Raw genomic sequence first — 55,559 nt, 5'->3', positions numbered from 1 at the left:
TCCGGCTCGACGTCGGCGGCGATGGCGAACCCGAGCCGGGCGTACATGCCCGAGCTGTAGTTCTTCACCGGCATGTCGATGAGCTCGCCGAGCTCGCTGAACTCGACGATCCGGTCGAACTTCCGGGCCATCTCCTTGCGGCTGTAGCCCATGAGCGCGCCGTTCAGGAAGACGTTGTCGCGCCCGGTGAGGTCGGGGTCGAAGCCGGCGGCGAGCTCGATCATCGGCGAGACGCGGCCGTCCACCCGCACCGTGCCCCGGGTCGGCTTGAGCACGCCGGCGGCCATCTTGAGGAGGGTGCTTTTGCCGGAGCCGTTGTGCCCGATGAGCCCGACCGACTCGCCCGGCCGGACGTCGAAGCTCACGTCCTTCACCGCCCAGAGCTCGTCGGCGGCGCCGAGGTGCCGGAAGCGGCCGAGGATCGCCTCCTTGAGCGTGTTGACCTTCTCCCGGTGCATCCGGAAGCAGATCGAGACGTGCTGGAAGGAGAGGGAGCCGGGCATCGTCTCAGAAGTAGTGGATGTGGCGGTCCTGCACCCGCTCGAAGATCGCGAGCCCGGCGCCGAGCGAGAGCGCGGCCCAGCCGGCGGCGAGGAGCAGCGTGCGCGGGTCGGGGACGCGCCCGTCGTAGATGGCGCTCTGGAAGCAGCGGACGATGGGGGCGGCCGGGTTGAGCTCGAGCGCCCGGCGCACCGCCGGGTACGGGAGCTTCTCGAGGTAGCTCGCGGGGTAGATGACCGGGGTCAGGTAGAACCAGACCTGGAAGAGGATGTCGATGAGGTGCCGCGTGTCCCGGAAGAACACCATGAGCGAGCTGAAGAGCAGCGACAGCCCGGCGGTGAAGGCGGTCGCGAAGGCGAGCGCCGGGAGGAGCATGAGCCAGCTCGGGCCGGGCACCCGGCCCATGAGCGCGGCGAGGAGGGCGAGCGGCACGAGCGAGAGGAGCAGGTCCACCAGCTTCGAGCCGACCACCGCGATCGGGTAGACCGCCTGCGGCACCGCCACCTTGCGGATCAGCCCCTGGTTGTTGAGGAGCGCGTGCGCCGAGGCGATGCTCGAGACCGAGATGAGGGTCCAGGGCAGGAGCCCGGAGAGCAGGAAGACCGGGAACTGCGGCACGCCCACCTTCATGATGGTGGAGAAGACGAGCGTGTAGACCACCATCTGCAGGAGCGGGTTGAGCAGGGACCAGAACATCCCCAGCACGCTCCGCTTGTAGCGGACCTTGAGGTCCCGCCCGACCAGCAGGGCGAGGAGCTCCCGGAAGCGGTAGAGCTCCACGAAGGGGCGCGAGAGGGCGTTCACCGGGCCGGCCTCGCCTGCCACTCCGCGTGGAACCGGTCGAGCTGCGCCGCGAGCTCGAGCGGCTGGGCGCGCAGGAGGGCGCGGGCCCGATCCACGACCAGCCCGCTCCGGAGCGGGCGCGGCGACGCGAGCTGCACGTCGGCCACCCTCACCGGCACGATCTCCCCCGCGAGGCCGAAGCGGGCCGCGACCCGGCGCGCGAACTCGACGCGGTCCACCACCGTGGCGCCGCTCGTGTGCAGCACGCCGCGGTACGAGGTCCCGAGGAGCAGCTCGCAGGTCATGGCAGCGGCGTTGGCGGCCAGCGTCGGCGAGACGAGCTGGTCGCAGAACGCCCGGACCGGCTCCCCGCGCGACAGCCGCTCGACGATCTGCGTGGCGAAGGTGCTCTTCGCGCCGGGGCGGCCGCTGTACACCACCGCCACCCGGGCCACCGCGCAGTCCGGGGCGAGCAGGAGCGCGGCCTCCTCCCCCACGCGCTTCGAGCGGGCGTAGGCGCCGCGCGGGTTCGGGACGTCCTCCTCGCGGTAGGGGCCGGCCTCGCCGTCGAACACGTAGTCGGTGGAGACGGCCACCAGCCGCGCCCCGAGCGCGCGGCAGGCGCGGGCCACCTGCTCGGTCCCGCCGGCGTTGACGCGCCAGGCCTGCTCCGGGTCGCGCTCGCAGGCGTCCACGTCGGTCATGGCGCCGGCGTGGAGCACCGCCTCGGCGCGGAACTCGCGCAGGGCCCGCTCGACGGAGCGCCCGTCCCCGAGGTCCGCCTCCGCCCAGCGGTGGCGCCCCGGCGGCAGCCGGCAGGCGCCGCGGCCCACGGCGAGCACCTCGTGCGCCGGCGCGAGCAGCGCCACGGCCTCGCCGCCGAGGAGCCCGTTCGCGCCGGTCACGGCGACCCTCACCGGCGGTCCCCGTATTGCTTCTCGTAGTAGCGCAGGTACTCGCCGGAGATGACCCGCTCCCACCAGTCCCGGTGCTCGCGGTACCAGGTCACCGTGTCGGCGAGGCCGTCCTCGAAGGTCCAGCGCGGCGCCCAGCCCAGCTCGCGGCGCGCCTTGGCGGCGTCGATGGCGTAGCGCCGGTCGTGGCCGGGCCGGTCCTTCACGTAGGTGATGAGGCTGCGCGGCTTGCCCAGGGCGTCGAGCACGCCCTCGACGATGCGGATGTTCTCGCGCTCGCTCGACGCGCCGAAGTTGTAGACCTCGCCCGCCTTGCCGCGCTCGAGCGCCGCCACCAGGCCGGCGCAGTGGTCCTCGACGTGGATCCAGTCGCGCACGTTCCGGCCGTCGCCGTACACCGGCAGCGGCAGGTCGCGGATCGCGTTCGCGATCATGAGCGGGATGAGCTTCTCCGGGAACTGGTAGCGCCCGTAGTTGTTGGAGCAGCGGGTCACCACCACCGGCATCCCGAAGGTGTGCGCGTAGGCGAGCGCCAGGAGGTCGGAGCCGGCCTTCGAGGCCGAGTAGGGGCTCGAGGGGTCGAGCGGGGTCTCCTCGGTGAAGTACCCGGTGGGCCCGAGCGAGCCGTAGACCTCGTCGGTGGAGACGTGGAGGAAGCGCGCCACGCCGCGCGCGCGGGCCGCCTCGAGCAGCATCTGCGTGCCGACCACGTTGGTCTCGACGAAGACCGCGGGGGTGAGGATGGACCGGTCCACGTGGCTCTCGGCCGCGAGGTGCATCACCGCGTCGATCCGCTCGGTGGCGAGGAGGTCGGCCACGAGCTCGCCGTTCGCGACGTCGCCCCGCACGAAGCGGTAGCGCGGGTGGCCCACCACGTCGGCCAGGTTCTCGGCGTTGCCGGCGTAGGTGAGCTTGTCGAGGTTGACGACCCGCCACTCCGGCCGGTTCGCGAGCAGCCAGCGCACGAGGTTCGAGCCGATGAAGCCGGCCCCGCCGGTGAGGAGGACGTTCATCGCGGCCTAGCCGTCCTTCCGGGCCCAGTCGTACGGGATGTGGTTCTCGTGCGCCGGGAGCCGGTACTCGTCGGGCGACTGGTAGTCGTACGGCTTCGTCACGATGTTCACGATGAGCGACTCGGTCTCGCCGATGTTCTTGAACCCGTGCCAGACGTTCGGCGGGATGACGACCAGCTGCGCGTTGTGATCGCCGAGGAAGAACTCGTTCACCGTGCCGCGCGTCGGCGAGCCGTCCCGCTCGTCGAAGAGGACGAGCTTGATCATGCCCCGCACGCACACGAAGTTGTCGTGCTGCAGCTTGTGGTAGTGCCAGGCCTTGGTCACCCCCGGGTACATGGTGGTGAGGTAGGTCTGGCCGAACTCGAGGAAGACCTCGTCGTCCCGCCGGAGCATCTCCATGAGCCGCCCGCGCTCGTCGGGGATGACCTTGAGCTGCTTCACGCGAACGCCGTCGATGAGCTTCTGCGCCATGCGGAGGGGTCCCCCTGTGAACGTTCAGGCCGCGCGGTTGCGCGCGCGGCGGGCGCCGGAGGGCGCCGGCGGAGCCGAGGTGACGAGCTCGGTGGCGAGCTTGAGCGACTCGAAGGTGCCGGCGTCGGTCCACCAGCCCTGGAAGGTCTCGAAGCAGAGCTGCCGCCTCGCCAGGTAGCCGTTGTTGACGTCGGTGATCTCGAGCTCGCCGCGCGCCGACGGCTTGAGCTTGCGGATGAGGTCGAACACCCGCGCATCGTAGAAGTAGATGCCGGTGACGGCGAGGTCGCTCTTGGGCGCCTTCGGCTTCTCCTCGATCCCGAGGATCCGATCGCCCTTCACGGCGGCCACGCCGAACCGCTGCGGGTCGGAGACCTGCTTGAGGACGATGCGCGCGCCCTTCTTCTGGCGGGCGAAGCGCTGCGCGAACGGGGCGAGGTCGTCCTGGAACACGTTGTCGCCCAGGATCACGCAGAGCGGGTCCCCGCCGGCGAAGTTCTCGGCGAGCCCGAGCGCCTGGGCGATGCCGCCGGCCTCGTCCTGCACCTTGTAGGTGAAGCGGCAGCCGAAGTCCTTGCCGGACCCGAGCAGGTTCACCACGTCCCCCATGTGCTCGACCCCGGTGACGATCAGGATCTCGGTCATCCCGGCCCCGACGAGCTTCCTCACGGGGTGGTAGATCATCGGCTCCCGGCCGACCGGCAGGAGGTGCTTGTTGGTCACCTTGGTGAGGGGGAACAGCCGAGAGCCGGTGCCGCCGGCGAGCACGACGCCTTTCATGGGGACTCCTGAGCTGGGTCGCCGGGTTCTAGCGCGCGGTCCGCGAGGGTGTCAACGCGAGGAAATTCCGGGAGGTTACGTTCGTTGACACCTCGCGGAGCCCTCGACTAGAACCGGGAGTTCGGACGGGGAGATCTCGATGGAATTCACAGGGGAGCGGCTCATCCCCGGGCAGGTCGAGGGCGACCTGTGGGCCGAGCACTACTCGCGCTACCTCTTCGTCGAGCCGCTCGCCGCGGGGAAGCGGGTCCTCGACCTCGGCACCGGCGCCGGCTACGGCGCCCACCGGCTGGCCGGCGTGGCGGCCGCGGTGACCGGGGTGGACCTCTCCGCCGAGGCGGTGGCCTGGGCGTCCGAGCGGTACGCCGCGCCGAACCTCCGCTACCTCCAGGGCGACGCCCGGAGCGTCCCCCTCCCCGACGCCTCCTTCGACCTCGTCGTCTGCTTCGAGATGATCGAGCACGTCGCGGAGCAGGAGGCGGTGCTCCGCGAGGTCCGCCGGCTGCTCGCCCCGGGCGGCGCCTTCGTCGTCTCCACGCCGAACCGGCGCTACTACACGGACGAGCGGCACGAGGAGAACGCCTTCCACGTGCGCGAGTTCGACGTCCCGGAGTTCGACGCCTTCCTCCGCGGCTTCTTCCCGCACGTCGGCCTCTACCTGCAAAACCACGTCCCGGCGCTCGTCATCGGCGCGGGCGGACCGGCCAGCGCGGTCGGAGCGGCGAAGCTCGCCCGCGCGAGCTCGCCCTCGCCCGAGGAGGCCGCCGCCGGCACCCACTACGCCGTCGCGGTCTGCAGCGACGGGCCCGTCGCGCTCGAGGAGCTGGTCTTCCTGCCCGAGGGGGCGGGCAACGTGCTCCGCACGCGCGAGCAGCACCTCCAGCGCGCCCTCGCCGAGCTCGAGAAGTCGCGCGCCGACTTCGCCCGGGCGGAGGCCGAGGCGGAGGACCGCACCGCCTGGGCGCGGCGGCTCGAGGCCGAGCTCGGAACCGCCGGCGCCGAGGTGCGGCGCCTCCAGGGGGAGCTCGAGGAACGGACCCGCTGGGCGCAGTCGCTCGACGCCGAGCTCGGCCGGGCGCGCCAGGCGCTCCGCGCGCCGGAGCCCGTCGCCGCGGCGCCGCGGCGCTCCCTCTTGCGCCGCGCCGGGCGGGCGCTCCTGCCGCCCATCGCCGCCGCCGCCGCCGTGCCGCTCGCGGCCGGGCTCGGCGCCGCCGCCGTCGGGGCCGAGCTCGCCGGGCGCCTCCTGCCCCGCCGCCCGCGGCTCCCGAGCCTGGTCCCGCCCGACCACCGCCACGCCACCGTCCTCGTCCTCAACTACAACGGCCGCGATCTCCTCGAGAAGAACGTCCCCCACCTGCAGGCGGCGCTCGCCGAGGCGGGCGGCGGCCACCAGCTCCTGGTGGTGGACAACGGCTCGGACGACGGCAGCGTCGAGCTGCTCCGCGAGCGCTTCCCCGACGTGGACGTGCTGCCGCTCGCCCGGAACTGGTTCTTCTCGGCCGGCAACGACCTCGGGGTCCCGGCGGTGCGGCACGACGTGCTCGTGCTCCTCAACAACGACATGCGGGTCGAGCGGGACTTCCTCGCGCCGCTGCTCGCGCCCTTCGCGGAGGACCCCGACCTGTTCGCGGTCGCGAGCCAGATCCTGATGGCGCCCGGCAAGCGGCAGGAGGAGACCGGGCTCGCCCGCGCCCGCTGGGCCAACGGCCGGATCGAGTTCCGGCACGACCCGGTGCCGCCCGGCCAGGACGCCCGCCCCATCCCCATCCTCTGGGCCGGCGGTGGCGCCGCCGCCTTCGACAAGCGCAAGTTCGTGGAGCTCGGCGGCCTCGACCTGCTCTACGACCCGTTCTACTGCGAGGACTCCGACCTCTCGCTGCGGGCCTGGGCGCGCGGCTGGAAGGTGCTCTTCGCGCCGGCGAGCAAGGTCTGGCACGACCACCGGACCACCAGCCGCCGCGTCTTCGGCGAGGGCTACGTCGAGGAGATCACCCGGCGCAACACGCTGCTCCTCCACTGGGCCAACCTGCGAGACCTCGATCTCCTGGCCGAGCACGCCGGGGCGCTCCCGCGCATCGCCTGGGCCTGGAGCCGCGACTTCGGGCTGAAGGGGGTCCGCTCCATCGGCCGCGCCTGCGCGCGGGCGCCGCGGGCCCTGGCGCGGCGGCTGCGCGAGCGGGCCGAGGGGCCGAGCCTGCGGGAGATCCTCGACTGCACCGACGCCGGCGCCGACCCGCGGCCGGCGCGGGCGCTCCGGCCCCGCCGGGCCGGCGGCGAGCCGCTCAAGGTGACGATGGTCGCGCCGTACCACCTCTACCCGGTCCAGCACGGCGGGGCGGTGCGCATGTACAACGTGGTCCGCGAGCTCTCGCGGCGCGGCCACGCCGTGAGCGTCGTCGGCTTCGTGGACAACGAGGAGCAGCTCGAGGGCGGGCGGCACCTCCAAGAGCTCTGCGCCGAGGTGAAGCTCCTGGTGCGCGACCCGTCGCCGAAGCGCGGGGGGCTCCTCGACCCGGGCGAGGTGACCGAGTTCCAGCAGCTCGCCTTCCAGCGGCTCCTGGGCGAGCACGTCGAGCGGTTCGACCCCGACGTGCTGCAGGTGGAGTACACGCACATGGCGCCCTACGCCCGCTACGCGCGCGGCCGGGTGACGGCGCTCACCGAGCACGACATCGCCTTCATGTCGGCCTACCGCCACGCCCTCGCCGAGCGGGGCACGGTGGGGAGCGCGCTCGCCTACCAGCGCTACCTGCGCCTCTTCCGCTTCGAGCTCGAGGCGCTGCGCCGCTTCGACCTCGTGCTCGCGGTCACCCCGCGCGACGCGGAGCTCCTGCGGGCCTACGCCGGCCCCGGCGTGACCGTCTCCGACCGCGCCCCCACCGGCGTGGACGTGGCCGCCTGGAGCGGGCTCGAGCGCCGGCCCGACGGCCGCACCGCGCTCTTCGTGGGCAACTTCCAGCACCGGCCCAACGCCGACGCGCTGCTCCACTTCGCCCGCCGGGTGCTGCCGGAACTGCACCGGCGCGATCCCGAGGTCCGCCTGCGGGTGGTCGGGCCCCACGCGCCCCCGGAGATCCGGGCCCTCGCCGACGACCCGCGGGTCGAGGTGCTCGGGTTCGTCCCCGACCTGCGCGAGGTCTACGCCACCGCCGGCGCCTTCGTCTCGCCCATCCGCGTCGCCGCGGGGGTCCGGGTGAAGCTGATGGAGGCCTTCGCCGCGGGCGTGCCCTGCGTCTCCACCTCGCCGGGCGCCGAGGGGCTCGCGGTGGCCCACGAGCGGGAGCTGCTCCTCGCCGACGACCCGGCCGCCTTCGCCGAGCAGACGCTCCGGCTGCTCCGCGACCCGGCCCTCGGCGCCCGCCTCGCGGGGGAGGCCCGCCGGCTCGTCGAGGACCACTACTCCTGGCCCGCGATCGTGGCGGCCCTCGAGGAAGAGTACCGGGCCGCGCTGGCTCGAAAGCACGAGGGGAGGAAGACCGCGTGAAGCTCGGACCCTTGCAGTTCCTGGCGCCGCTCGACGGCGGCCGCGACGGCGACAAGGTGCTGGTCATCGGCTCGGGCTCCATGCCGCGCGTGACCCGGCTCGTGGACGGGCTGCGGGAGAAGTTCCCGAACAGCCGCCTCTCGGTGCTGGTGCGGCGCGGCGCGCAGGAGTCGCTCCCGCGCCGCGAGGGGGTGGAGTACGTCCCCAACGAGGGACCGAAGCCGGCGTTCGTCCAGCGGCTCCGGGCCGAGCGCTTCGACCGCGCCTTCGTGCTCCTCGCCGACGAGCCGGGCTACTGGAAGCTGAAGGCGCTCGCGCCGGCGGTCGGAGCCGGGGCCCTCTACGGCGTGAACGAGAACTTCGACTGGTTCCCGCTCGACGTGAAGAACTCGCACCTGCTCGCGGCCCACCTGCGCTGGCGCATGGAGAGCTCGCTGCGCCAGGCCGGCGGGCAGCGCTCCGGCCTGGTCTCGGCGGCGCTCAAGGCCCTCGCCTACCCCGCCACCCTCGCCTACCTCGTGGCCTACGAGCGCGGCGCGCAGCTGCAGGCCCGGGCGCGCGGCGCGACCCCCTGGAAGCGCGAGAACCGTCCCGGCGGCGAGCGGGGGAAGGCGTGATCGTCCGGGTCAAGGCGCCCCTGCGCATCAGCTTCTGCGGCGGGGGCACCGACGTGTCCCCCTACCTCGAGCAGCACGGCGGGGTGGTGCTGTCGGCGACCATCAACAAGTACGCCTACGCCTCGCTCTCGGAGCGGCCGGAGGACGGCGTCGCCATCCAGTCCCTCGACTACGACGTGGACGCCCGCTACGGCGTGGACGAGGTGTTCCGGACCGACGGCGAGCTCTCCCTGGTCCGGGCGGTGCTGAAGCGGTTCCAGCTCGACCGCGGCGTGGACATCTTCCTCCACAGCGACGCGCCCCCCGGCTCCGGCCTGGGGTCGTCCTCCACCATGTGCGTCGCCATGGTGGCGCTGCTCAAGAAGTACCTCGGCATCCACCTCGGCAAGTACGAGATGGCCGAGCTGGCCTACGAGATCGAGCGCCGGGACCTCGGCATCAAGGGCGGCAAGCAGGACCAGTACGCCGCGGCCTTCGGCGGCTTCAACCTCATCGAGTTCTCGGCCGCGCAGACGGTGGTGAACCCGCTCCGGCTCGAGGACTACGTCGTGCGCGAGCTGGAGTATCACCTCGTGCTCTGCTTCACCGGCCGGACGCGCCCGTCGGAGGGGCTCATCGACTACCAGGTCGAGCGCTACAAGCGGGCCGAGGCGGGGGCGCTGGAGGCGCTGCACGAGCTGAAGCGGCTCACCCTCGAGATGAAGGACGCGCTGGTCCGCGGCGAGCTCGACCGGTTCGGCCGGCTCCTGCACGACGCCTTCCTGGCGAAGCAGCAGATGAACCCGCGCGCCGTCCCCGACGAGATCAACCAGCTCTACCGGGTGGCCCGCGAGAGCGGCGCCCTCGGCGGCAAGATCCTGGGCGCCGGTGGCGGCGGCTACCTGCTGCTCTTCTGCGACTTCCGCAAGAAGCACCTCGTCTCGCGCGCGCTCGAGCAGGCCGGCGGCAAGGTGGTGGACTTCGAGTTCGTGGACCACGGCGTGCAGAGCTGGTTCCTCAAGCTCGACCAGGGGCGCCCGCCCGACATGACCCCGCGCGCGCTGCGGTACGCGAGGCCCCGGTGACGCTGCCCGCGGCGGTGATCCTGGCCGGAGGCTTCGGCACCCGGCTGCCGGAGGTCTCGGCCACGCGGCCGAAGCCCATGGCCGACGTCGGGGGGCGCCCGTTCCTCGAGCTCGTGGTGGCGCACCTGCGGTCCTGCGGGGTGCGCGAGGTGGTCTTCAGCACCGGCTACAAGTCGGAGGTGATCGAGGCGCACTTCGGCGACGGCGCCCGCTTCGGCGTGGCGGCCCGCTGCGTGCGCGAGCCCGAGCCGCTCGGGACCGCCGGCGCGCTGCGGCTCGCCCTCCCCTTCCTCGGCGACCGCGCCCTGGTGCTGAACGGCGACACCTACGTGGACGTGGACGTGGCGGCGATGCTGGCGGCGCACCTCGCCGCCGGGGCCGCCGCCACGCTCGCGGCGGTGCCGCGGGAGGACGCCTCGCGCTTCGGCCGGCTGGTGGTCGAGGGCGACCGGCTCACGGGCTTCGAGGAGAAGCGGCCGGAGCGGGCGCCGGGGCTCATCAACGCCGGCGTCTACCTGCTCGAGCGGCGGGTGATCGAGGCGATCCCGGCCGGCCGCGCCGTCTCCTTCGAGCGCGAGACCCTGCCCGGGCTGCTCGCCGCGGGCGCGCCGGTCGGCGTGTTCCGGCACGCGGGCGCCTTCGAGGACATCGGGATCCCGGAGAGCCTGGCGGCGTTCCGGGAGTGGGCGGCGAGTCCCGCTCGCGGGTCATGATCGGAGAGGCGAGCGCCGGCGCGGGCGCCGCGGCAGGCGCCGTCGCCGGCTGGCGGTCGCGGGCGGCGCTGGCGCTGCCCTGGGCCGTGGCGCTGCTGCCCGCCCTGGTGGCGTTCCGGTACGTGCGCGCCATCGCCACCGACGTCCCCTTCTACGACGAGTGGCGGTTCATCCCGCTCATCGAGAAGTGGCGCGCCGGGGCCCTCGCGCTCTCGGACCTGGTGGCGCAGCACGACGGTCACCGGATCGTGACCACCCGGCTCGCCATCCTCGCCTCCGCCCGGCTCACGAGCTGGAACATCCTGTGGGAGGTGTGGGGCGGGTTCGCCTTCCTCGCCGCGACCGGGCTGCTGCTCGGCTGGCTGCTCTCGCGGGCGGCGGGCCCGGCCGCGGGCCGTGCCTGGCTGGCGCTCTGCCCGGTGGCCCTGGCGTCGATCGTCTTCGGGCTGCGCCAGTGGGAGAACCTCATCGCCCCCTGGGCGCTCTGCATGTTCTCCCTCGAGTTCCTCGTGATCCTCACGTTCGCCCTGGTGCAGCGCGGGCGGTGGATCGCCGCCGTGACGTCGGCCACGCTCGCGAGCCTGACGTTCACCAACGGCTTCCTGGTCTGGCCGGTGGTGGTGGTGCAGGTGTTCCTCCGGACCCACCGCCCCGGCGCGCCCGTGCTTCCGGCGCTGCGCGCGACCCTCCGCCGCTGCCTGCCCTGGATCGCGACCGCGGCGGCGGTGCTGGCCGCCTACTTCTACCGTTACGACACGCTGCTGGCTCGCTCCGGGGCCGGCCCCGGCCCGGTGGCGCTGCGCTTCCTCGTCGCGCTCGGGACGGCGCTCTCGCCGGATCGCGGCGTGATCTCCGGAACGAGCGCGGTGACGCCCCTCACCGGCGTGCCGCTCTCTCTCGGTCTGGGCGTCCTCGTGCTCGCGGCGCTGCTGGTCTGCCTCGACCCGCGGCGGAGGGCCCAGCTCGTGGCGGATTACGATCTGTACGTGGCGATGGGCCTCTTCGGCCTGGGCTCGGTGGCGATGCTGGCGCTCGGCCGGTCCTCCCTGGGGCTGGGGCAGGCGGCCTCGTCCCGCTACACGACGTCCGTGACCATGGTCCTCGCCGCCGCGCTGCTGGCCGCGACCCGGCGGGGAGCCCGGGAGCCCGCGCCCCGTGCGCTCGGCTCGGCGCGCTGGGGCCTGCTCGCGTTCGCCCTGGTGGCCAACGCGGTCGCGATCCACCGCGAGCTCCACATGGCGAAGTTCCGCGCCGGGTGGCTGCACGGGTGGGCGGAGCGCGTCCGCGCCTACCGCACCCAGAGCGACGAGGCGCTCTCGAACCCGCACTTCCCTCCCGGGCTGATCCGGCAGTGGTCGGCCTCGCTGGAACGGCAGCGGCTCAGCGCGTTCCGCGGCGGTCCGGGACCGCGGCCGTGATCGCGCCCCGGCCACCCACCGGGTCCGGCACGGGTCGCCCCGCCGTGCTACCCTCCCGCCGTTCAGGGGTCGCCAGCGCCGTCCAGGCGCCTGGCGCGATCACGGAGAGCCGAGGATGAGCACGACTGCGCAGGTCCGCCAGGAGCTCGAGGAAAGCATCGCGGTGAAGCGCGCGTGGAGCGACGCCCTGTGTGCCGCGGTGGCGCAGGCGGCGGAGCGGGCGGCGGCGGCCCTGCGCGCCGGCAAGAAGCTGGTCTTCTTCGGCAACGGCGGCTCCGCGGCCGACGCCCAGCACCTCGCGGCGGAGTTCCTGGGCCGCTACCGGCGCGAGCGCGCGCCGCTCCGAGCCATCGCCCTCCACACCAACACCTCCGCCGTGACCGCCATCGCGAACGACTACGGCTACGATCAGGTCTTCGTCCGCCAGGTCGAGGCCTGGGTCGAGCCGGGCGACGTGGTCTTCGGGATCTCGACCAGCGGCGACTCCGAAGGCGTCGTGAGCGCGCTCGCGCGGGCCCGGACGCTGGGGGCGTTCGCCGTCGCGCTCACGGGCGAGGGCGGGGGCCGCTGCGCCTCCGCCTGCGACCTGCTCCTCGCCGTGCCTTCCCGGGCGACCCCGCGGATCCAGGAGAGCCACATCACCCTCGGTCACATCCTCTGCGGCCTCGTCGAGTCCTCGCTTTCGGAGCGCGCCGGCGCGTGACCCGCAGGGCCGCCTTCCTCGACCGCGACGGCGTGCTCATCGAGGAGGTGCACCACCTCCATCGGGCGGAGGACGTCCGGCTGATCCCGGGTGCCGCCGCGGCGGTGCGCCGCCTGCGGGAGCTCGGGCTCGCGGTGGTGGTCGTGACCAACCAGTCGGCGGTCGCGCGCGGGCTCTGCTCTGAGGAGGAGCTCGCCGGGATCCACGCCCGGCTCCGGGAGCTCCTGCGGGCCGACGGCGCCGACTGGGACGACCTGCTCTACTGCCCGCACCACCCGACCGAAGGTGTGGGCCGCTACCGGACCGCGTGCGACTGCCGCAAGCCCTCCCCCGGCATGCTGCTCGAGGCGGCGCGCCGGCACGCGCTCGACCTGGGCCGCTCCTTCCTGGTGGGCGACAAGGCCTCGGATCTGGAGGCGGCGCGCCGGGTGGGCTGCGCGGCGGTGCTGGTGCGGACCGGGCACGGCGCCCGGCAGCCACCCGGCACCCCGAGCGACGCCGTCGTCGCCGATCTGCCCGCCGCCGCGGCCTGGATCGGCGATCGGATGGTCGCGCCGTGAGGCCGGCGCGGCAGCTCGTCGCTCCCGCGCCGCCTCCCTGCCCCGCCCGTCGCGCGCCGCTCGTCCTGGCGAGCCTCCTCGCGCTCCCGTTCCTCTGGCTGCCCCTCCGGCACCTGCTGCTCGGCGTGTACGGCTGGCACTTGCGGCAGCCCTCCGTCGTCGAAGGGGGCCTCGAGGTCGCCGCCCTCTTCCTCCTCCTCGCGGCCGCCGTGTCTCTCTGGGGCACGCGGGCGCCGACCGTCGCGGTCGGCATCGCGGCCGCGGCGGCCTACCTGCAGCTGCGCGCCATGCTGCTCCCGGCGCTGGCCGCCCTGCTCTACGTGGAGGCGCTCGCCGGCGCCGGCGCGTGGCTCCGGAAGCGCGCCGGCCTGGCACGGACGTTGCCGGAGCTGCAGGAGGTCCTCGAGTCCTTCCTCTGCGGCGTCGCCGCCTGGACCGCGCTCGTCTGCGCCGCCTCCCTGGCCGGTTTCGGCAGCCTCGCCCACCTGCGGCTCCTGGCCCTCGCGCTCGCCGCGGCGGCGCTCGCCACCCGGCGGAGCCGCCCCACGATGACCGGCGCCGCCCTCCGCGCCTTCCGGCGAGCGCCCCGGCGCGAGGCGCTCCTGGCGGCCTTCGCGCTCGTCCTGCTCGCCATCCAGTTCGGCAAGGCCGCGGTCGCCGTGGACTACGACTCCGGCTGGTACGGCATCCGCCCCGAGCGCGTGCTGTTCGGACCGCGCTCCTTCTTCGACGACCTCCGGCTCGTCCACTTCGTCTACTACTACCCGAAGCAGTTCGAGCTGCTCGCGGCGCCCCTCGGCGGCCTCGGAAGCCGGGCGTTCCTCCTCTCCCTCAACGTGCTCGTCCTGGGAGTGGCCTTCGCCGCCCTGTACCGGCTCGGCCGCGAGAACGGCGCGTCGCGCACCGCGGCGCTCTGGCTCGTCGCGCTCTGCGGGACGCTCCCGGCGCTGTCCAACATGGCCTCCTCGGCCAAGTCGGACAACCTGGGCCACTGCCTCGCCTTCCTGGCGGCCCTGCACCTGTGGCGGTGGGCCCGGGGCGCGGGCGCCGCCGAGGCGCCCTTCGCCGCGCTCGCGGTGATGGGGATGCTCGGGACGAAGGTCACGCTCTACGCCTGGGCCCCGCTGCTGCTGCTCGGGTTCGCGGCCGCGGCGGCGCTCCGGGCGCGCCAGGCGGCGCGGCCACCGGCGCCGGGGCTGGCGAGCCGGCGCGGGGGCTGGCTGCTCGCGGCGGTGGGCGCCGCCGGGCTCGCCGGCCTGCTGCTGCGGACCTGGCTGCTCACCGGGGTGCCGACGCTGCCGTTCCTGTCCGGCGGCTGGCGGCTCCTCGGGCTGGCGCCCCGCTGGCCATGGAGCCTGCTGCAGCCGCCCGGCGCGCCCGGGTTCCACGGCGGCCCGGCCGCGCTCGCCCGGTACTGGTACCGGCTCCTCTTCGACCCTTCCGGCCTCGTGCACTACGAGATGGCCTGGCCCGGGAACGTCGCGCTGTTCGCCGCGCTGGCCGCGCTCCTCCTCTGCGCACGTCGCTCCTCCCGGCCGGAGCCGCGACGCTTCGCGCTCGGCGTCGCGCCCCTGGCGCTCGGCGCGATCGTGATCGCCACGGTGATCGTGAAGCACGAGGACGGCGGGTCGGACGGCAACTACTTCGCCGTGCCGGTCGCCCTGGCGCTGGTCGGGGCGGCCGGGCTGCTCCTCGAGGCGGGCGTGCCCCGGCAGCTCCTGGCGGCCCTCGCGCTCGCGTTCACCCTCGTCCAGCTGCCGCTCCTGTTCGTCTCGCACTGGTCCTGGCACGCCGGGACGAGCGCCTTCGGCCGCGCGCCGCGGGGGGCCTTCCCGCGCGACGCCGACCTCGCCCGGGTCAAGCTCGCGGAGGCGGGGGCGGCGCCCATCGCGCGCTACCTCTCCACGCACCCCGGGCTCCGCCGCTGCGCCGGGTTCAGCCGCGCCGGGCCGGGCGACGGAGAAGGAGCGCTCCGGCTGCTCCCCTGCCCGTACGAGGACTTCGAGCAGATGGGCGGGAGCTTCCAGGCGATCTTCGCGAGCGAGGACGGGTTCGAGCAGTACCTGGCCTGGGCCGGGCTCGACCTGCTCGTCGCCCCGGCGGCGCTGCTGCGCCCCGACGGCGGGCCCCCGGGCTTCGCGCCGGCGCGCGTGGTCCGGGCGCTCGCCGCGCGGCCGGAGGTGGTCACCGTTCCCTCGGGCCCGTACGTCGCGCTCGACCTCTCGGCGGCCACCTGCGTCCGGGAGCGGACCTGCCGGCGGTGATCCGGGAGCTCAGCGGTCCGCGGTCTCCGGGCCGGCGTGGCGGAACGCGCTCAGCCGGAGCCGCTCGAGGATCCGGCTCCACTCCCGGATGGCCTCGGGCGAGTAGTGGGGGTTGGCGAGCTCGGCGTCGGTCGCGGTCCGGTAGTGCCGGACCACCTCGGCCCAGCGCGCCAGCCCCGCGCCGCGGTAGGCGCCGATGGGGAACTCGACCCGGAAGGCGACGAGGTTCGTCGCCAGCACGCCGATCGCCGCAGCGGCGTGGAGCGGGCGCAGCCACCGGCGGCTCGCGGCGGCGGCGCGCAGCAGGAACAAGGCCGCCACGACCGCGACGGTGGCCCAGGTGGTGTACCGCGAGGAGAGGGCCTGTCCGACGCCGAGGTTCGAGCGCCCGAGCGCCAGGAGCAGGACGGAGCCGACGCCGAAGCCCGCGAAGGCCACCAGGAGGGGGACATCCCCGCTCCCGGTCCGGCGCATCGCCAGGATGGAGAGCCCGATCGACAGGAGCACCGCGAGGCCGAGCAGCGCCGCCGTGGGCACCGCGGCCGCGGGGTCGAACGGGAGCGCCCCGCCCGCGATCACGCCCGGGGTGTACGAGAGCGGCGTCCCGAGCGCGACCAGGAACCTCATGAGGTAGCTGGTCCTGCCGGACAGCTGCTGGGACGCGAGCTGGTACCCCCTGAAGTACGCCGCGCAGAAGATCGCCAGCCCTGCCGTCCAGACCGCCAGGGATCGCCAGATCCGCGGGGCCGCCGCGCGGTCCCGCGGCCACCATCGCTCCAGGAACGGGAGCGCCATGGCGAGCGGCCAGACCAGCAGGCAGTTGGTGAAGGTCAGCGAGGCCACCACCGCCGTTGCCATCGCGGCGGCGGTCCGCGGTCGCTCGCGCGACTCGAGCCAGAGCGCGGCCAGGACGAGGAGGACGCCGGCGTAGGCGGTGGCCGCCCAGGGCGCGAGCAGGTTCTCCCACTGCCTCAAGCTGAAGAGCGCCGAGAGGAACGGCAGGGCCGAGAGCAGGCGCCAGGCGGGAGGCCGATCCGGCGGCGCGGTGCGCCAGTGGCACCGGAGGAGGAGCCCCGCCGTGGCCGCCAGGCAGGCGAACCCGGCCCAGACCTCGACCAGGTTGTTCCACCCCGCGAAGCGGGCGGAGGCGAGCGTGACGAGCCGCGCCAGGATGACCCGGTGACCGTCGTGCTGGGCCGTGAGGTCGCTCCAGCCGAGCGTCCCGTCGGCGAGCTTCTGGAGCAGCGGCACGAAGCGCCACTGGTCGTAGTAGGGCACGTCCACGGTGGAGCGCGCGACATAGAGCGCCGCGCCGAGCGCGGGCAGGCACGCCACCAGGGCGGCCGACACGGTGGTCAGCAGCGTCAGGGCGCCCCCGCGCGCGCCGCCGGAGCGGCCCGCCGGCAGCGCGGGGAACCTGGGCGCTCCGCGCGCGGTCCGCTCCCACGTCGAGAAGCTCATCCCTCCCCCCCCTCCATCCGGCCGCGCGCCCGCCTCGGATGAGGCCGGTCCCGGCCCCCGTCCTCCGCTCCCTGGGCCACCAGCTCCCCCTCCGGCCACGTCAGGTCCAGGCCGGGGTGCCCGTACGGATCCCCCGCCTCGAGGAACGCGCGCCACCGCCGCCGGAAGCGAACGCCGTCGCGCCACGGGTCCACCCGCGCCCGCGAGGCCTGCTCGCGGTGCAGGAGCGTGGCGGCGGGCTCGTAGGCGACCCGCAGCCCCCGCTCCCGGGCGCGCAGGCAGAAGTCCACGTCGTTGTAGGCGACCGGGAGCCGCTCGTCGAAGCCGCCGAGCGCCTCGAAGACCTCGCGGCGCACCAGGAGGCAGGCCCCGGTGACCGCGCTCCAGTCGCGCGCCACGCCGGGGCCGAAGAGCGGCCCGGGCGCGTCGGGCAGGGCGCCGCGGAACGGGTGGCCGGCGGTCCCGCCCTGCCCCACGATCACGCCGGCGTGCTGGACGGTGCCGTCGGGATAGAGGAGGCGCGCGCCCACGGGGCCGACCTCCGGGTCCTGCGCGCGGGCCGCCAGCGCCGCGAGCCAGCCCGGCTCGAGCGCCTCGACGTCGTTGTTGAGGAAGAGCAGGAGCTCGCCCCGCCCGGCGCGCGCCCCCAGGTTGCTCAGCTCCGACCAGTTGAACGGGGCGTCGCGCCGGACCACCCGGTGCCCGCGGCCGGAGAGCTCGGCCAGGTAGCGGAGCGCCTCCGGATCGGCGCTGCCGTTGTCCACGAGCACGAGCTCGAACCGGGGCCGCGGCGTCCGGGCCTCCAGGCTCGCCACCGCCCCGCGCAGGAGCCCGACGCGGTCGCGGGTGGGGATGACGATCGAGACGAGCGGGTCGCCCCGGAGCTCCGGCGGCCGCGCTCCGGGAGCGGCTGGCCCGGACCGGTCCTCGAGCTGGAAGAGCACCTCCGGCACGCGCCCGATGCGGGCACCGGCTGGCGCGCGGCAGCCCGGCGACCGCGTGGGATCGCCGCCGAGCGCGGCGAGAAAGCTGCGGCGCGCCAGCCAGGCGCGGCCCACGTAGTCCACCGCCTCCCGGAGCTCCGGCGACCAGTCGGGCTTCAGCACGGGCACGCGCCCCGCCGGCCCGGGCTCGTCGTGGTCGGCGTAGCCGAGCTCGAGCCCCTCCTCCAGCCGGGCCACGAGCCGGAGCAGCGCACCGGGCCGGACGCGGTCGCCCGCGCGCAGGGCGCCCACCACCTCGCCCGCGGCGGCGGCGAGCGACGGCGCGAGCTCGTACCGGGGATACCCCTGCGCGGCGAGGCTCTGCGCCAGGGGTGAGCCGGGCGCGGCGTCGGAGACGATCGACACCAGCGGGCGCCAGGCGAGCCGGTCGAGCGCCCGCGCCAGGTCGGCCGGCCGCGGCGCGCGCGCCTCGAGCCAGCCCGGGTACTGCGTTGCCAGCGGAGGCGGCGCGCGCCGCTCCGCGCGCAGCGCCCGCCCGGCCAGGAACCGGGCCGTCCCCGCGAACCCCCGGCGGCGCAGGCTGTAGGCGAGCCGGTCCTGGGCCCAGAAGGCCCGGTCCAGGAGCCGCTCGAGGTTCATGTCGCGCCCGCCTCGCCCATCGCGCGGCGACATTACGGGAGCGGCCTGCGGGCGGCAACAAGGGTCGAGCGCCGGCGGCCATCTGCTACACTGCGCGCGCCTCCGAACTCCGCCCGGGACCGCGCCCATGCCGCTCATCACCGTCGTCACCCCCTGCTACAACGAGGAAGCCAACGTGGAGGAGGTCTACCGCCGCGTGAAGGCGGTGATGGACGGGCTCCCGGGCTACCAGTACGAGCACCTCTTCATCGACAACGCCTCCAAGGACCGCACCCCGGACCTCCTGCGCGCGCTCGCCGCGGCCGATCCGAAGGTGAAGGTCATCCTCAACGCCGGCAACTTCGGCCACATCCGCTCGCCCTACCACGGCATGCTCCAGGCCGAGGGCGACGCGGTGGTCTCGCTCGTGTCCGACCTGCAGGATCCGCCGGAGATGATCCCGGAGCTCCTGCGCCGCTGGGAGGCGGGCGCGAAGATCGTCGCGGCCGTGAAGCGCTCGACGGAGGAGGGCTTCGTCATGGCCCAGGCGCGGAAGACCTTCTACCGCGTGCTGGCGCGCATCTCCGACGCCAAGCTCATCCGGAACTTCACCGGGTTCGGCCTCTACGACAAGCAGGTGATCCAGCTCCTGCGCGGCATCGACGATCCGAACCCCTACTTCCGCGGCCTCATCTCGGAGCTGGGCTACGAGCCGGCCCTCGTCCCCTACGATCAGCCGCTCCGCAAGAAGGGGAAGACCAAGAACAACTTCTTCACCCTCTTCGACATGGCGATGCTCGGGCTCACCAAGCACTCGCGCGCCCCGCTCCGGATCGCCACCCTGGCCGGCTTCGGCATGGCGGCGCTGAGCCTGCTCATCTCCCTCGCCTACCTGGTGATGAAGCTGGTCTTCTGGAACGAGTTCCAGTTCGGCCTCGCGCCGCTGCTCATCGGCATCTACTTCTTCGGCTCGGTCCAGATCTTCTTCATCGGGATCCTGGGCGAGTACGTCGGCTCGATCCAGACGCACGTGCGCCACCTGCCGCTCGTCGTCGAGCGGGAGCGGCTCAACTTCGGCCCGGCCGGCGCCCGCGAGGGCGGCGGGGTCACGTCCCCTCCATCTCCAGCGGCTTCGCGAGCGGCTCCATCTCGGTGATGGGGCGGCCGAAGGCGAGCTTCGGGTAGACGTTCGTCCCGATCGGCAGGAGCACCTCGAGCAGCGCCGGCGAGGACGGGTCCGACCAGAGCCAGGCGAGCGCCTCGGCCGCCGCCGCGTCGCGCGCCGCCTCGCCCTGCTCCAGGGTCCCGTCGAGCCGCCGCGAGGGGAGCCCGTAGGCCGCCGCCACCCGCGCGAAGTCGGGAGCGTCGTAGCCGTCCACGGTGGATTGGTAGCGCCCCTCGAAGTAGCTCTCCTGGAACTGCCGGACCATGCCGTGGCAGCGGTTGTTCAGCACGACGAGCTTGAGCGGCAGGCGGTGCGTCGCCACCGTCTGGAGCTCCTGCACGTTGAGCTGAAAGCCGCCGTCGCCCGCCACGGCCAGGATCGGCCGGCCCGGGCAGGCGAAGCTCGCGCCCACCGCGGCCGGCAGGGCGAAGCCCATGGCGCCCATGCCGCCGCTCGTGAGGAAGCGCTGCCCCTCGGCGAAGGCGAGGCTCTGCCCGGCCCACATCTGGTGCTGCCCCACGTCCACCACGAAGGCGGCGGCGGCCCGGCTCGCCGCGCCGAGGCGGCGCAGGAAGCGGTTCGGGTTGAGGCCGGGGGCGCCGGCCAGCTCGGCCTCGTCCGGCCAGCGCGCCCGCAGCTCCGCGAGGTGGGCGAACCAGGCGGGCACCGGGCGCGGCGCGGGCGCCGCGGCGAGCAGGGCGGCCAGGAAGTCCTTCACGTCGGCGCAGACGGCGTGGACCCCGCGGACCCGGTTGTTCATCTCCCCCGGATCGCAGTCCACCTGGAAGATGGGCCGCCGGGCGAGCCCCTCGGTGTCGGTGCCGGTCTGGCGGATGTCGAGCCGGCTCCCCACCACGAGCAGGAGGTCGCACTCGCCGAGCGCGTGGTTGGCCCAGCGGTTCCCGTACGAGCCGATCATCCCGAAGCTCTGCGGGTGCTCGAACGGGAGCGCGTCGCGCCCCATGAGCGAGTGGACCACCGGGATGCCGAGCCGCTCCGCCGCCCGGGCGAAGAGCGCGCCGGCGCCGCCGCTCCGGATCCCGCCGCCCGCGAGCAGCAGGGGCCGCTCGCTCCGGCGGAGCGCCGCGAGGAGGTCGTCCACGGACGAGGCGGGCACCCGCTCCGGCCGCGGGCCCGGCCGCTCCCGGCGCGCGGGCGGCGGCGCCTCGACGGTGAGCCGCTGCACGTCCATGGGCAGGTCGAGGAGCACCGGCCCGGGCCGGCCGCCGCGGGCCAGCTCGAAGGCGCGCGCCAGCAGCCCCGGCACCTCCTCGCCCGCGCCGGCGCGCCAGGCGCCCTTGGAGATGGGCCGGGCCATGGCGACGATGTCCGTCTCCTGGAACCCGAGCTGGCGGATGGGCCGGTCGCCCTTGAGCTCGTGCCGGTTGACCTGCCCGGTGAGGAAGACCGCCGGCGTGCTGTCGAAGTAGCAGCTCCCCATCGCCGTGAGGAGGTTGGTCGCGCCCGGGCCGCTCGTGGCGAGCGCCACCCCGGGCACGCCGGTCATCCGGGCGTGCCCCTCGGCGGCGAACCCCGCCCCCTGCTCGTGGTGCATGCTGACGAGCCGCACCGTCCGGCGCAGGGCGAACGAGTCGAGCAGGTGGGCCAGCATGCCGCCGGCGAGCTCGTAGGCGCAGGTGACCCCCTCGGCCTCGAGGTGGTCCACCACGTAGTCGGACACCTTGTACTCGGCCATGCGATCCTCCGCGCCCGCGGGCGCGTCCGCCGGCCGCGGGTCAGCGCGACCGGACGAACCGGGTGAGCGTCTCGGCGATGTACTCCCGGGCGGCGGCCCCGATGCCGGGGTAGACGCCCCACCAGAAGCTGCGGCTCATGATGGCGTCGGTCTGGGTGAGCGGACCGGCCACGCGGAACGGCGCCGGCGCGCCCACCTCGCGGGCGTCGGCGGCGAGCGCGGTGATGGCCGGCTGGCGCACCAGGTTCCCGGCGAAGAGCATGCGGGTCTGGATCTTGCGGTCCTCGAGCTCCCGCACCACCTCCTCGCGGGTGAAGGGCGCGCCCTCGCGGACCGTGAGGAGGAAGCCGAACCAGCTCGGGTCGGCGCCGCGGGTCGGCTCGGGGAGGACGAAGAACTCCTCCAGCCCGGCGAGCGCCTCGCGGAAGAAGGCCCAGTTTTCGCGCCGCGCCCGGCCGAAGCCCTCGAGCTTCTGGAGCTGCGCCACGCCCACCGCGGCCTGCAGGTCGGTGAGCTTCAGGTTGTAGCCGAGGTGACTGTACGTGTACTTGTGGTCGTAGCCCGACGGCAGGTCGCCGAGCCGCCAGGAGAACCGCTTGCCGCAGGTGTTGTCCTTGCCGGACGGGCACCAGCAGTCGCGACCCCAGTCGCGGATGCTCTCCACCACGGTCGCCATCCGGGCGTCCCGCGCGAGCACCGCCCCGCCCTCGCCGGTGGTCATGTGGTGCGGCGGGTAGAAGCTGAGCGTGCAGAGGTCGCCGAAGGTGCCGGTCTTCCGGCCCTGGTAGAGCGAGCCGTTCGCGTCGCAGTTGTCCTCGACCAGCCACAGCCCGTGCTTCTTGCAGAAGGCGGTGACGGCCTCGAGGTCGAACGGGTTCCCGAGGGTGTGGGCCAGGAACACCGCCTTGGTCCGGGGCGACCGCGCGTCCTCGAGCCGGCTCACGTCCACGTTGTAGGTCGGGAGCGAGACGTCCACGAAGACCGGGACCGCGCCGTACTGCAGGATGGGCGCGACGGTGGTGGGGAAGCCGGCGGCGACGGTGATCACCTCGTCGCCCGGGCGGATGCGCCGCTCCTTCCACTCGGGGCTGGTGAGCGCCGAGAAGGCGAGGAGGTTGGCGCTCGAGCCGGAGTTGACGAGCGAGGCGCTCCGCAGGCCGTAGAAGGCGGCGAGGTCGGCCTCGAGCCGCTTCGCGTACCGCCCCGCCGTGAGCCAGAACTCGAGCGCGCTGTCCACGAGGTTCACCATCTCGGCGGCGTCGTAGACGCGCCCGGCGTACCGGACCGGCGTCTCGCCGGCGACGAAGGGCGGCTCCGACTCGAGCCGGAGCTGGGCCAGCTCGCGGACGCGCTCGAGGATCTCGGAGGTGAGCGCGCGCTGGCGCTCGGTGCTGCCCGGCTTGGTGAGGTCGCTCATGGTCTGGTTCGTCTCGTCTAGGCGGAGAGGTACTCGCCGATCTGGCGGAGGGAGAGGTCGCGCATCGCCGCGGGGCCGGCGCCCTCGTGGCGCGCCCGGTACCAGGCGAAGGTCCGGCCCACGGCCTCCTCGAGCTCCCAGCGGGGGCGCCAGGCGAGCTGCGAGACGGCCTTCTCGATCGCGAGCCGGAGCAGGCCGGCCTCGTGCGGCGCGCCCACCTGCGGGGTGGCCTGCCAGCTCCCGGAGCCCCAGGCGCGGACGGCGGCCTCGACGACGTCGCGGACCGGCCGCGCGCTCTCGGGCGCCGGGCCGAAGTTCCAGGGGCCGCAGCAGCGGGCCGCCTCGTCGGGCGCGCCGAGCAGGCGGGCGCCGAGGAGCAGGTAGCCGCCGAGCGGCTCTAGCACGTGCTGCCACGGCCGGACCGAGGCGGGGTTGCGGACCGGGATGGGGACGCCGGCGGCGAGGGCCCGCGCCGCGTCGGGGACGATCCGGTCGGCGGCCCAGTCGCCCCCGCCGATGACGTTGCCGGCGCGGGCGGTCGCGAGCGCCACCCCGTGCTCGGCGAGGCGGGCCGGCGCGAAGAAGCTGCGCCGGTAGCTCGCCGCCACGATCTCCGCCGCGCCCTTGCTGGCCGAGTACGGGTCGTGGCCGCCGAGGGCGTCCTCCTCGCGGTAGCCGTAGGCCCACTCGCGGTTCTCGTAGCACTTGTCGCTCGTGACCACGACCACCGCCGCCGGGCGCTGCTCGAGGCGCAGCGCCTCGAGGAGGTGGGCGGTGCCCATCACGTTGGTCTCGAACGTCTCGACGGGGCTCTCGTAGGAGAGCCGGACGAGCGGCTGGGCGGCGAGGTGGAAGACCACCTCGGGGCGGCTCCGGCGCACCACCTCGCGGACCGCCGCGGGGTCGCGGAGGTCCCCGAGGACGTGCTCGCAGAGCTGGGCCACCCCGCAGTCCTCGAAGAAGGAGGGGCTCGTGGGCGGCGGGAGGGCGAAGCCGGTCACCCGGGCCCCCAGCGACTCGAGCCAGAGCGCGAGCCAGCCGCCCTTGAAGCCGGTGTGGCCGGTGAGGAGGACGCGCTTCCCGGCGTAGGCCTGGCGCAGATCGTCGAAGGTCATCGCAGGACTGGGCTTTTTAGTGCATCCCCGGGGGGATGTCCACGCCGGCCGCCCCCCTGCCCCGAGGTCGTGACCCGGACCCGGTGTGCTATAGTCCCGGCCCCCTCGCACCCCCGATTCGGCGGAGGTCCACCCCCGCATGAGCAACGCCCCCCGGAAGCTCAAGGTCGCCATCCTCGGCACCGGCAACATCGGCACCGATCTCCTCGTGAAGGTGCTCCGCTCCGACTGGCTCGAGTGCACCGCCTTCGTCGGCCGGAGCGCCTCCTCCCCCGGCATCAGCAAGGCCATGAGCCTCGGCGTCCCGGTCTCGAGCGAGAGCATCGGCTACATCGAGGCCAACCCCGACTGCTGCGACCTGGTCTTCGACGCCACCTCGGCGGCCGACCACGTGCGGCACGCCCCGGTGTTCGAGCGGCTCGGGAAGATCGCGGTCGATCTCACGCCCGCCAAGCTGGGCGTCCTCGCGGTCCCGGCGGTGAACCTCGAGGAGGCGCTCGGCCACAAGAACGTCAACATGATCACCTGCGGCGGCCAGGCGTCCATCCCCATCGCCTGGGCGCTCGGCCGCACCCACGCCGACATCGACTACATCGAGGTGGTCTCGAGCATCGCCTCGCGCAGCGCCGGCCCGGCGACGCGGCGCAACCTCGACGAGTACATCCACACCACCGAGACCGGCATCCGCCGCTTCTCGGGCTGCCGCCGCGCCAAGGCCATCCTCAACCTCAACCCGGCCGAGCCCTGCATCAACATGCAGACCACCGTGCTCGCCAAGGTGGCGAAGCCGGACGTGGAGGGCTTCACCGCCTTCCTGCGCGACGTGGCGGCCCAGATCCGGCGCTACGTGCCGGGGTACGAGGTCATCGTCGGCCCGCTCCTCGAGAACGGGCGCATCGTGACCATGGTGCGCGTGCGCGGGCTCGGCGACTACCTGCCCGCCTACGCCGGCAACCTCGACATCATCAACTGCGCCGCGCTCGCCATGGCCGAGGAGTACGCGCGCAACTGGGACCGGCTCGGTCACGGGGCCCGGGGGTAACCATGTCCACCATCCTCATCAGCGACCCGTCGCTGCGCGACGGCAACCACGCGGTCTCGCACCAGCTCACCGCGGCCCAGGTGGCCGCCTACTGCGCCGCCGCCGACCAGGCCGGCATCCCCATCGTCGAGGTCGGGCACGGCAACGGCGTGGGCGCCTCGTCGCTGCAGCTCGGCGAGTCGGCCTGCCCCGACGCCGAGATGCTCCGGGTCGCGCGCGAGCACCTGAAGCGCGCCAAGCTCGGCATCCACGTCATCCCCGGCTTCGCCACCATCGAGCGCGACCTCGTCCCGGCGATCGACGCCGGCGTGGACCTGGTCCGCGTCGCCTCGCACTGCACCGAGGCCGACATCACCGAGCGCCACATCGGCTACGCCCGCCAGCGCGGCCGGGCGGTGTACGGCGTCCTGATGATGTCGCACATGGCGCCGGTCCCGGTCCTGGTGGAGGAGGCCAGGAAGATGCAGTCGTACGGCGCCGAGGCGCTCGTCTTCATGGACTCCTCCGGCCACTACCTCCCCGAGGACGTGACCGAGCGGGTCGAGGCGCTGCGCGCCGGGCTCTCCATCCCGGTCGGCTTCCACGGGCACAACAACCTCGGCATGGCGGTCGCGAACTCCATCGCCGCGGTCCGCGCGGGGGCCACCATCCTCGACGGCTGCGCGCGCGGGTTCGGCGCCGGCGCCGGGAACACCCAGCTCGAGGTGCTGGTGGCGGTGCTCCACCGGCTCGGGTTCGAGACCGGCATCGACCTCTACAAGCTGCTCGACGCCGCCGACCTCGCCGAGAAGCAGCTCATGAAGGTGGTGCCGACCATCTCCTCCACCAGCATCGTGAGCGGCCTCTCGGGCGTCTTCTCCGCCTTCTCCAAGCCGGTGGACCGGGCCGCGAAGCAGTTCGGCGTGGACCCGCGCGACGTGTTCTTCGAGCTCGGCCGGCGCCGGGTGGTCGCCGGGCAGGAGGACCTCATCATCGAGGTCGCGAGCGACCTCGCCCGCAAGAGCAAGGGGGAGGCGGCGTGACCCCGCGCGCGATCGACCTCGTCCGCCAGGACTGCCGCGACGCCCTCCAGGGCCGCGAGGGGCTCCTCTCGGAGCTCAAGGGCAGCCGGCTGCTCGTGACCGGCGGCACCGGCTTCATGGGCACCTGGCTCGCCGAGCTGGTGGCCTGCCTCAACGACGAGCACGGCTACGGCGTCGGGCTCACCCTCCTCTCCCGCAGCACCGACCGGTTCTCGATGGAGCTCCCGCACCTGGCGGGGCGCCCGGACGTCGCGCTCCTCAAGGCCGACGTGCGCCACGTGGTCGAGATCCCGCAGGACACCCGCTTCGTGGTCCACGCCGCGGCGAGCCCGGACAACCGCGCGCACGCCACCGAGCCGGTGGAGACGATGGAGCTCATCGCCAACGGCACCTCCGCGGTGCTGCGGGCCGTGGGCCGCTGCTCCTCCTTCTCGCGCCTGCTCAACCTGAGCTCGGCGCTCGTGAGCGGCCGGCAGGGGCCGGAGCACCCCGCCCTCTCCGAGGCGGCCGCCGAGGCCCCGCCGGTGGGCGAGGTCGGCTCCGCGTACGGCGAGGCCAAGCGCTACGCCGAGACGCTCTGCGGGGCGGCCCGCAGCCAGTACAAGGTGCCGGTGGTGACGGCGCGCCCGTTCGCCTTCGTCGGCCCCTTCATGCAGCTCGACCGGCCGTGGGCGGTGACCGACTTCCTGCGCGACGCCATGACCGGCCAGGCCATCCGCGTGCTCGGCGACGGCCAGACGGTGCGCAGCTATCTCTACGGCAGCGAGGCGGCCTTCTGGCTCCTGCGGACGCTCGTCGCCGGCGTGCCCGGCCGGGCCTACAACGTGGGGAGCCCGGAGGCGGTGACGCTCGAGTCGCTCGCCCAGCTCATCGCCGCCCAGTTCTCGCCCCGGCCCGAGGTGCGGCTCAACGCCGGCGGGGCCGCGGTCCAGAAGACCCGGCTCGTGCCCGACCTCGGCCGCGCCCGCCGCGAGCTCGGGCTCGAGGCCCGCATCGACCTCGCCTCGGCCATCCAGCGCACGGTGGCGTGGCACCGGGTGCGGTAGCGGCGCCCGGCGCCGTCCGGCCGGCCCGCCTCAGGTGATCCGGTCCCAGACCTGGTTCTCGGCGTACTCCTCGCGCGGGAGGAACGGGAACATGTCGTCGTACGGCATCGAGATCATCGACCCGTCGTCGAGCTTCTTCGACGCCACGCGCGGCGCGAGCAGCTGCTCGGCCGGGGTGATCACCTCGCAGAGCACCGGCCCGTGGTGCGCCATCACCTCGGCGAGGCCGCCGTCCACCTCGGCCTCGCTCCCGATCCGGACGTAGTGCATGCCGTAGAGGTCGGCGAGCTTGCGGAGGTCCGGGAAGCTCACGCCGGTGCGCGGGCTCTCCCCGATGTAGCGGCCCTCCATGAAGTTCTTCTGGGTGTGCCGGATGAGCAGGTAGCCGTCGTTGTTGAAGACCATCAGCTTCACCGGGTAGGCGTGGTGCTTGATGGTCTGCAGCTCCTGCAGGTGCATCTGCAGCGAGCCGTCGCCGGTGACGCAGTAGACGTCCCGCCCCTCGTGCGCCGCCGCCACGCCCACCACTGCCGGCACGTACCCCATGGTCGAGAGGCCGCCGGTGATGATGTGACGCTGGCCGGCCTTCACCTGGAAGGCCTGGGCGTGGACGTGGAAGCAGGAGCCGGTGTCGAGGACGAAGACGGCGTCGGCCGGCATGCGCTCCGAGAGCAGCCGGGTGAAGTGGTAGGAGTTGATCCCCTTCGTCTCCGCCGCGTAGGAAGGCTCGTCCACCGGGTAACGCCGGCGCCAGGTCTGGATCTGCTCCAGCCAGGCCGGGTTCCCCACCGGCCGGTCCACGAGCGGGGAGATCCGCTCCAGGAAGGCCGCCGCGTCGGCCCGGATCGGGAGGTCCGGGACCACCGCCGGCTTGTCGAGCTCGCGCGGATCGACGTCCACCATGATCTTCTTCGCCCGGCGCGCGAAGCCCTGGTAGTCGTAGCCGACGAGGCCGATGCCGAGGCGGCAGCCGATGGTGAGCAGCACGTCGGCGTTCTGGACGGCGAAGTTGCCGGGCCGGTCGCCGTAGGTGCCCGGCCGCCCCGCGAAGAGCCGGTCGTCGTCGCCGATGAGGTCCATCCCGAGGCGGGAGGTCAGGACGGGGACGTTGGTCCGGCGGGCGAAGTCGAGCAGCGGCTGCACCGCGTTGGCGAGCCGGACGCCGGCGCCGGCCAGGATCACGGGGCGGCGGGCGCTCCGCAGGAGCTCGGCCGCCTCGCGCACCTTCTCGTCGAGCGCGGCGCCGGAGAGGAGCTCCGGGGCGGGCGGCGTGAAGCCGGGGTGCTCGTCGGGATCGAAGGTGGCTCCCTGGATGTCCACCGGGACCTCGATCCAGACCGGGCCGACCCGCGCCGTGGTGGCCTCGTGGATCGCCCGCTCCACCTGGTAGCGCACCGTCCGGACGTCGTCGAGCATCACCGCGTACTTGGTGACCTGGCTGAAGATCGGCAGCGTGTTGAAGCCCTGGAGCGCGAACTGGCGCGGCCCGGTCACCTTGGCCTGCGACACCTTCGACTGCCCGGCCACGATGATGCAGGGCGCGGTGTCCACCCACGCGCCGACCACGCCGGTGAGGGTGTTGAGCGCCCCCGGCCCGGCGGTCACGTAGGCCACGCCGAGCTTCCCGGTGAACCGCCCGTAGGCGTCGGCCGCCATCACCGCCGCCGCCTCGTGGTGGCAGGCGACGTACTGCTGCCGCTCGTGCTTCAGCAGCGCGTCGGTGAGGTGCATGATCATGCCGCCGGTGATCAGGAACACCCGCTCGCCGCCCGCGCGATAGAGCTGGTCGGTGAGGTAGTCGGCGACTCGCATCTTCATGTGCCAGGCTCCTTTTTCTGGTGCGGCACTGTACGTGCTCCGGCCGCGCCGGTTCAAGCTCGGGGCTCCCCGGGGCCCTTTCAGCGCGGCGGCCGGGACGCCCAGGCCGCGGTCCGGCGGATGGCCTCCTCGAGCCCCACCGTGGCCCGGACCCCGAGCTCCTCGCGGGTGCGGCGGGTGGACGGGACGTAGCGCTCCGCCGGCCGCCCGGGCTCGGGGGCGCGCGCGAGCTCGACGCCCGCCTCCACCCCGAGCACCTCGGCCACGAGCCGCGCCAGGCCGGCGATGGTGATCGCCTCCTCGGCGCCGACGTGGTACGCGCGCCCCCCCTGCCCCTTCGCGAGCAGCGTCCAGAGCCAGGCGGCGAGGTCGGCGCCGTAGAGGTACGACCGCCAGGGCGTCCCGTCCCCGCCCACGCGGATGGGGCCGCCGCGGAGGGCGTCCCGGACGAAGTTCCCGATGGCGTAGGTGCCGTCGAGCGGGAGGTAGGGGCCCGCGAAGGCCCAGCAGCGCGCGTCCACCGCGGTGAACCCGTGGCGGGCGGCGTAGATGGCGCAGAGCAGCTCGGCCGCGCGCTTCCCCTCGCCGTAGGCGGAGGCGGGGGCGTTGGGGTCGGGCGAGAGCCGGCTGTCCTCCGGGACCCGCTCGAGCTCCGGCGGCTGCCGCCCGTAGACCGCGCCCGAGCTGGTGAAGAGGAGCCGCCCGGCCCCGCTCGCGGCGGTGAAGTCGAGCACCCGCCGCGTCCCCGCGAGGATGGTGTCGAGCATGACGAGCGGCTGCTCGAGGTTGAGCTGGGCGCTCGCCGGGGTGGCGGCGTGCACCACGTGGGTGAAGCGCCCCTCGGGGAAGGCGAAGCTGGCGACGTCGCCCCGCAGGAGCGACACGCCGCGCGCGCCGGCGAGGTGCGGCCGGCGGGCCCGGAAGGCGCCCGGGTCGCGGGTGAGCACCACCGCCTCGACGCCGAGGTCGAGCCGGGCGTCGGCCCAGGCGAGGGACTCGAGCAGCCAGCCGCCGAAGAAGCCGGTGCCGCCGGTCACGAAGAGCCGGGCCCCGCGGAGCGCCTCGAAGGCCTCGCGGGCCTCGGAGAGGACGCCGTCGAGGTCCCGGGCGAGCGGGTTCTCCATGGCGGTCAGCGGTCGGAGCGGGGCTTCCAGGGCGCCTGGCCCTTGGCCCAGAGGTCGTTCAGGAGCGTGAACTCGCGGGCGGTGTCCATCGGCTGCCAGAAGCCGGTGTGCTCGTAGGCCTGCAGCTGGCCGTCGGCCACCAGCCGGCGCAGCGGCTCGGCCTCGAAGACGCACTTCGGGTCGTCGCTCAGGTAGTCCCAGATGCGCTTGGCGTCGAGGATGAAGAAGCCGCCGCTGATGAACCCGCCCGTCGCCTGCGGCTTCTCGTTGAACTCGCGGACCGAGGAGCCGTCGATCTGCATCTCGCCGAAGCGGCTCGGGGGGCGCACGGCGGTGACCGTGGCCACCCGCCCGTGCTGCCTGTGGAGCGCCACCAGGGCGTCGATGTCGATGTCGGCCACGCCGTCGCCGTAGGTGAGGGCGAAGAGCTCGTCCCCCTCGACGTAGCGCCGGATGGCCGCGACCCGGCCGCCGGTCTGCGTGGCCTCGCCGGTCTCGGCCAGCGTGACCCGCCAGTCCTCGACGCCGTTCCCGCCGTGGATGTCCACCGAGGCGTCGCGCCCGAGGTGGACCGTGAGGTCGCTCGTCATGGCGCGGTAGTTGAGGAAGAACTCCTTGATGAGCCAGCCCTTGTAGCCGAGGCAGAGCACGAAGTCCTTCACGCCGAAGGCGGCGTAGGTCTTCATGATGTGCCAGACGATGGGCTTGCCGCCGATGGGCAGCAGCGGCTTCGGGAGCACCTCGCTCGCCTCGCGGATGCGGGTCCCCTGACCACCGCACAGAATGACGGCCTTCATCGGCGCTCCCCCGTGAAATCGGTTGGACGGCGCGCAGGTTAGCCGAGGTCCCGGCCCTGGGCAACCCGGCGAGGGCACGAGCGGCGGGACCGCGCCGGGCGCGGCCGGGCGGGCCGCCCAAGTCGCTTCCCCCCCGGGCCGCGAGGGGTGATAGGACTCCTTCGGCGTCATGCCCTCCCCCCTCCCCTCCCGGCGCGGCCTGCCGCGCCCGCTGCGGCGCGTCGGCATCGACTGCACCCTGATTCGGCCCGACCGGCTGACGGGCGTCGAGCGGTACGCCCTGTCGCTCGTGACCGAGCTCGCCGCTCTCGCCCCGGAGGAGCTGGTCCTCTTCACGCACCCGGAGGCGCCGCCCGCCCTCACCCGGCTCCCGGTGGAGCAGCACCCCGCTCCGTGGAAGGTGCGGGTCCCGGTGGACCAGGCCTGGCTCCCCTGGGCGGCGGCGCGGGCGCGGGTCACCCTGCTCCACACCCTCGCCTTCCCCACCCCCCTGCTCTGGCGGGGGCGGGCCGCCATCACGGTCCACGACGCGACCTTCTGGCTCCACCCCGACTCGGTCTCGGCCGGCATGCGGGTCTACTACGGGCCGCTCTTCCCGCAGGCGCTGGCGCGCGCCTCGGCGGTCTTCACCGTCAGCGAGGCCTCGCGGGTGGACCTGGTGCGCGCCGCCGGGCTGCCGGCCGAGCGGGTGCACGTGACCCCGAACGGCGTGGACGAGCGCTTCTTCGAGGCCCGCGCGCCGGAGGGGCCGCGCGCGCCGTACCTCCTCTCGGTCGCCACCCTCGAGCCGCGCAAGAACCTCCCGGCGCTGCTCGACGCCTTCCGCCTCCTGCGCCGCCAGGGGCGCGACCTCGAGCTGGTGCTGGTGGGCCGCCAGGGGTGGGCCCAGTCGCTGCCGCTCGGCGACCTCGCCCCGCACGTCCGGCTGACCGGCACCCTGCCCGACGCCGAGCTCCCCGCGCTCTACGCCGGCGCGGCCTGCCTTGTGCTGCCCTCGCTCTACGAGGGGTTCGGGCTGCCGCTCGTGGAGGCGATGGCGGCGGGGACCCCGGCGGTGGCGAGCGCCATCCCGGCCCTGCGCGAGGTGGGCGGCGACGCCGCCCTGTACGCCGACCCGCGCGACCCGGCCTCCTTCGCCGGGGCGATCGCGCGGGTGCTCGACGATCGGGACGCGGCCCGCGCCCGGGCGGCGCTGGGGCGGGAGCGGGCCCGCGGCTTCACCTGGCGGGCCTGCGCCGAGAAGACGCTGGCGGTCTACCGGAGCATCCTGAGGAGGCGGTAGGCCCCGACGATCTGGGCGGTCCGCGCCCGCTTGCGCCAGCGCAGCAGCCGGTCGCCGGGCGGCGCGTGGCGCCGGAACGCCTCCCAGTCCTCCTCGAACTGCCGCTCGAAGGAGGCGCCGCTCTTGCTCGTCTCGTACCAGCGGAAGGCCGCCTGCGGCGCGTCGATGAAGCGCGGCGGCGCGAGGGCGCCGAGCCGGAGCCAGAACTCGTAGTCGAAGGCGTAGCGGAGGCCGGCGTCGAGGTAGCCCACCCGCTCGTGCGCCTCGCGCCGCCAGAAGACGGTCATCTGGCTCACGAAGTTCTCGACCAGGAGCGACCGGTAGGAGTAGCGGCGGCAGCGCCGGTCCTTGTAGGCGGCCACCCAGCGGCGGATGGGCCGGTCGGCCGCGTCCACGATGTCGCAGCGCCCGTGCACCCAGAGGAGCCCGGGGTCGTCGCGGAAGGCGGCCGCCACCCGCGCCAGCGCGCCCGGTCGGAGGAGGTCGTCGCTGTTGACCCAGCCCACCACGTCGGCGTCGGCGGCCCGCAGCCCCCGGTTGACCGCGTCGGCCTGGCCGCCGTCCTTCCCGCTCTCGAGGACCAGCCGCCCGGCGTAGCGGTCGAGGAGCTCGAGCGAGCCGTCCGTGCTCCCGCCGTCCTGGACCCGGTAGGCGAGCTCGAAGTCGCCCTCCTGGGATAGGACGCTCTCGACGGTGCTGCCCAGCCAGGCGGCCTGGTCGAGCGAGGGGGTGACGACGCAGATGCGGGGTCGGCGGGCCATGCGAGGGGGGCCGAGTCTACCGCAGCTACCGGCATTGACAGCCTTTCCGGCCGCAGGTAGTCCCGTCCCCCATGCCGATCGCGAGCTGGGCCGGGGAGCGGGTGGTCGTGACCGGGGGCGCCGGGTTCCTCGGCGGCCACGTGGTCGAGGCGCTCCGCGCGCGCGGGGCGGGCGAGGTCTTCGTGCCGCGCTCGCGCGACTACGACCTCACCGACATGGGCGCCGTCCGGCGGCTCTACCGCGACGCCCGGCCCACCCTCGTGCTCCACCTCGCGGCCCGCGTGGGCGGCATCGGCGCCAACCAGGACAACCCCGGCAAGTTCTTCTACGACAACCTCATGATGGGCGTGCAGCTCCTCGAGGTGGGCCGGCAGGTGGGGCTCCCGAAGCTGGTCGCCCTCGGCACCATCTGCGCCTACCCCAAGCTCACGCCGGTCCCGTTCAAGGAGGACGACCTCTGGAACGGCTACCCCGAGGAGACCAACGCCCCCTACGGCCTCGCGAAGAAGATGCTGCTCGTCCAGAGCCAGGCCTACCGGCAGCAGTACGGGTTCAACTCCTCGGTGCTCTTCCCGGTGAACCTCTACGGCCCGGGCGACAACTTCGACCTCCACACGTCGCACGTCATCCCCGCGCTGGTGCGCAAGTGCGTCGAGGCGCGCCGCCGGGGCGACCACCGGCTCGTGGTCTGGGGCGACGGCTCGGCGAGCCGCGAGTTCCTGCACGTGAAGGACTGCGCCGAGGGGATCCTGGCGGCGGCCGAGCGCTTCGACGGCTCGGAGCCGGTGAACCTGGGGGCCGGGTTCGAGATCCGCATCCGCGACCTCGTGCCGCTGGTGGCCCGGCTCTGCCGCTTCGAGGGCGAGGTGGTCTGGGACACCTCGAAGCCGAACGGCCAGCCCCGGCGCATGCTCGACACCTCGCGGGCCGCGGCGCTCTTCGGCTGGCGGGCGCGCATCCCGTTCGAGGAGGGGCTGCGCGAGACGGTGGCGTGGTACGAGGCACGATCCGCGAAGGAGCTCACGTGAAGAAGGCGCTCATCACCGGCATCACCGGACAGGACGGCAGCTACCTCGCCGAGCTGCTGCTCGAGAAGGGCTACGAGGTCCACGGGATGATCCGCCGCTCCTCGTCCTTCAACACCGAGCGGATCGACCACCTCTACGTGGACCCGCACACCGCCGGGGCGCGGCTCTTCCTGCACTACGGCGACCTCGACGACGCCTCCAGCCTGAACCTGCTCCTCAAGAAGATCCGGCCCGACGAGATCTACAACCTCGGCGCGCAGAGCCACGTCCGCGTCTCCTTCGACGTGCCCGAGTACACCGGCCAGGTGACCGGCCTGGGCGTGACGCGGCTCCTCGAGGCGGTCCGCGAGCTCGGCCTCTCCGGCACCCGCCTCTACCAGGCCTCGAGCTCGGAGATGTTCGGCGCCTCGCCGCCGCCGCAGCACGAGGGGACGCTCTTCTACCCCCGCAGCCCCTACGGCGCGGCCAAGGTCTACGCCTACTGGATGGCGGTGAACTACCGCGAGGCGTACGGGCTCCACGTCTCGAACGGCATCCTCTTCAACCACGAGTCGCCGCGGCGGGGCGAGACCTTCGTCACCCGCAAGGTGACCCGGGCGGCGGCGCGCATCAAGGTGGGGCTGCAGCAGAAGCTCTTCCTCGGCAACCTCGAGGCGAAGCGCGACTGGGGCTACGCCAAGGACTTCGTCGAGGCGATGTGGCTCATGCTGCAGCAGGAGAAGCCCGACGACTACGTCGTCGCCACCGGCGAGGCCCACTCGGTGCGCGAGCTCTGCGAGCGCGCCTTCGCCCACGTCGGGCTCGACTACCGGGCGCACGTCGAGATCGACCCGCGCTACTTCCGCCCGACCGAGGTGGACTACCTCCTCGGCGACTGCTCCAAGGCGACGCGGCAGCTCGGCTGGAGGCCCCGCACCAGCTTCGACGAGCTGGTGCGCATCATGATGGACGCCGACCTCGAGCTGGCGGAGCGCGAGCGGCGCGCCGGCGCCGGCCCGGCCGTGTCGCGGCACGGCTAGCCGCGGCGCCGCTCACTTGACGATTTCCGCCGTAGCTCCCGTCAGGGGGCGCGGGGCGGCCTGCAGCCCGGGCTTCGGCCAGTCCGCCGGGGTCGGTCTGCTTCGACCAACGGCCCCGCCCCCAGCGAGCGGCCTTTGGGCCGAGACCAGGAGGCAAGGGACACGCGCGGGCGTTCGCGCCGCGCTCGGCGGCGGCGCCGCCGCCTCGCCGGACGTGTCCGCACGCACGAACGCAGGGGCGCGTGAAACGAGGCCGCGCCCGCGCGGACGGGCCGGGCACGAGCTGTCCCCGGGGACGGCTCGTGTCAGGGCGTTCACGGTGAGTGCGCTCCATGTTTGCCGGTCCGGCTTTTCACCCATGCACCCGGTTTGGATCCATTCTTCGCTTGACCAGGATTCAGGTCCTCACGACGCGCGACGGTCCCGCGCGCTGAGGATTCCCCTCTCAGCGTGCCTGGCTCGTCCTGCGCGCCCTGCGCACCGTCTCCGGGGGAGAGCGGAGGCTGCTCCGGGAAAGCCCGGCCACGCCCCGCCCAGCCCCCTCCCCGGAGGGCTCGAAAACCGCTGGTAGAACGGAGCGTATGAACGCTCTGCTCTCCTCCGACCTGGCAGCACTGTCCGACCACGCGCTGCTCGAAGCCCTCGTCTCACTCGTCCGGCGCGAGCGCGAGGCCACCGCCGAGCTCGTCGCGCACCTCGCCGAGGTCGATGCCCGCAGGGCTCTACCTCAACCACGCCTGCCCCTCGATGCACTCCTATTGCGTGAGCGTGCTCCACCTCTCTGACGAGGCCGCCTACAAGCGCATCAACGTGGCGAGCTCCCGGCGAGTGTTCTCCATCTCGCGGGCGCGGCCTCGTCGCGCGCGCCCCTGCGCTCGCGCGCGCAGCATCCGTCCGGCGAGGCGGCGGCGCCGCCGCCGAGCTCGGCGCCAACGGTCGCGCGTGTCCCTTCCGTCGTAGTCTTTGCCCAATACCCGCTCGCTGGAGGGGGCCGTTGGTCGAAACAGACTCACGCCGGCGGACGGATCGGCGCGCGCGCCGACGCCGCATCCCCTGACAGGGAGCTACAGCGGAAGACACTAAGTGACCGGCCTCTCGGCTACCCCCGGCGCCTGAGCTCGTCGAGCTCCGCCCGCAGGAGCGCGCACTCCTGCGCGAGCCGCCGGACGCGGGTGGCGCTCGCCGAGATGGCGATGTTGGCGGCGAGCAGGTTCCCGAGCAGGTAGACGAAGGCGAGCGCGAAGAGCGCGTTGCTCGGCACCCGGATGCCGAGCAGCGCCGAGAAGCGCGTGAGCAGCTCGGGGAAGAGGGCCACCACCAGGCCGGCGAAGGTCGAGAGCAGCCAGAGGAGGCTGTCGCGCAGGCTGAGCTGGTGGCGGCGGACCAGCCGCGCCACCGCGCCGAGGAGCACCAGCAGGACGGCGACCGCGAAGACCTGCAGCCGCGGGGCGAGGATGGGCTCGGGGCTCACGCGGGTCCCTCCGGGCGCGGCTCGCCCGCCGGCAGCGGCGCCGCCTCGCGCACCGGCAGGAGCAGGAGCGCCAGCGACACCTTGAGGAGGTAGTAGAGGGTCCGCCAGGCGTCGATGCTGCTCCGGCCGTGGCGCCGCTCGGCCATGGTCACCGGCACCTCGCGGACGCGCAGCCCGGCCCGCGCCGCCACGGCGATCGCCTCCGGCTCCGGGTAGTCGGACGGGTAGCGGCGGGCGAAGAGCTCGATGGCGCGCCGCCCGGCGGCGCGGAACCCGGAGGTGGGATCGGTGGCCAGGACGCCGCAGCGGAGCCGGAGGAAGAGCGAGAGGTAGCGGATCCCGGCTCGCCGGAGCGCCGTCGAGCGGAACCCGCCGCCCGCGCCGGCGAGGAAGCGGGAGCCGATCACGAGGTCGCCCTCGCCGCGGAGGATGGGCTGGAGGAGCGCCGCGAGCTGGCCCGGGTCGTGCTGGCCGTCGCCGTCCACCTGCACCGCGACGTCGTAGCCGCGCGCGGCCGCCCACCGGTAGCCGGTCTGCACCGCGCCGCCGATGCCGAGGTTCACGGGCTCCCGGAGCACCACCGCGCCGAGCCGGGCCGCCACCGCCGCGGTGTCGTCGGTCGAGCCGTCGTCCACCACGCAGACGTCGCACCCGGGGGCGGCGTCGCGCAGCGCGGCGAGCGCGCCCGGGAGGTTCCGGGCCTCGTTGTACGCCGGGACGATGGCGAGGACGCGCATCGCGCCTAGTCTACCCCGCCGGCCCACCGCCGCCAGAGCGCGCGGGCGTAGAGCGGCACGATGGCGGCGTCGTCCACGAGGTAGCGGCGACCCAGCCGCAGCGGCTCCTGGGAGAGCCGCCAGGCCCACTCCAGCCCGGCGCGCTGGAGGAGGCGGGGGGCCCGGCGGCGGCGGCCGGCCAGGAAGTCGAAGGTGCCGCCCACCGCGAGCACCGCCGCGCAGCCGAGCCGCGCGCCACAGGCGATGGCGAAGCGCTCCTGGCGCGGCGCCCCGAGCGCCACCAGCACCACGTCCGGCCGGGCGGCGGCCACCGCCGCGACCGCCGCCTCGAGCGCCGCCGGATCGGCGTCGAACCCGGGCGGGGGCGAGAGCGTGCCGGCGACCCGCAGGCGCGGGTGCTCGCCCCGGAGCCGCGCCACCGCCGCCTCCGCCACCCCTGGCGCGCCGCCCAGGAAGAAGAGCGAGAAGCCCTCCGCCGCCGCACGCCCCGCGAGGAGCGGCACGAGGTCGGAGCCGGCCACCCGCTCCGGCAGCGCCGCGCCCAGGCCGCGCGCCATCCAGAGCACCGGCACGCCGTCGGCGAGGAGCAGGTCGGCCGCGGCGAGGTCGCGGGCGAAGGCCGGGTCGCGCGCGGCCTTCACCACGAGGTCCACGTTGACCGGGAAGACGGCGAGCGGGGGCCGGAGGTCCCCGGCGCGGCGGGCCCGCACCGCGCCGCTCACGGCGTCGAGCGCGCCCTCGGCGGTGAGCGCGTCGATGCCGAGCCCGCAGATCCCGACCTTGCTCACGCCCCCTCCCCGCCCGGCGCGTCGCCCGAGACCTCGGGGCGGGCCAGCGCGGCCGCGATCCCGAGGGCGAAGCCGAGGCCGTACATCGACTCGCTCGCGTAGAAGAGGTCGTGCCCGAGCGAGTTGAGGAGCATGGCGCCCGCGGCCGCGAGCCCGCCCGCCGCGGCGGCGCGGGAGACCGGCCCGCCGGCGCGGCCCCAGCGCGCGAAGGCGCGCAGGAGCAGGAGCCAGTAGAGCAGCACCGCCAGGAACAGCAGCGGCCCGCCCTCGGCCCAGGCGCTGAAGAAGCTGTCGTGGCACCAGGCCCGCAGCGTCCAGCCGGGGGAGATCCGGTCCCAGTACGGGATGGCCCGGCGCGGCAGGCTGCCGAAGCCGACGCCGGTGAGCGGGTGATCCTCCACCACGGCGGCGCAGACCGACCAGATGAGCTTCCGGTCGCCGGTGGACTCGGCGTCGCCCAGGTGCAGCAGGCGCGCGCGCAGGGCGGGCTGGGCGAGCCCGAGCAGGAGCGCCCCGGCGAGCGCCGCCGGGACCCCGATCCGCGCGGCCCGGCCGCCGCGGGCGACGGCCAAGAGCGCGAGCCCGGCGAAGAGCGCGAACCAGGCGGCGCGCGACAGGGTGAGCAGCACCGCGGCGCAGGCGAGCGCCGCCGCGAGGCCGAGGAAGCGGCGCCAGCGGACCGGGAGCCCGGGGTGGAGCGCGAGCGCCGCCGCGAGGAGCGCCGGCGGGGTCAGGTTGTGGGCGAGCCGCTGGTACCAGGTGAAGAAGCCCATGGCGGCGAAGTGGCCCGGGTACTTCGGCGCCGGCGCCACGATCGGCCTCGGCCGCATCCCGATCGCGAACCAGGGGTCGAGCCCGGTCCGGTACTGCGCGAAGGCGATGACGCTCGGGAGCAGCGCGGCCGCCGCCCAGAGCCCGAGGGCGCCGAGGGCGAGGCGCCGGGAGGCCTCCCGCGGGGTGCCGCCGAAGGCGTCGGGGACCGCGTACGGCACCGCCGCCACCGAGACCACCAGGAGCGGCGAGAGCGCGGAGCGCCACCCGAGCGTCGAGGCCCAGTCCACGGGCGGCAGCCCCGCCGCGGCCGCGACCGCGGTGGCCAGCACCGCCGCCCCGCAGAAGAGGAGGATGGGCAGGTCGAGCGCCGACCGGCTCCAGAGACCGCGGGCCCCGGAGAGCCGCAGGAGCACCAGGGCCGAGAGCGACACCGCGAGCCCGATCTGCATCCCGGCGATGGAGATGGGCAGGAACAGGGCGTGGACGAGGAGCCCCAGGGCGGCGGCCTGGGCGAGCAGGCGGCGGGCCGTGGCGATCGAGGCGGGCATCGGCGGGGCACCGTACCATGGCCCCGGCGGCCCCCACGAACCTTCGGGCGCGCCCGGCACGGGAGCTCAGGCGTTCCGCCGCAGCAGCGCGGCGCCTGCGGCGAGGAAGAGGAGCGGCGCCGCCCAGGCGGCGACGGGGGCCGGGACGCGCGAGGCGACGCCGAGCGACCAGCCCACGCCGGCCACCGCCCAGAAGGCGAGCGACACGGCCACCGCCTCCACCACCGCGGTGGTGAGGTGCCCCTTCCGCTCGCGCCGGAGCGCCAGCGCCAGCGCCACGAGCCCGGCCGCCACCGCGGCGAAGGGGTGGGCGAGCCGGTCCTGCCACTCGAGGGCGAAGTCGGCGAACGGCAGCCCCAGGCGCCGGCGCAGGGCGATCTGCTGCCCGAGGACGGCGCGCGTGAGCTGCGAGGGGCGGCCCGGTCGGACCGCGAACGCGCCCGGCTCCTCGTCGAAGCGGTAGGTCCGCGAGGGGAAGGTCGTGAGCAGCATCGCGCCGGGCTTCGTGAAGGTCCGCTCGGCGACGTCGGACAGGAGCCACTCGCCCTCGGCCGCGCCCGGCTCCATGCGGCCGGCGTCGATGCGGCGCGAGAGCCGGAAGTCGGGCGTGACCTCGAGGATGGTGACCCGCTCGAAGGCGGTGCCGGCGCCGGCGCGAAGGTGGTAGATGCGCCGCCCGCCCTTCCCCCGGAACCAGCGGCGCGGCTCCTGCGAGCGGCCGAAGCCGCCGCGGTGGAACCGCTCCGCCATGATGGCGTCGGCGCGCTGCCCGGCCCGGGTGACGAGCGCGTCGCCGAAGGCCACGAAGACCCCGGCGGCGGCGAGCGCGACCGCCAGCACCGGGAGGGCGAGCCGCCAGGGGCCGAGCCCGAGCGCCCGCATCGCCGTCCACTCCCGGGTGCGCCGCAGGCCGCTCGCAGTCACCGCCGCGGCGAGGACCATGGCCGCCGGCGCCACCTGCCAGGCCACCACGCCGGAGCGGTTGGCGTACAGCGCGAGCACCGCCGGGATCCAGCCCGGGCCGCGGAAGGCGCTCGCGTTCTCGGCGAAGTCCACCACCAGGAAGAGCGCCACCACCGCGGCGAGCGCCGCCAGGAAGGCGACCGCGGCGCGGCGCGCGAGGTGCAGGAAGAGCCTCACCGGACCGCCCCCGCGCCGCGCCGGTTGGTGAGCGCGATGGCGGCGAGGCCGGCCGCCGCGCAAGCGAGGTTGGCGAGCTCCGGCCCGAGCCAGTACGGGAGCGCGCCGCGCTGCGAGAGCCCCTCCCCCACCCGCAGCACGGCGTAGTAGCCCACCACCGCGAGGAGCGTCGCCACGTAGCCGAAGGCCCGCCCGCCGCGGCGCGACGCCGCGATGGGGACGGCGAGGAGCGCGAAGGCGAGCAGCGCGAGGGGGCCGGCGATGCGCCGGTGGAGGAAGGTGCGCCAGCGGCGGGCCTCCTCGGGGTTGGGAGGGGTGGCGGCGTCGGCGCGGCGGGCCAGCCGGACGATCTCGCCCGGCGTGAGCTCGAAGGGCGAGCCCACCAGCCGGTTCCGCTCCTCGAGCGTCTGGCCGACGCCGACGTCGATCACGCCCTGGCGGAACCGGGCGGTGACGTACTCGCCCTGCGCCAGCTCCTCGCGGTGGGCCTCGCCGCGCGTGAGCACGAGCTCGAGCGTGCCGCCCTCGGCCGGCCGGAGCTTCCCTCCCTCGGCGAGCGCCAGCAGCGGCGCGGCCGGATCGCTCCGGTCGCTCACGAGGACGTGGCGCCAGCCGTCCCGCTGCACCTTCTCGGCGTAGAGGGTGACGTCCGGGATCTCCTCGAAGAAGGTGCCGGAGCGGACCTCGCTCGTGACGTTGCGCTTGATGAGGTCGTCGAGGCGGGCCCGGGCGGCCCGGAGGCCCGCCGGCTCCGCCTGCAGCGAGAGGACCAGCGCCGCGGCCGAGGCGAGCGCGCCGAGCGCGAGCGGGACGCGCACCAGGCGCGAGGGGGCGAGCCCGGCCGCTGAGAGGGCCACCAGCTCGCGGTCCTCGGCGAGCCGCCCCACCCCGACCACCGCCCCGAGCAGGAAGGCGACGGGCAGCACGTAGCCCATGAGGTGCGGCAGCAGGTCGAGGCAGACGAGCCCCAGATCGCGGAAGGAGGCGCCCGCCCCGAGGAGCACGTCGCCCTGCGACAGGAGCTGGGTCGCGAGCAGGAGCTGGGTGAGGAAGAGCAGCCCCGCGCCGAAGGGGAGCAGGATCTCGCGGGCGAGGTATCGGTCGAGCGCTGACAAGCGCGGCGCTACTTCTTCCCGGCGAGCCGCTCCTGCAGCGCGGCGTCCTTGGCCTCGACCTCGCGGGCCATCTTCTCCCGCTGGGCGCGGACCCGCTCGCCCACGGCGGCGTCGGCGCGGGCGATGATACGGGCGGCGAAGAGGCCGGCGTTCTTGGCCCCCGCCTTGCCGATGCCGAGCGTCCCCACCGGCACGCCGCCCGGCATCATGGCGGTGGCGAGCAGGGCGTCGAGGCCGGAGAGGTCGCTCGCGGCGAGCGGCACCCCGAGCACCGGGAGCTCCGTCTCGGCGGCGACCACGCCGGCGAGGTGGGCGGCGGCGCCGGCCCCGCAGATGACGACCTCGATGCCGCGCCCGGCCGCCTCGCGGGCGTACCGCGCGGTCCGCTCGGGCGTGCGGTGGGCGGAGGAGACGTGCAGCTCGCTCGGGACGCCGAGCTCGTCGAGCGCCTTCCTGGCCTCCGACATCACCTCGAAGTCGGAGTCGGAGCCCATGAGGATGAGGACCTTGGGGTTCATTTGAGGCCGATGTCCTTCCGGTGATGCCGCCCGCGGAACTGGATGCGGGCGGCGGCTTCGTAGGCGCGGGCGCGGGCGTCGCCCATGTCGCGCCCCACGGCGCACACGGTGAGCACGCGGCCGCCGGACGTCACGAGCTGCCCGTCGGTGGTGCGGGAGGTGCCGGCGTGGAAGACCTGCACCCCCTCGCCGAAGGGCCCCTCGGTCCCGGTGATGCCGTCGCCGAGCGTCACCCTGGCCGGATAGCCCTCCGCGGCCAGCACCACCCCGACCGCCGGCCGGGGATCGAGGGCGAGCTCCACGCCCTCGAGATCGCCGTTGGCGGCCGAGAGGAGCACCGGCACGAGGTCGCCGGCCACCCGCATCAGGAGCGGCTGCGTCTCCGGGTCGCCGAGCCGGGCGTTGAACTCCAGCACCCGCGGCCCCTCGGGCGTGAGCATGAGGCCGGCGTAGAGCGCGCCGCGGAACGGCCGGCCGCGGCGGGCGAGCTCGCGCAGGGCGGGCAGGATGACGGTCCGGCGCACCTCCTCGAGGAGCTCCGGCCCCACCTGCGGGGTGGGCGAGAAGGCGCCCATGCCGCCGGTGTTCGGGCCCGCGTCGCCGTCGCCCACCCGCTTGTGGTCCTGGGCGGCCGGCAGCATCACGGCCCGCTCGCCGTCCACGAGGGCGATGCAGCTCGCCTCGGGCCCCTCGAGCCGCTCCTCCACCACCACCCGCGCGCCGGCGGCGCCGTGAACCTGGCCGACCAGCATGTCGCGCAGCGCCGCCTCGGCCTCGGCGACCGAGCCGCAGACCACCACGCCCTTGCCGGCCGCGAGGCCGTCGGCCTTGACCACCACCTGGCCGCCGCGCGCCCGGGCGAACTCGAGCGCGGGGGCGAGCTCGGTGAAGGCCGCGTACGCGGCGGTGGGGATGCCGGCCGCCGCCATCACCTCCTTGGCGAACGCCTTGGAGCCCTCGATCTCGGCCGCGGCGGCGTCGGGGCCGAAGACCGGGATGCCCTCCTGGCGGAGCCGGTCGGCGAGCCCCTTCACGAGCGGCACCTCCGGCCCGACCACCACGAGGTCGATGGCGTCGCCGCGGGCGTACCGCGCGAGCCCCTCCACGTCGTCGGCGGCGATGGCCACGAGCTTCGCCACCTGGGCGATGCCGGGGTTGCCGGGCGCGCAGAGGACGGCCGTCGCGAGGGGGCTCTGCGAGATCTTCCAGGCCAGCGCGTGCTCTCGCGCGCCGGAGCCGACCACCAGGATGCGCATGATGAGTCCCGGTTATCTCACCGCGCGGATTTTTTCCATGCCCTTCTCTTTCGGGGCTAGGATCGCCGCCCCAGGGAAGGTGGCGCGATGGCCGCGATCCTCATCGTCGACGACAACCCGACCATCCGCGCCATCGTGAAGCTGTACCTCGCCGGGCCGGACCGGGAGTTCGCGGAGGCGGCCGACGGCGAGCAGGCGCTGCACCTGGTCCACCGCGAGCGGATGGACCTCGTCATCGTGGACGTGGTGATGCCGCGAAAGGACGGGCTCACCTTCGTCCGCGAGCTCCGCGCCTCGGCGGATCCCCGGGTCCGCGACCTGCCGGTCGTGCTCCTCACGGGGCAGCTCACCGAGGAGGAGGGGGCGCAGCGCACGCAGGAGGTCGGCGCCGACGCCCTGGTGCTGAAGCCGATCACCGGGCCCAGGCTGCAGCAGGCGGTGGACGGCCTGCTGGGAGGGCCGCCCTCCCCGCCGGCGCAGGGCTGACGGCCGGGGACCGGCCGCCGCCCCGCCCGCCGCCGCCCCCTAGTGGCGGAAGTGGCGCATCCCGGTCGCCACCATGGCGATCCCGGCCGCGTCGGCGGCGGCGATCACCTCGGCGTCGCGCATCGAGCCGCCCGGCTGGATGATGGCGGTCGCCCCCGCCGCGATGATCGCCTCGACGCCGTCGGCGAACGGGAAGAAGGCGTCGGAGCCGACCGAGGAGCCCTTCACCGGCAGCTGCGCCTTCATCACGGCGGTCTTCACCGACTCGACCCGGCTCGTCTGCCCGCCGCCGATGGCGGTGGTCCGGTCGCCCTGCGCGAAGACGATGGCGTTCGACTTCACGTGCTTCACCACCTTCCAGGCGAAGAGGAGGTCCCTCCACTCCTGCTCGGTGGGGGCGCGCTTCGTCATCACCCGGCACTCCTCGCGCCGCACCGCCCCGAGGTCGCGGTCCATGACCAGCAGGCCGCCCGGGATGGAGCGCAGCTCGCGGGCCTCCTCGGGCCGCCGCTTCCAGCCCTGGCGCGGCTCGGCGAGCCGCGGGGCCGCGAGCAGGCGCAGGTTCTTCTTCGCCGCGAGCAGCGCGCGCGCCTCGTCGTCGTACCCCGGCGCGATGACGCACTCGAGGAAGAGGTCGGTCAGCTCCTTGGCCGCGGCGGCGTCCACCGCGCGGTTGAGGGCCACGATCCCGCCGAAGGCCGAGACCGGGTCGCAGGCGCGGGCGCGGGCGAAGGCGTCGGCCGGGCTCTGGCCGAGCGACACGCCGCACGGGGTGTTGTGCTTGATGACCACGGCAGCGACCTCGTCGAACTCCTTCACGCAGGCGAGGGCCGACTCGAGATCGACGAGGTTGTTGTAGCTGAGCTCCTTGCCCTGCAGCACGCGGGCGAAGGCCACCGTCGGCTCCTCCGGCTCCTGCCCCGCGCGGTAGAACGCGCCGGCCTGGTGCGGGTTCTCGCCGTAGCGGAGGTCCTGCACCTTCTCGTAGACCGCGGCGAGCGTGCCGGGGAAGTGGGCCGGCTCCGCCGCCGGCGCCTCGCGGGCGGTCAGGTACTCGGAGATGGCGGCGTCGTAGGCGGCGGTGTGCGCGAACGCCTTCTTCATCAGGTAGAAGCGGGTGCCGTCGGAGAGCGCCTTCGCGGCCTCCAGCTCGTCGGCGACGCGGCCGTAGTCGGCCGGGTCCACCACCACGCCCACGTGGGCCGCGTTCTTGGCGGCGCTGCGGACCATGGTGGGGCCGCCGATGTCGATCTCCTCCACGCACTCGGCGAAGGGCTTGCCGGCCGCGACCGCCTGGCGGAACGGGTAGAGGTTCACCACCACGAGGTCGATGGGCGGGATGTCGCGCGTGGCGACGTCGGCCTCGTCGGTGTCGAGGCCGCGGCGGTAGAGGATGCCGCCGTGCACGCGGGGGTGGAGCGTCTTCACGCGGCCGCCCAGGATCTCCGGGGCCTGCGTGTAGGCGCCGACCGAGATCACCGGGACGCCGGCCTGGGAGAGGGCGCGCTCGGTGCCGCCGGTCGAGAGGATCTCGACGCCGAGGGCGGCGAGGCGGCGGGCGAACTCCACGAGCCCGGTCTTGTCCGAGACCGAGAGCAGGGCGCGGCGGACCATGTGAGCACCTCCAGGGGATTGGGGGTGCCACTCTTACCCGCCGCGGCGGCGCGTTTCAAGAACGGCCGGCGCGCCGCCGCCGGCCGGCCCCGCGCGCGGAGGGCCCCTCGACCTCCGGCTGCGGAGGGAGGGACCCCGCCGAAGCTAGTCGAGATCCTCGGCGTCGTCGTACGGCAGCCGCTCGTACGGGCCCTTCACCTGCGGCTCCTCCTCGGTGACGGCCCGCAGCTTCATGAGGCCGCGGGTCTCCACCTGGCGGATCCGCTCGCGGGTGAGGTTCATGATCCCGCCCACCTCCTCGAGCGTGATCCCGCCGCGGTCGGCGACGTCGAGCGCGCAGGTCTCGGCCATCTCCCAGATCTCCTTGTCCGGGAAGTTGAGCTTGATGGAGCCCGTGGCCGGGTTCACGTCCAGGTACAGGTGGTGCTTGCAGGAGACGAACATGCACGGCCGCGGCCCGTTGGCGCACTCGGCGCGCGAGCGCGGCCGGACCGACGCGATCTCCTGGATCACGTCCTGGAGCTCGGAGTCCACGATCCCGAGCGCCCGCTGCTTGCGCAGCTCGCGCGCGATCTCCTTGCGCGACATCGTCTTGGAGCGGCGCCGTCCGCGGCGGCCCTCCTCGAGCTCCTCGCCCGCGACCTCCGGCCCCACCGGCAACTGCTCGTCCCCGTCGTTCCGCCTCGCCTCGCTCATCCCGAGCCTCCCTTCCCACTCACCCGCCCGCTGCCGCGGGCCGTCCTTGCACCTCGACCGGCGCGCCCCGCGCACCGGCCCTAGCTCGCGCGGCTGGCGTCCGGCGACGCCGGAACCACCGCGACCCTCCCGCCCACCTTCTCGATCCGCCGCAGCGCGGTCCTCACCTCGCGCACCGCGCGCGCCAGCTCCTGCTCCACCTCGCGGCGCCGCGGGTGCGCCCGCGCCTTCCGCTCCAGCTCGCCCACCAGGCCGGAGAGGCCCGACTCCACCTCGTCCATGCGCATCCGGAGCGCGACGAAGGAGCCGCGCACGTCCTCGAGCGTGAGCCCCTCGGCCAGCATCCGCTTGATGAGGTCGATCCGGCGCACCACCGAGACCGGGTAGAGCCCGGTCGAGCCGGTGTGCTTCCCCTTCCGCCCCACCCGGCGGCTCCGCGGCAGGAGCCCCGCCTGGACGTACTTGCGGAAGGTGGCCTCGGAGAGCCGCGCCCCGCGCGCCCCGAACAGCTCGACCACCTCCCGGCTGGTGATGCCGGCGGCGCGCTCGCGCTCGATGCGCTCGATCTCGGCCGGTGGAAGGAGGAAGCCCATTTCGGTTGGTGTCGTCGCGTCGAGATCAACTATTCAAAATCAGCCACTGAAAAGTTGACTGCGAAACTAATACACTCAAGTGATCGCGTCAACGGGGAAGCGCCCTGGGGCGGGGCGATGGGGGCGGGAGGGGGGGGCCCGCGCCCCCGGCGGCCGGGTCCCGACGGTCAGGGAGGGGGCGCAGCGGCGCCGCGGCTCGGCGCGGCCTCCTCCCCTCTCCCGCGCCAGCGGCGGAGGGCAGCGAGGGGCGCCGCGGCTCAGCGCTTCAGCGTGGCCGACCAGGTGCGGCGCGCGCCCGGGGCGAGCTCCAGCTCCCGGACGACGCTCGGGAGCCTGGGGTGCGTCAGCTCGATCCGGTGCCGGCCGGGGGCGAGGCGGAGCTGCCGGGGCGTCTCGCCGACCACCTCGCCGTCCACGTGCACCGTGGCCCAGGGCCAGGCGTTCACGGTCAGCGTCGCGGGATCCCGGTCCGTCGCGGCGGGAGGCGACGCGGGGACGAGGGCGGGCGGGGCGGCCGGGCTCGTCGCCGGGGCGCTCGACGGGCGCGGCGCGGCCACGGCGGCGGCGGCATCCGGGCCCGGCGCGGCCACCGCGGTGGGCTCCGGGCTCGCGCCGGTCACGGCAGTGGCCGCGGCCGCCGGGGTGGGCTCGGGGCGCGTCGGCTCTGCCGAGGGCGGGCTCGCCACCGCCGCCGATCCGGCCGGCCTCGGCAGGTCCGCCCGCCTCCGGCCCGGCGCGAGCGCGCGCCACCCGAGCCCGGCCGCGCCGAGGGCGACCAGCGCGCCCGCCGCGAGCAGCGCGGCACGGGGCCGCCGCCGGTCGGCCAGGGTGAGGGTGGGCGCTTCGGTCGGCTCCGCCGGCGCCGCCGCGGCGGGCTCCCCTCCCCCGCGCCGCGCCGCCGGCATCACCGCCGTCCGCTCGCGCCCTCCCGGCGCCTCGGGCTCGGCCTCGGCGCGCCGCGCCCGCGGCAGGGTCGGCCCGGCGGCGCCGTCCGGGAACAGCCGCCGCATCAGCGGACGCAGGTCCACGTCCTCCGGCCGCCACCCCTGGGCGTGGCGCACCTCGGCCAGCTCCCGCTCGAGCGCCTCCGCCGAGCCGGTCCGGCGCGCCGGGTCGCGCGCCAGCGCCGACGCGATCGCCTCGTCGAGCGCCGGCGGGACGAGCTCGTTCCACTCGGACGGGCGCGAGATCGGCTCGCCGGAGGTGACCGCGGCGAGCGTGGCGGCGTCGCCGTCGCGGGCGAAGAGCCGCCGCCCGGCGCACAGCTCCCAGAGCACCACCCCGAGGGCGAAGACGTCGGCGCGGCCGTCCACCGGCTCGGCGCGCGCCTGCTCGGGGGCCATGTACGCGAGCTTCCCCTTGAGCGTGCCCGGCGCCGTGAGCTCGCCCGCGCTCACCGCCCGCGCGATCCCGAAGTCGGCGAGCTTCACCTCTCCCTCGAACGAGACCAGCACGTTCTGCGGCGAGACGTCGCGGTGCACGAGCCCCGCCGGCCGCCCCTCCTCGCGGAGCCGGTGGGCGTAGGCGAGCGCCCGCGCCACCTCGATGCCCACCTGGACCGCTCGCGGCAGCCCGAAGCGCACCCCCTCCGCCCGGCAGCGCTCCACCACCTGCCGCAGGCTGTGGCCGCGCACCAGCTCCATGGCGATGAACCAGCGATCGCCCTCGCGCCCGAAGTCGAGGACCTGGACGATGTTGGCGTGGCCGAGCCGGGAGGCGAGCCGCGCCTCCTGGACGAACATCGCGACCGCGGCGGCGTCGCCGCCCCCGCGCACCACCTTGAGCGCGACCTCCTTCACGAAGCCGCCGGGGCCCGGCAGCTCGGCCCGGTACACGTCGGCCATGCCCCCCGACGCGAGGGGCGCCACGACGCGGTACTTGCCGAAGGTGCCGGGCACGGCCGGCGAGTGTAGCCAAGGGTCCCCGGGGCGGCGAGAAACCGGCTTCACCCACCGTCACCCCGCGAGCGGGCCTGGCGCTCCCGCGCGGCGCGAGGGACGGGACGGCCCGCCCGCGCCGGCCGGCTACCGCGCCCCCGCCGTCCCGGCCGCGAGGCCGGCCGCGCCGGGCGCGTCCTCGACCAGCTCCGCGTCGGCGAACGGCAGGTCCTCCTCGGCGGCCGGCGGCACCGCGGGCGCCGCCCGCGGCGGGACGATGACCGGCGCCGCGAGCCGGGCCTGCGTCCGCGCCCGCGCCCGCTCCACCCGCTCGAGCGCGCCGGCCAGCGCGTCGTCGAGCCACTCGTCCACCGCGCGCCGCTCCTCGGGGGCGGCCGGGTGCCCGTGCGGCCGGAGCGCGTCCCAGAGCGCGCGCCGCAGGTGCTTCACCTCGCGGGCGAGCCGCACCGGGCTCGCGCCCGAGCGGACCAGCACCGCGCAGCGCGCGATCGCCTCGCCGGGACTCCCCTCGGCGAGCCCCGGCAGGTCGCCGCGCAGCGAGAGCGCGAGCTCGCGCAGGAGCGGGCCGACGGCGAAGCCGAGCGCCGGCTCGGACGGCCCGAGCTCCGAGGTCACGGCCCGCCGCCAGGCGGCCTGGACCTCGGCCCGCCGTTCGTCGATGGAGAGTCCCAGCCCCGCTGAAGTCACGTTGCCTCCGGCCGGGTCGCGCGCCGCGGCGCCGCGCCCGTTCCCCCTGACCTAGCAAGGCGCCTGCCACGGCGCCCGGCGCCCGGCGCGGCCCCCGCGCGCCGGGGCGACGTCCCGCGGCGCGGACCGGAGGGGAAGACCTTTTCCCATCCGGCGAAGGCGTTCGCCCTGGCAGCGCCCGGAGCCACGCCCTCCCCCGCGACGCCCGGCCGCTCGCTTCCGCCCCCGCGGGGCGCCGGGAAAGCGCGCCGGCGGCCGTTTCGCCGCGAGACCGCACGCCGCCCGGGCGGGCGCGGGAGGTGGCAAGCCGCTTGCTCCTGCCCAGGCGCACCGATGACCTACTACGGCTTCCTCGCGACGCACGTCCCTCCGCAGCGCCTCCTCACCACGGCCGCGCTCAAGGCCTACCGCGCCGCGAGGAACCGGCTCGTGGTGCGGCCGTACGCCCCGGCGCGGGACGAGCTCCTCGACACCTTCGGCTGCGCCGGCCCGCAGGAGCTGGCGCGCCGCCTCGCCATCCGCCCGCCCATGGCCCTGGCACGCGACCGCGGCGGGGTCCCGGAGGCGCTGGAGCGGTTCTTCCCCGGCGAGCGCGAGCGGGCGGTCGCCCGCGCCGAGGCGGCGGCCCGCGGAGAGGTGCTGGTGTTCGGGCGCCGGACGGGGGTGGCCCGGACGGGCGGCGGGACCGACTGGCAGCGCGACCCGGTCCGCGGCGGCCACTACGCGGCCTGGGCGCCGTCCGAGGCGCTGCCGCCGGCGCCGGGCTGCGACATCAAGAACCCGTGGGCGGTCGGCCGGGGCGATCAGTGGGTGGCGCTCGCCTGCGGCGCGGTGGCCGAGCCGCGCGAGGCGAGCCGGTTCGCCGCCGCGTTCGTGGCCGGCGTGCGCGACTTCGCCGCCCAGAACCCGGTCGGGCGCGGCGTGCAGTGGGCCTGCCCGATGGAGGCCGGGCTGCGGATGCTCAACGTGGCGCAGGCGCACGTCCTCCTGCGCGGCGCGCGCGCGCTCGAGGACCCGGGCTACGCGCTCGACCTGGCGCGGCTCGCGGTCGCGACCGGGCGCTACATCGCCGATCGGCTCGAGGACTCGACGGCCGTCCCCAACAACCACCTCGCGGCCGACTGGCTCGGCCTCCTGGTCTGCGGGCTGTTCCTGCCCGAGTGGCCGGAGGCGGAGCGCTGGCGCGAGGCGGCGGTGGTCGGGCTCCGGCGCGAGCTGCGCGCGCAGACCCACGACGACGGCCTCTCCTTCGAGGGATCGGCCACCTACCACCGGCTCGCGCTCGAGCTCTTCACCGCCGCCGGGCTGCTCTGCCGCGCCAGCCACCTGGCGCTCGGGGCCGGGTACTGGCGGCGGCTCGGGGCGATGTTCCGCGCCCTGCGGGGCCTGCTCTGCGAGAACGGCGAGCTGCCGCAGCTCGGCGACAACGACTCGGGCCGCATCTTCGCCTTCCACGAGCGCGGCGGGCTCGAGGGCGGCTACCTCCTGCCCATCGGGGCGGCCCTGCTGCGCGACCCGGCCCTCCGGCTGAAGGACGGCGCCGCGTTCTCCGAGGAGGTGCTCTGGCTCTTCGGCCCCGCCGCCCTCAAGGGGCTCGCCGCGGCGCCCGCGGGACCGCCCGCGGGGAGCGTCACCTTCCCGCAGGGCGGGTTCCACCTCCTCCGCCGCGGCCGGCTGGAGGCGGCCGTCTCGTGCGGCCCGAACGGCCAGCGCGGCGTGGGCGGCCACTCGCACAACGACAAGCTCGCCTTCGAGCTGCGCCACGCGGGGGAGCTCCTCATCTGCGACCCGGGCAGCCTCAGCTACACGGCCGACCCCGAGGTGCGGAACGCCTTCCGCTCCACGCGGGCGCACGCCACGCTCACGCTCGACGGCGCCGAGCAGAACCCGCTGCCCCCGGGGCGGCTCTTCGCCCTGCCCGACGAGGCGCAGGCCCGCAGCCTCGGGCTCGACTCGAACGGCCGCTTCGAGCGGTTCAGCGGCGAGCACCGCGGCTACGCGCGGCTCGGGGTGGTGCACCGGCGCGAGCTGCTCCTGGGGGAGGAGCTGCTGCTCCTCGTGGACGAGCTCGAGGGGGATGGCTGGCACCGGGTCGAGGCGCGCTTCCCGCTGCCGCACCGCGAGGCCCGGGTCCGGACGCCGACCCCCGCCGAGCGCGAGCGGCTCGCGCGGCTGGGCCACCCGGCGCCGGAGGCGCTCGAGAAGGCGCTCGCGGTCGAGATCGGCCCGGAGGGCGCGGCCCGCGCGCTGCTGGTGCTCGATCGCCAGGAGAGCTTCACGCTGTCGCTCGCGCCGTCCACCTACTCCCCGGGGTACGGGGAGGCGGTGGAGGCCTGCACGGTGGTCTGGGCGGGGCAGCTCGCCTGCCCCGGCCGGCTGCGCGCGGCGGTGCTGCCGCTGTGAGGACCATGGAGCAGCAGGGGGACGACATGGAGACGGTGGGTGGGGTGGACGCCGGGCTGCACGGCCGCGTGGCGGCGCGGGAGGCCGTGGTGGGCGTGGTGGGGCTCGGCTACGTGGGGCTGCCGCTGGCGCTCACCTTCGCGGGCAAGGGGCTCGCGGCGCTGGGCGTGGACGTGGACCCGGAGAAGCCGCGCGCCCTCGCGGCCGGCAAGAGCTACATCAAGCACGTCCCGGCCGACGCGATCGCCGGCGCGGTGCGGGCGGGGCGCCTCTCGGCGACCAGCGACTTCGCCGCGCTGCGCGGCTGCGACGCGGTGGTGATCTGCGTGCCGACGCCGCTCACGCCGGAGCGCGAGCCGGACCTCTCGTTCGTCACCCGGACCGGCGAGGCGATCGCCCCGCACCTGCGCGCCGGGCAGCTCGTGGTCCTCGAGTCCACCACCTGGCCCGGCACCACCGACGAGGTGCTCCGGCCCATCCTGGAGCGCGGCAGCGGCCTCGAGGCCGGGCGCGACTTCTTCCTGGCCTTCTCGCCCGAGCGCGAGAACCCGGGCTCCGGCGTCCAGACGCACACCATCCCGAAGGTGGTCGGCGGGCTGACGCCCCGCTGCCTGGAGGCGGCGCTCGCGCTCTACGGCGCCGCGTTCGAGCGGGTCGTGCCGGTGAGCTCGACCCGCGTCGCCGAGACCACGAAGCTCCTCGAGAACATCTTCCGGTCGGTGAACATCGCGCTGGTGAACGAGCTCAAGATGCTCTGCGACCGGATGGGCATGGACGTCTGGGAGGTGATCGAGGCGGCCAGCACCAAGCCCTTCGGCTTCATGCCCTTCCAGCCGGGGCCGGGCCTCGGCGGCCACTGCATCCCCATCGACCCCTTCTACCTCACCTGGAAGGCGCGCCAGTTCGAGTTCCAGACCCGCTTCATCGAGCTCGCCGGCGAGATCAACACCGCCATGCCCCACTACGTGGTGCAGCGGACGATGGAGGCGCTCAACGACCGCGGGCTGGCGCTCAAGGGGGCGAGGATCCTGGTCCTCGGCATCGCCTACAAGCGGGACGTGGACGACATGCGCGAGAGCCCGGCCATCCGGCTCATCGAGCTGCTGCAGGCGCGCGGCGCGCAGGTGGTCTACCACGACCCCTTCGTGCCCCGGGTCCCGCGGATGCGCCACCACTCGCTCGACATGGTGAGCGTGCCCCTCACCGACGAGGCCCTCGCCGGCTCGGACGCCGTCCTCATCGCCACCGACCACTCCGAGGTGGACTACGCCCGGGTGGTGGAGCGGAGCGCGCTCGTGGTGGACACGCGCAACGCCTGCCGGGGCGTCAAGGCCGGCCGCGAAAAGATCGTCAAGGCGTGAGCCCCGGCGCAGCCGTGGCGTGAGCCCCGGCGCAGCCGTGGCGTGAGCCGCGGCGCAGCCGTGGCGTAGCCCAGGCGTGCGCCCCGGCGGAGGCGCGGCCGACGGCCGGCGGGGGGCGCGGGCCGGCGCCGCGCTAGACTAGGGGCGTGCTCGCCACCGCGATCCTCTCCGCCGCCCTCCTCGCCGCGCCCGCCCCGGACGCCCGCCTCGCCGTCCTCGACGCCATGAAGGCGGAGCTCGGCCGCTCCATGGAGCGGCTGCGCCTCTCGGGCTTCGACGCCCCCTACTTCATCGCCTACCAGGTCCGCGACCACCGGGCCGAGGAGGTGACCGGGCGCTTCGGCGCGGTCTTCGACGACCAGTCGCGGCACGAGCGGCGGCTGGGCGCCGACGTCCGGGTGGGCGACTACGCGCTCGACTCCTCCGGCGCGCAGGACGACCTGTCCATCTTCATCGGCCCCGAGCAGCAGACCTGGTACGCGCCGCGCGAGGCGCCGGTGGACGACGACCCGCTCGCGCTCCGCAGCGCCCTCTGGCTCGTCACCGACGAGAAGTACAAGGAGGCGCTCAGCACCTGGTTCAAGAAGAAGTCGCGCGCCGTCTACCGCGCCGACGAGGCCGACCGCGCCGCCAGCCTCACCCGCGAGGCGCCGCAGGCGCACGTGGACCCGCCGCTGGCGTTCCCCTTCGACCGGGCCCGCTGGCGCGGCGAGGTGCGCGCCCTCTCGGCGCTGTTCCGGGAGCACCCGGCCGTCTTCGACTCGAGCGTGAAGGTCACCGCCGACAAGCACGCGCGCTGGATCGCCACCAGCGAGGGCACGGCGCTCCTCACCGAGGAGGTGCTCTACGCCGTCCACGTGCAGGCCAACGCGCGCGCCGTGGACGGCCAGCTCCTCGAGGACAGCCGCGACTTCTACGCGCGCACCGAGGGCGGGCTCCCCTCCCCGGAGGCGCTGCGCACCGAGACCCGCGCCCTCGTCGCCGAGCTCGAGGCGCTGCGCACGGCGCCGGTGGTGGACCCGTACACCGGCCCCGCCATCCTGGCGCCCGAGGCGGCCGGGGTGCTCTTCCACGAGGCGGTGGGGCACCGGCTCGAGGGCGAGCGGCAGGACGACGACAAGGGCGGGCAGACCTTCAAGGGGCAGATCGGCCGGGACATCCTCCCCTCCTTCCTGACGGTGGTGGACGACCCGACGCTCGCCGCCGCCGGGGGCACCGCGCTGAACGGCTTCTACGACTACGACGACCAGGGGGTCCCGGCGCAGCGGACGGTGCTGGTGAAGGACGGCCGGCTCGAGGCCTACCTCCTCTCGCGCAAGCCGGTGAAGCCGTTCACCCACAGCAACGGGCACGGCCGCAGCCAGGCGGGCCGGCCGCCGGTGGCGCGGATGTCGAACCTGCTCGTCCTCTCCGCGCGCACCGTGCCGTGGGCCGAGCTGAAGCGCCGGCTCCTCGAGGAGGCGCGGCGCCAGGGGAAGCCCTACGGGCTCATCGTGAAGGACATCTCGGGCGGGAACACCAACACCGCGTCCTTCGGCTACCAGGCGTTCAAGGGGACGCCGCGGCTCCTCTACCGGGTGGACGTGGCGACCGGCCGGGAGGAGCTGGTGCGCGGGGTGGAGATGGTCGGGACCCCGCTCACGAGCGTGAACAAGGTGCTCGCCACCTCCGACCGGCCGCAGGCCTTCAACGGCTTCTGCGGCGCGGAGAGCGGCTACGTCCCGGTCTCGACGGTGGCGCCGGCGGTGCTGGTCGGGGAGATCGAGCTGCAGCGGGTGGCGCAGGCCTTCGAGCGCAGCCCCATCCTGCCGAGCCCGTGGGCGGCGCCGCGCTGAGAGCCTGTGAAGAAATCCCCTCCCGTCGCCACGGCGAACGATCCGCGTCGCATCGCCGCGTTGCTCCTCCCTCACATACCTTCCGGTATGCTCGGTCGTCGCGCCTTGCGCTGCTCGCGTCTCGCTCGCCTGGCTCGGTCCGAGGATTCCCTCACAGGCTCTGAGCCGCCGGCGCGGCGGGGGGCCTAGCGCTCCTTCCAGCCGTGCCAGACGATGTACTTGCGGAAGTCCGACTCGAACTCGTCCGGCGCGATGCCGATGGCGCTCTGGAAGGCGGCGTTGAAGAGCTTGCCGCGGTTCATCTCGTCGAGGAGGTGCTTCACCCGATCCATGCCGTAGCGGTCGAGCAGGAACTGGAAGGCCCAGTGGGCGGAGGCGTACACCACCTCCTGGTCCGACTGGTAGAGGGGCTCCGGGTCGCTCACCGGGTCGCCGTTGGGCCGGACCGCGGTCGGCGCCGCGACCTCGCCGCCGGCGCCGTCGCCGCTCCCGGAGAGCGGGCTCGACGACACGTAGAACCGGTAGATGAACTCGGGGTCCTTGCGCCGGTGCCCCTGGTCGGCCGCCACGCTCGCCATCCCCTCGCGGAACCAGAGCGGGATGCCCTTGTACGGCCAGGACCACTCGCTGCCGGCGAGCTGGTACATGACGCAGTGGGTGAGCTCGTGGGTGACGAGCTCCTCGACGTCCTTCTGGCTCGGCCCGACGAGGAGCGACCAGCTCCGCGGCGACTGCAGGTCGATGGTGTCGTAGCGCGCCCAGGCCCGGAGCCAGCCGTAGCCCTCGCGGTAGATGGCCGCCTCGAACGCCTCGTGCGACGGGTAGAGCGTGATGGTGACCGGCGCGCCCAGGGCGCCCCAGGGCCGGAGCCGCTCGAGCGCCCCCGGCAGCGCCTGGACCACCTGATCGGCGGCGCCGGCGTCCTCGGGCCAGAACTGGACCCGCACCGTCTGCCCGCCCTCGGTGACGGTCTGGCTGCGCAGCGACTCCTTGCCG

The 55,559-nt window shown here is 74.8% G+C and carries 49 protein-coding genes (2 of these 49 cut by a window edge); 20 read left to right on the top strand and 29 right to left on the bottom strand.

Annotated elements, in window-relative coordinates:
- The 6 genes in view from AMPC_RS01555 to AMPC_RS01530 are tightly spaced (at most 24 nt apart) and all read right to left on the bottom strand, a layout consistent with a single transcriptional unit that may run on beyond the window.
- Positions 1–503, bottom strand: partial view of an ABC transporter ATP-binding protein gene (locus AMPC_RS01555; RefSeq protein ID WP_248343793.1) — the 5' portion only. Its footprint begins 265 nt before the window's first position; only the first 503 of its 768 coding nucleotides appear in the window; it begins with the start codon at positions 501–503; the stop codon falls past the left edge of the window.
- A 4-nt stretch (positions 504–507) separates the two neighbouring features.
- On the bottom strand, positions 508–1,305 hold the full coding sequence (locus AMPC_RS01550) for an ABC transporter permease (protein WP_248343792.1): 798 nt from the start codon (positions 1,303–1,305) through the stop codon (positions 508–510).
- Positions 1,302–2,201, bottom strand: a complete 900-nt coding sequence (locus AMPC_RS01545) for an SDR family oxidoreductase (RefSeq protein WP_248343791.1) — start codon at positions 2,199–2,201, stop codon at positions 1,302–1,304. The genes AMPC_RS01550 and AMPC_RS01545 overlap by 4 nt, the downstream gene beginning before the upstream one ends.
- The gene (rfbB, locus tag AMPC_RS01540; protein WP_248343790.1) at positions 2,198–3,211 is read right to left on the bottom strand and encodes a dTDP-glucose 4,6-dehydratase; all 1,014 of its coding nucleotides are present in this window, start codon (positions 3,209–3,211) and stop codon (positions 2,198–2,200) included. The genes AMPC_RS01545 and rfbB overlap by 4 nt, the downstream gene beginning before the upstream one ends.
- 6 nt (positions 3,212–3,217) lie before the next feature.
- Entirely contained in the window at positions 3,218–3,685 is a 468-nt protein-coding gene (locus AMPC_RS01535; RefSeq protein WP_248343789.1) for a dTDP-4-dehydrorhamnose 3,5-epimerase family protein, read from the bottom strand.
- Positions 3,686–3,709: 24 nt separating this feature from the next.
- Positions 3,710–4,465 (bottom strand): sugar phosphate nucleotidyltransferase, encoded by a 756-nt coding sequence (locus AMPC_RS01530; RefSeq protein ID WP_248343788.1) that lies wholly within the window; start codon positions 4,463–4,465, stop codon positions 3,710–3,712.
- Between the two features lie 139 nt (positions 4,466–4,604).
- On the opposite strand from AMPC_RS01530, the gene AMPC_RS01525 reads away from it, so the two are divergent.
- The 8 genes from AMPC_RS01525 to AMPC_RS01490 all read left to right on the top strand — a co-directional run bounded on the left by AMPC_RS01525 (position 4,605) and on the right by AMPC_RS01490 (position 15,288).
- Positions 4,605–7,949, top strand: a complete 3,345-nt coding sequence (locus AMPC_RS01525; RefSeq protein WP_248343787.1) for a glycosyltransferase — start codon at positions 4,605–4,607, stop codon at positions 7,947–7,949.
- On the top strand, positions 7,946–8,566 hold the full coding sequence (locus AMPC_RS01520; RefSeq protein WP_248343786.1) for a glycosyltransferase family 9 protein: 621 nt from the start codon (positions 7,946–7,948) through the stop codon (positions 8,564–8,566). Before AMPC_RS01525 ends, AMPC_RS01520 begins: the two co-directional genes overlap by 4 nt.
- On the top strand, positions 8,563–9,630 hold the full coding sequence (locus AMPC_RS01515) for a GHMP family kinase ATP-binding protein (protein WP_248343785.1): 1,068 nt from the start codon (positions 8,563–8,565) through the stop codon (positions 9,628–9,630). The genes AMPC_RS01520 and AMPC_RS01515 overlap by 4 nt, the downstream gene beginning before the upstream one ends.
- Positions 9,627–10,343 (top strand): nucleotidyltransferase family protein, encoded by a 717-nt coding sequence (locus AMPC_RS01510; RefSeq protein ID WP_248343784.1) that lies wholly within the window; start codon positions 9,627–9,629, stop codon positions 10,341–10,343. The genes AMPC_RS01515 and AMPC_RS01510 overlap by 4 nt, the downstream gene beginning before the upstream one ends.
- Positions 10,340–11,761 carry a hypothetical protein gene (locus AMPC_RS01505; RefSeq protein ID WP_248343783.1) on the top strand — a complete coding sequence of 474 codons (1,422 nt, stop codon included), beginning with the start codon at positions 10,340–10,342 and terminating at the stop codon, positions 11,759–11,761. Before AMPC_RS01510 ends, AMPC_RS01505 begins: the two co-directional genes overlap by 4 nt.
- Positions 11,762–11,876: 115 nt before the next feature.
- Positions 11,877–12,464 (top strand): D-sedoheptulose-7-phosphate isomerase, encoded by a 588-nt coding sequence (locus AMPC_RS01500; RefSeq protein WP_248343782.1) that lies wholly within the window; start codon positions 11,877–11,879, stop codon positions 12,462–12,464.
- Positions 12,461–13,024: a D-glycero-alpha-D-manno-heptose-1,7-bisphosphate 7-phosphatase gene (locus tag AMPC_RS01495; protein ID WP_248343781.1), complete on the top strand. Its 564-nt coding sequence runs from the start codon at positions 12,461–12,463 to the stop codon at positions 13,022–13,024. Before AMPC_RS01500 ends, AMPC_RS01495 begins: the two co-directional genes overlap by 4 nt.
- Entirely contained in the window at positions 13,021–15,288 is a 2,268-nt protein-coding gene (locus AMPC_RS01490) for a hypothetical protein (protein WP_248343780.1), read from the top strand. Before AMPC_RS01495 ends, AMPC_RS01490 begins: the two co-directional genes overlap by 4 nt.
- Positions 15,289–15,297: 9 nt before the next feature.
- Here AMPC_RS01490 and AMPC_RS01485 read toward each other — a convergent pair whose 3' ends face one another.
- Positions 15,298–16,749, bottom strand: coding sequence for a hypothetical protein (locus AMPC_RS01485; RefSeq protein ID WP_248343779.1), 1,452 nt, complete (start codon positions 16,747–16,749; stop codon positions 15,298–15,300).
- A complete protein-coding gene (locus tag AMPC_RS01480; RefSeq protein WP_248343778.1) occupies positions 16,746–18,332 on the bottom strand; it encodes a glycosyltransferase family 2 protein in 1,587 nt (528 codons plus the stop codon). Before AMPC_RS01480 ends, AMPC_RS01485 begins: the two co-directional genes overlap by 4 nt.
- A gap of 127 nt (positions 18,333–18,459) precedes the next feature.
- On the opposite strand from AMPC_RS01480, the gene AMPC_RS01475 reads away from it, so the two are divergent.
- Complete coding sequence (locus AMPC_RS01475) at positions 18,460–19,467, top strand: glycosyltransferase family 2 protein (protein ID WP_248343777.1); 1,008 nt, start codon at positions 18,460–18,462, stop codon at positions 19,465–19,467.
- Here the strand turns inward: AMPC_RS01475 and AMPC_RS01470 are convergent.
- Genes AMPC_RS01470 through rfbG form a run of 3 tightly spaced genes read right to left on the bottom strand, consistent with a single transcriptional unit; the run spans position 19,418 to position 23,704 of the window.
- Positions 19,418–21,172 carry a thiamine pyrophosphate-binding protein gene (locus AMPC_RS01470; protein WP_248343776.1) on the bottom strand — a complete coding sequence of 585 codons (1,755 nt, stop codon included), beginning with the start codon at positions 21,170–21,172 and terminating at the stop codon, positions 19,418–19,420. The two genes, AMPC_RS01475 and AMPC_RS01470, sit on opposite strands and share 50 nt — an antisense overlap.
- Positions 21,173–21,212: 40 nt before the next feature.
- Entirely contained in the window at positions 21,213–22,589 is a 1,377-nt protein-coding gene (gene rfbH / locus AMPC_RS01465; protein ID WP_248343775.1) for a lipopolysaccharide biosynthesis protein RfbH, read from the bottom strand.
- A 17-nt stretch (positions 22,590–22,606) separates the two neighbouring features.
- Positions 22,607–23,704: a CDP-glucose 4,6-dehydratase gene (gene rfbG, locus AMPC_RS01460; protein ID WP_248343774.1), complete on the bottom strand. Its 1,098-nt coding sequence runs from the start codon at positions 23,702–23,704 to the stop codon at positions 22,607–22,609.
- Between the two features lie 139 nt (positions 23,705–23,843).
- On the opposite strand from rfbG, the gene AMPC_RS01455 reads away from it, so the two are divergent.
- Genes AMPC_RS01455 through AMPC_RS01445 form a run of 3 tightly spaced genes read left to right on the top strand, consistent with a single transcriptional unit; the run spans position 23,844 to position 26,814 of the window.
- Positions 23,844–24,746 carry an acetaldehyde dehydrogenase (acetylating) gene (locus tag AMPC_RS01455; RefSeq protein WP_248343773.1) on the top strand — a complete coding sequence of 301 codons (903 nt, stop codon included), beginning with the start codon at positions 23,844–23,846 and terminating at the stop codon, positions 24,744–24,746.
- A gap of 2 nt (positions 24,747–24,748) precedes the next feature.
- The gene (gene dmpG / locus AMPC_RS01450) at positions 24,749–25,768 is read left to right on the top strand and encodes a 4-hydroxy-2-oxovalerate aldolase (RefSeq protein WP_248343772.1); all 1,020 of its coding nucleotides are present in this window, start codon (positions 24,749–24,751) and stop codon (positions 25,766–25,768) included.
- Positions 25,765–26,814 carry an NAD-dependent epimerase/dehydratase family protein gene (locus tag AMPC_RS01445; RefSeq protein WP_248343771.1) on the top strand — a complete coding sequence of 350 codons (1,050 nt, stop codon included), beginning with the start codon at positions 25,765–25,767 and terminating at the stop codon, positions 26,812–26,814. Before dmpG ends, AMPC_RS01445 begins: the two co-directional genes overlap by 4 nt.
- Positions 26,815–26,844: 30 nt before the next feature.
- Here the strand turns inward: AMPC_RS01445 and AMPC_RS01440 are convergent, their stop codons facing one another.
- The 3 genes from AMPC_RS01440 to rfbF form a co-directional block, all read right to left on the bottom strand.
- Positions 26,845–28,632, bottom strand: a complete 1,788-nt coding sequence (locus tag AMPC_RS01440; RefSeq protein WP_248343770.1) for a thiamine pyrophosphate-binding protein — start codon at positions 28,630–28,632, stop codon at positions 26,845–26,847.
- Between the two features lie 80 nt (positions 28,633–28,712).
- Entirely contained in the window at positions 28,713–29,756 is a 1,044-nt protein-coding gene (locus AMPC_RS01435; RefSeq protein ID WP_248343769.1) for an NAD-dependent epimerase/dehydratase family protein, read from the bottom strand.
- Between the two features lie 5 nt (positions 29,757–29,761).
- Positions 29,762–30,553, bottom strand: coding sequence for a glucose-1-phosphate cytidylyltransferase (rfbF, locus tag AMPC_RS01430; protein WP_248343768.1), 792 nt, complete (start codon positions 30,551–30,553; stop codon positions 29,762–29,764).
- A 169-nt stretch (positions 30,554–30,722) separates the two neighbouring features.
- Here rfbF and AMPC_RS01425 point away from each other — a divergent pair, with 169 nt between their 5' ends.
- Entirely contained in the window at positions 30,723–31,835 is a 1,113-nt protein-coding gene (locus AMPC_RS01425; RefSeq protein WP_248343767.1) for a glycosyltransferase family 4 protein, read from the top strand.
- Here AMPC_RS01425 and AMPC_RS01420 read toward each other — a convergent pair.
- Positions 31,808–32,596, bottom strand: coding sequence for a glycosyltransferase family 2 protein (locus AMPC_RS01420; RefSeq protein WP_248343766.1), 789 nt, complete (start codon positions 32,594–32,596; stop codon positions 31,808–31,810). The two genes, AMPC_RS01425 and AMPC_RS01420, sit on opposite strands and share 28 nt — an antisense overlap.
- Positions 32,597–32,667: 71 nt before the next feature.
- Between AMPC_RS01420 and AMPC_RS01415 the strand changes: the two genes are divergently transcribed.
- The 3 genes from AMPC_RS01415 (at position 32,668) to AMPC_RS01405 (ending at position 35,428) form a co-directional block, all read left to right on the top strand.
- Positions 32,668–33,624: a GDP-L-fucose synthase family protein gene (locus AMPC_RS01415; RefSeq protein ID WP_248343765.1), complete on the top strand. Its 957-nt coding sequence runs from the start codon at positions 32,668–32,670 to the stop codon at positions 33,622–33,624.
- Positions 33,621–34,643: a GDP-mannose 4,6-dehydratase gene (gene gmd, locus AMPC_RS01410; RefSeq protein ID WP_248343764.1), complete on the top strand. Its 1,023-nt coding sequence runs from the start codon at positions 33,621–33,623 to the stop codon at positions 34,641–34,643. The genes AMPC_RS01415 and gmd overlap by 4 nt, the downstream gene beginning before the upstream one ends.
- A gap of 581 nt (positions 34,644–35,224) precedes the next feature.
- Positions 35,225–35,428 (top strand): hypothetical protein, encoded by a 204-nt coding sequence (locus AMPC_RS01405; RefSeq protein ID WP_248343763.1) that lies wholly within the window; start codon positions 35,225–35,227, stop codon positions 35,426–35,428.
- 314 nt (positions 35,429–35,742) lie between these two features.
- Here AMPC_RS01405 and AMPC_RS01400 read toward each other — a convergent pair whose 3' ends face one another.
- From AMPC_RS01400 to purD, 8 genes are all read right to left on the bottom strand, one after another.
- Complete coding sequence (locus AMPC_RS01400; protein WP_248343762.1) at positions 35,743–36,114, bottom strand: DUF2304 domain-containing protein; 372 nt, start codon at positions 36,112–36,114, stop codon at positions 35,743–35,745.
- On the bottom strand, positions 36,111–36,851 hold the full coding sequence (locus tag AMPC_RS01395; protein WP_248343761.1) for a glycosyltransferase family 2 protein: 741 nt from the start codon (positions 36,849–36,851) through the stop codon (positions 36,111–36,113). Before AMPC_RS01395 ends, AMPC_RS01400 begins: the two co-directional genes overlap by 4 nt.
- A gap of 5 nt (positions 36,852–36,856) precedes the next feature.
- The gene (locus tag AMPC_RS01390; protein WP_248343760.1) at positions 36,857–37,639 is read right to left on the bottom strand and encodes a WecB/TagA/CpsF family glycosyltransferase; all 783 of its coding nucleotides are present in this window, start codon (positions 37,637–37,639) and stop codon (positions 36,857–36,859) included.
- Positions 37,636–38,961 carry an O-antigen ligase family protein gene (locus AMPC_RS01385; RefSeq protein ID WP_248343759.1) on the bottom strand — a complete coding sequence of 442 codons (1,326 nt, stop codon included), beginning with the start codon at positions 38,959–38,961 and terminating at the stop codon, positions 37,636–37,638. The genes AMPC_RS01390 and AMPC_RS01385 overlap by 4 nt, the downstream gene beginning before the upstream one ends.
- Positions 38,962–39,027: 66 nt before the next feature.
- Positions 39,028–40,101, bottom strand: a complete 1,074-nt coding sequence (locus AMPC_RS01380) for an LptF/LptG family permease (RefSeq protein ID WP_248343758.1) — start codon at positions 40,099–40,101, stop codon at positions 39,028–39,030.
- Complete coding sequence (locus AMPC_RS01375) at positions 40,098–41,216, bottom strand: LptF/LptG family permease (protein WP_248343757.1); 1,119 nt, start codon at positions 41,214–41,216, stop codon at positions 40,098–40,100. Before AMPC_RS01375 ends, AMPC_RS01380 begins: the two co-directional genes overlap by 4 nt.
- Positions 41,217–41,224: 8 nt before the next feature.
- Positions 41,225–41,734 carry a 5-(carboxyamino)imidazole ribonucleotide mutase gene (purE, locus tag AMPC_RS01370; protein WP_248343756.1) on the bottom strand — a complete coding sequence of 170 codons (510 nt, stop codon included), beginning with the start codon at positions 41,732–41,734 and terminating at the stop codon, positions 41,225–41,227.
- A complete protein-coding gene (gene purD, locus AMPC_RS01365; protein WP_248343755.1) occupies positions 41,731–42,990 on the bottom strand; it encodes a phosphoribosylamine--glycine ligase in 1,260 nt (419 codons plus the stop codon). The genes purE and purD overlap by 4 nt, the downstream gene beginning before the upstream one ends.
- Before the next feature lie 87 nt (positions 42,991–43,077).
- On the opposite strand from purD, the gene AMPC_RS01360 reads away from it, so the two are divergent.
- The gene (locus AMPC_RS01360) at positions 43,078–43,476 is read left to right on the top strand and encodes a response regulator (RefSeq protein WP_248343754.1); all 399 of its coding nucleotides are present in this window, start codon (positions 43,078–43,080) and stop codon (positions 43,474–43,476) included.
- Between the two features lie 39 nt (positions 43,477–43,515).
- On the opposite strand, the gene purH is transcribed toward AMPC_RS01360, so the two are convergent.
- The 5 genes from purH to AMPC_RS01335 all read right to left on the bottom strand — a co-directional run bounded on the left by purH (position 43,516) and on the right by AMPC_RS01335 (position 48,964).
- Positions 43,516–45,090: a bifunctional phosphoribosylaminoimidazolecarboxamide formyltransferase/IMP cyclohydrolase gene (purH, locus tag AMPC_RS01355; RefSeq protein WP_248343753.1), complete on the bottom strand. Its 1,575-nt coding sequence runs from the start codon at positions 45,088–45,090 to the stop codon at positions 43,516–43,518.
- A gap of 144 nt (positions 45,091–45,234) precedes the next feature.
- Positions 45,235–45,786 (bottom strand): sigma factor-like helix-turn-helix DNA-binding protein, encoded by a 552-nt coding sequence (locus AMPC_RS01350; RefSeq protein WP_248343752.1) that lies wholly within the window; start codon positions 45,784–45,786, stop codon positions 45,235–45,237.
- Between the two features lie 80 nt (positions 45,787–45,866).
- On the bottom strand, positions 45,867–46,379 hold the full coding sequence (locus tag AMPC_RS01345) for a MerR family transcriptional regulator (RefSeq protein ID WP_248343751.1): 513 nt from the start codon (positions 46,377–46,379) through the stop codon (positions 45,867–45,869).
- A gap of 257 nt (positions 46,380–46,636) precedes the next feature.
- The gene (locus tag AMPC_RS01340; protein WP_248343750.1) at positions 46,637–48,277 is read right to left on the bottom strand and encodes a serine/threonine-protein kinase; all 1,641 of its coding nucleotides are present in this window, start codon (positions 48,275–48,277) and stop codon (positions 46,637–46,639) included.
- Positions 48,278–48,403: 126 nt separating this feature from the next.
- Complete coding sequence (locus tag AMPC_RS01335) at positions 48,404–48,964, bottom strand: hypothetical protein (protein WP_248343749.1); 561 nt, start codon at positions 48,962–48,964, stop codon at positions 48,404–48,406.
- A gap of 333 nt (positions 48,965–49,297) precedes the next feature.
- Between AMPC_RS01335 and AMPC_RS01330 the strand changes: the two genes are divergently transcribed.
- From AMPC_RS01330 to AMPC_RS01320, 3 genes are all read left to right on the top strand, one after another.
- Complete coding sequence (locus AMPC_RS01330; RefSeq protein ID WP_248343748.1) at positions 49,298–51,367, top strand: alginate lyase family protein; 2,070 nt, start codon at positions 49,298–49,300, stop codon at positions 51,365–51,367.
- Positions 51,368–51,372: 5 nt separating this feature from the next.
- Positions 51,373–52,728 (top strand): nucleotide sugar dehydrogenase, encoded by a 1,356-nt coding sequence (locus AMPC_RS01325; protein WP_318654308.1) that lies wholly within the window; start codon positions 51,373–51,375, stop codon positions 52,726–52,728.
- Between the two features lie 146 nt (positions 52,729–52,874).
- Positions 52,875–54,563: a TldD/PmbA family protein gene (locus AMPC_RS01320; protein WP_248343747.1), complete on the top strand. Its 1,689-nt coding sequence runs from the start codon at positions 52,875–52,877 to the stop codon at positions 54,561–54,563.
- A 185-nt stretch (positions 54,564–54,748) separates the two neighbouring features.
- Here the strand turns inward: AMPC_RS01320 and AMPC_RS01315 are convergent, their stop codons facing one another.
- Positions 54,749–55,559, bottom strand: the 3' portion of a protein-coding gene (locus tag AMPC_RS01315; RefSeq protein WP_248343746.1) for a hypothetical protein. 59 nt of this gene lie beyond the right edge of the window; only the last 811 of its 870 coding nucleotides appear in the window; the start codon falls outside the window, past its right edge; it ends in the stop codon at positions 54,749–54,751.

The sequence above is a fragment of the Anaeromyxobacter paludicola genome (assembly GCF_023169965.1).
GTDB lineage: Bacteria > Myxococcota > Myxococcia > Myxococcales > Anaeromyxobacteraceae > Anaeromyxobacter_B > Anaeromyxobacter_B paludicola.
This window is presented reverse-complemented; position numbering and strand designations above follow the sequence as displayed.

What these genes read in the sequence shown, in the direction of transcription:
- purD (WP_248343755.1), bottom strand. Translation starts at nt 42,990, where the DNA reads ATGCGCATCCTGGTGGTCGGCTCCGGCGCGCGAGAGCACGCGCTGGCC.
- AMPC_RS01425 (WP_248343767.1), top strand. Translation starts at nt 30,723, where the DNA reads ATGCCCTCCCCCCTCCCCTCCCGGCGCGGCCTGCCGCGCCCGCTGCGG.
- AMPC_RS01435 (WP_248343769.1), bottom strand. Translation starts at nt 29,756, where the DNA reads ATGGAGAACCCGCTCGCCCGGGACCTCGACGGCGTCCTCTCCGAGGCC.
- rfbG (WP_248343774.1), bottom strand. Translation starts at nt 23,704, where the DNA reads ATGACCTTCGACGATCTGCGCCAGGCCTACGCCGGGAAGCGCGTCCTC.
- AMPC_RS01420 (WP_248343766.1), bottom strand. Translation starts at nt 32,596, where the DNA reads ATGGCCCGCCGACCCCGCATCTGCGTCGTCACCCCCTCGCTCGACCAG.
- AMPC_RS01470 (WP_248343776.1), bottom strand. Translation starts at nt 21,172, where the DNA reads ATGGCCGAGTACAAGGTGTCCGACTACGTGGTGGACCACCTCGAGGCC.
- AMPC_RS01480 (WP_248343778.1), bottom strand. Translation starts at nt 18,332, where the DNA reads ATGAACCTCGAGCGGCTCCTGGACCGGGCCTTCTGGGCCCAGGACCGG.
- dmpG (WP_248343772.1), top strand. Translation starts at nt 24,749, where the DNA reads ATGTCCACCATCCTCATCAGCGACCCGTCGCTGCGCGACGGCAACCAC.
- AMPC_RS01360 (WP_248343754.1), top strand. Translation starts at nt 43,078, where the DNA reads ATGGCCGCGATCCTCATCGTCGACGACAACCCGACCATCCGCGCCATC.
- AMPC_RS01330 (WP_248343748.1), top strand. Translation starts at nt 49,298, where the DNA reads ATGACCTACTACGGCTTCCTCGCGACGCACGTCCCTCCGCAGCGCCTC.
- rfbB (WP_248343790.1), bottom strand. Translation starts at nt 3,211, where the DNA reads ATGAACGTCCTCCTCACCGGCGGGGCCGGCTTCATCGGCTCGAACCTC.
- AMPC_RS01440 (WP_248343770.1), bottom strand. Translation starts at nt 28,632, where the DNA reads ATGAAGATGCGAGTCGCCGACTACCTCACCGACCAGCTCTATCGCGCG.
- purH (WP_248343753.1), bottom strand. Translation starts at nt 45,090, where the DNA reads ATGGTCCGCCGCGCCCTGCTCTCGGTCTCGGACAAGACCGGGCTCGTG.
- AMPC_RS01405 (WP_248343763.1), top strand. Translation starts at nt 35,225, where the DNA reads ATGAACGCTCTGCTCTCCTCCGACCTGGCAGCACTGTCCGACCACGCG.
- AMPC_RS01415 (WP_248343765.1), top strand. Translation starts at nt 32,668, where the DNA reads ATGCCGATCGCGAGCTGGGCCGGGGAGCGGGTGGTCGTGACCGGGGGC.
- AMPC_RS01505 (WP_248343783.1), top strand. Translation starts at nt 10,340, where the DNA reads ATGATCGGAGAGGCGAGCGCCGGCGCGGGCGCCGCGGCAGGCGCCGTC.
- AMPC_RS01530 (WP_248343788.1), bottom strand. Translation starts at nt 4,465, where the DNA reads ATGAAAGGCGTCGTGCTCGCCGGCGGCACCGGCTCTCGGCTGTTCCCC.
- rfbH (WP_248343775.1), bottom strand. Translation starts at nt 22,589, where the DNA reads ATGAGCGACCTCACCAAGCCGGGCAGCACCGAGCGCCAGCGCGCGCTC.
- AMPC_RS01325 (WP_318654308.1), top strand. Translation starts at nt 51,373, where the DNA reads ATGGAGCAGCAGGGGGACGACATGGAGACGGTGGGTGGGGTGGACGCC.
- AMPC_RS01350 (WP_248343752.1), bottom strand. Translation starts at nt 45,786, where the DNA reads ATGAGCGAGGCGAGGCGGAACGACGGGGACGAGCAGTTGCCGGTGGGG.
- AMPC_RS01395 (WP_248343761.1), bottom strand. Translation starts at nt 36,851, where the DNA reads ATGCGCGTCCTCGCCATCGTCCCGGCGTACAACGAGGCCCGGAACCTC.
- AMPC_RS01485 (WP_248343779.1), bottom strand. Translation starts at nt 16,749, where the DNA reads ATGAGCTTCTCGACGTGGGAGCGGACCGCGCGCGGAGCGCCCAGGTTC.
- purE (WP_248343756.1), bottom strand. Translation starts at nt 41,734, where the DNA reads ATGAACCCCAAGGTCCTCATCCTCATGGGCTCCGACTCCGACTTCGAG.
- AMPC_RS01475 (WP_248343777.1), top strand. Translation starts at nt 18,460, where the DNA reads ATGCCGCTCATCACCGTCGTCACCCCCTGCTACAACGAGGAAGCCAAC.
- rfbF (WP_248343768.1), bottom strand. Translation starts at nt 30,553, where the DNA reads ATGAAGGCCGTCATTCTGTGCGGTGGTCAGGGGACCCGCATCCGCGAG.
- AMPC_RS01455 (WP_248343773.1), top strand. Translation starts at nt 23,844, where the DNA reads ATGAGCAACGCCCCCCGGAAGCTCAAGGTCGCCATCCTCGGCACCGGC.
- AMPC_RS01345 (WP_248343751.1), bottom strand. Translation starts at nt 46,379, where the DNA reads ATGGGCTTCCTCCTTCCACCGGCCGAGATCGAGCGCATCGAGCGCGAG.
- AMPC_RS01500 (WP_248343782.1), top strand. Translation starts at nt 11,877, where the DNA reads ATGAGCACGACTGCGCAGGTCCGCCAGGAGCTCGAGGAAAGCATCGCG.
- AMPC_RS01525 (WP_248343787.1), top strand. Translation starts at nt 4,605, where the DNA reads ATGGAATTCACAGGGGAGCGGCTCATCCCCGGGCAGGTCGAGGGCGAC.
- AMPC_RS01385 (WP_248343759.1), bottom strand. Translation starts at nt 38,961, where the DNA reads ATGCCCGCCTCGATCGCCACGGCCCGCCGCCTGCTCGCCCAGGCCGCC.
- AMPC_RS01535 (WP_248343789.1), bottom strand. Translation starts at nt 3,685, where the DNA reads ATGGCGCAGAAGCTCATCGACGGCGTTCGCGTGAAGCAGCTCAAGGTC.